This is a genomic window from Halorubrum sp. 48-1-W, assembly GCF_003287355.1.
Taxonomy (GTDB): Archaea; Halobacteriota; Halobacteria; order Halobacteriales; family Haloferacaceae; genus Halorubrum.
Map to the genome: position 1 here is coordinate 1 of NZ_QMIM01000011.1, position 56,217 is coordinate 56,217.

Sequence of the window (56,217 nt, forward strand, 5' to 3'; positions counted from 1 at the left end):
CGGGGAGCGGAGACGCACCAGTAGACGTGCGTGTGAATGGTGGGACGTTGAACGGTGAGAGTCACCAGCCTATTGCTGGCGACTGATTGCCGGGAGTCCACATCAAAGCCCTCCCCTCAAGGACCGAGGCGCGTAGCGCCGAGGGAGTAGGGTAGGGTAGTTTACTCAGTTACCCACGAGTAAAGTCGTGGGCTTCGGCCCTCGAAATCAATGTGAGTTCGGAGGCATCCGGTTTCGGTTTGCGGACGGTGAGAACTGGCGAGACAACTCGTACGAAGGCGCTCGTGATGAACGAGAACACCAGTCAGTTGACCACGATAGCGTCATGAATGGCTGACGGGCGAGAAATCGACTTCCAAGTTGGTGCTACCGAGAACTGCCTTTCCCCGACGACAGCTTCGGCGTAGCGTTCTCGATGTGCGAGAGACAGTTCACAGCCGATCAGGAACGAACAGCACGCTCGCAGGCATTTGAACTGTGAGTCTAATGCCGCCTTCTAGCACGTGAACTTCCATCCACCGGAGGACACACACACACACATTTGAATATTTGAGCTGTACCAAATTATTTGACCTGGCGGACGCAAGAACCAGTACAGATGGTTGAGCCGAACTCGGGGTCGTGGAAAAATAGCATGAGCGGGCGCGAACGCGTCCGGCACGTCGTGGAGTTGCTGGAAGAACCAACGCCGGTACAGGAGATCGCGGACCGAGCAGACGTCTCGCGCGCGACAGCTGACGACGAACTCCAGCGACTGCAGAGCGACGATTGGGTCACCGAGACGACCGTCGACGGGACGAAGGCGTACGATCTGAATCCAGTGCGGATGCTCTTCGACGAAGTGACGAACCTGATCGAGGCCCACTCGCGTGACGAACTGGAGAGCCAACTCACGGAGCTGAAGCAGGAACAGGAAGAACTAGCCGCCGAGTACGACGTGAGTTCGCTCGATGAGTTCCGGGAACAAATCGCGGACGAGGACTTCTCGGCTGAGGAGCTTCGTGAGCGTCGAAACATAATCGCCACGTGGGAGGCGATTAACACGGAACTCGGACTCGTGAAGCACGCCCTCCAACTGTACGATGACGTTGTAGAACTCTCGTCACCGTGGACTGACTCTCCCTCGACACTCGCCTGATGGTCGTTTTCCTCGCTAACCGGGCGAACCTACAGAGCAAGCGGCTCCACGACCGCATCCAGAACCGGCTCAGCAGTGAGTTCGAGAGCGTTCGACAGCGACGCGCTGAGCCGCGTGAAGCTGGCCCATACCGTGTCGTCGCTGCGGGAGACCCACGCCAGTTCCTTGATACCGACGAGTACCCAGTGACGACCGCGCGGATCGAGATCGGCTTTCAACTACAGACTGGAGAGTCCTACGAGTACTACTGGTTCAACTGGATCGAGCCGGAGCGAAGTCTGCTGGTCGGCTGGCATCAGGACGACACGCACGACGACCTCGGGCCAGTCCATCTGCAGGTCAACGACGGCGCAACGCCCGTCGCTCACGAACTAGCGGAGTTCATCGACTCACATCCGCTGGATGTCGTCGAGCGCAGACTCGACTCGCTTCGAGACGCGGTCCTCGCTGTCGAGTGGGAGGAGGGACGGCCCGTCGGAACTGATTCCACTGCCGCGGTGAATGAGTAGGTCCGTACTTTGGTGAGTTCTGAGCGACATCAGAAACCGGGTGGTCACTCGTATACCTGGGCATGTACACAGGTGCGTGCGTGAATCCGCGCGGAACGACGAAAGAGTGTGCGTCCTGTGGCGTTTCGACCGAGAAACCGTTGTGGGTGCGCGAACACTCCTGCCCGGCGTGTGGGTTCGAGGCGGACAGAGACGCGAACGCGGCGTGGAATATTCTTTCTCGCGGTGTGAAGAAGCGGTTAGGAGCGGGACGCTCCGAATCAACGCCTGTGGAGACTGCGCTCCCTGTGTCCTCGGTTGTGGATGCAAAGCGCGTCGTGGAAACAGGAAGCCCCATCACCAGAAGTCAAAGACTTCTGGTTAGCAGTCAGAACTCAAAGAGTTCTGACGACACCCTCAAGCGCGAGGGCGTCAGCCCGAGCGGTAGGGTGGGGTAGTTCACCACAGTCGTGAATCGATTCCAAGGAACGCTAGAAAATCCCCCGCGAAGCACCGCAGGTATTTGAACTGTGAGTATAATGCCGCCTCCCCGATTTGAACTCCGGAAGACGTGCTCACTTCGCTGTGCGCGACTTCCGTGCTCAAATCGACTCGGCGTCGTTTCTTCATCCGCTCGCTGTCGCTCGCGGGGTCAGAATATGCCGCCTCCCCGATTTGAACGGGGGACAGCTCGATCTTCAGTCGAGTGCTCTCCCAGTCTGAGCTAAGGCGGCTCGCGTTTCGACCAAGGCCGAATCGAGACAAAAGGATTTCGAAAGACGGCGGCTGTCCAGTAGGACATGGAGAGACGCCGGCCACGAAGGTCCGGTCGGCGAGAACGAGATAGAAGTCGCGTCGATCGACGATCCGCTTCGATCGAGCGAAAGGTTATGTGTCTCGGTACCGAATCACTCGGGCCGATGGGACCGAACGAGACCGACGACGACTCAGAGGAAGAGTCCGGTCCGTGGTGGCGACGGCCGATCGCGGCGGTCGTCGCCGCGGGGCGGTGGGTCGCCGACACCTTTCGAGGATACGCGGGAGTCCGTGATCTGAAGCGACACCGGCGGTAGAAGGGACCTCGATCGAGAAGGTAGACGTCACGGGGCCGCACTCAGTAGGATGGGATCGCCCGGATTCGAATCGGAACCGTACGTGCTCGCTCTCGACGGTCGTTGCGCGCGGCCGGTAGGGCTCGAATCCGTCCACCGCCGCGGCGCTCGCGGAGTTGCTCGTCCCGAGAAAGTGGGACCGCCCGGATTCGAACCTCACTCGTTCCGCTCGCGTTGCTCGCTCCACTCCCTGCTTCGAATCCGCTGCCATTCCTGCTGCTCGCGGTATCGCTCGCAGCAGAAATGGGACCGCCCGGATTCGAACCGGGGTCACGGGCACCCAAGGCCCGAAGTATACCAGGCTAACCCACGGTCCCTCGCCTCTCACTACCCGGATGAGCCGCTAAAGCGTTTCGTTCGTCGTCCCGACGGTGGCTCACTGCTCGTCGTCGTACAGTTCGAGGTCCGCGACGAGGTCGTAGGGGTCGGTACCCTTCCGGACCGCGTCGAGGATCCGGAACGCCTCGTCGGGCGCGAGGAAGTGCCGACAGATCGCCCGTCCGAGCGGCGTCGGAGAGAAGCCGTCGATGAACTTCCACTCGAGCAGTTTCCCGACCGCGTGTTTCGTCGGCACGTCGCCGATCATCCGGTCGTTGAGCCGTTTGGCCTTCTTGCCCGCGACGACGACGTTCGCCAGCGTCTCCTCGACGGCGGCCGTCTCGTCGTAGTGGGTCGCCACGTCCTCCATCTCGCCTTTGAGCAACGTGAACGCCACCTCGTCTTCGGTCCGGTCCATCGAGTTGTGGTAGACGGCGTCGGGTTCGACGAGGAGGTACACCCGCCCGCGGTCGTGGTAGTCCGGCCGGCCCGCCCGCCCGAGCATCTGGGAGAACTCCTGGACGGAGAGCCACTCGATCCCCATCGCCAGCGTGTCGAAGATCACCTGCGAGGCGGGGAAGTCGACGCCCGCGGCCAGCGCCGCGGTGGTCACGACCGCCGACAGCTCCTGGTCGCCAAACATGCGCTCGACCTTCTTTCGCCGGCCGTAGTCGAGCCCGGCGTGATACGGCGCGGAGTCGTACCGTAGCTTCCGGCTGATCTCGTGACACCGCCGTCGCGAGTTGGTGAAGATGATCGTCTGGCCGCGGTACCCCTTCGACGACTTCGTGTCGAACTCGCGTTTGACGAGCTTGTCGGCGATGTCGGCCTTCTCGCGGCCGTCCGCGAAGGTGACGTGGCGCTCGATGGGGACGGGCCGTTCCTCGAACTCGATGAGGGTGGCGCGCAACTTCCCCGCGAGCCACTCCGGGTTGCCGACCGTCGCGGAGAGGTAGACGAACTGGGTGCCGCCGTAGCCGTCGTGGGTCGTCATCCGCTCCTCGCTGTAGTACTTCAGCCGCGAGATCAGGCCATCGAGCCGGTGGCCGCGCTCGCCCTCCTTCAGCGTGTGGACCTCGTCGATGACGACGGTTCCCACGTCGCCGAGGTCCTTGCCGGTCCGGAGCGCGTGGTCGATCCCCTCGTAGGTGCCGACGATCACGTCCGCGTTCGGGTCGAATCGGTTGCCGTCGTCGGCGATCCGCGAGGAGCCCACGCGGATCGAGACGTCGAGGAGGTCGCCGTAGCGGTCCTCGAAGTCCTCGTGTTTCTGGTTGGCGAGCGCGACGAGCGGGACCAGAAACAGTAGCTTCCCGTCACGCTTGAGCGCCCGGTCGATGCCCGCGAGTTCGCCGACGAGGGTCTTCCCCGTCGCGGTCGCGCTCACGACGAGCTGGTCGTCGCCTTCCAACAGTCCGTTCCGCACCGAGAGGCTCTGGACGGGTAACAGCTCCTCGAAGCGGCCCCGGACGTGGTCGGCCAGGTCCGGGTGGAGGTCGAGTTCGTCGGTGCGCACCGGCGAGACGTCGTCGACGGTGGCGGACACCTCGTCGTACTTGGTGAGGTCGGGGTCGAGGCCGCCCGAGAGCAGGTTGATGATCCGGTCGAGGTCCTTCGAGTCGTAGAGGAGCTCCTCGAGCCGCTCCTCGGCCGCGCCCGTGAACTCGCCTTTGTACGACAGCTCGCGTTCGAGCTCGCGTCGGGCACAGTCCCGGCAGACGTGCTCGCCGTTGTGTTCGATCGCGGTCTCGGCCGTGATCGGTCCGTACCGGCCGTCGTTCGCACAGCGTCGACAGGTCCGGACCGCCATCGCCTCCAGCTGGTAGCCGTCGAGCATCTCCCGGAGACGCTCGCGGCTCGTCGGCGACGTCTGCTCGGAGATCCGGATCCGGGAGGCCGCGCGGGCGAGGTCGACGAACTCGTCCGGCGATCGGGGGTGGTCCTCGCTGTCCCTGATGACCCGGAACTTCCCGGGGCGAGGCCCCGCCGACGTCTCCTTGAGCTCCAAACGACCGCGAAGCACCCGGCTCCCGTCCCGGTTCGCGACCACGGTGTAGTCGCCCCGAGCCTCGTGGAGGAACAGCGTCTCGACCTCCGCCAACTGCGTTGACACTGCCCGAGGGTACGCGCGGCGGGTATTTCAGCGGTTCGTCTCGGGAGCCGTCGCTCCGGGTCGATAAGTAGGCCGAAGAGACGGTGACCGGCGGTCGATCGACGGTGATGAGGAAGGGGAAGGAACGACCGGAAACCTGGCGTGGGGACCGTCGGAGACTCGTCTAGGCGACGAGTAGCTCCTCACCGCGCTCGACCGAGATCCGGCACGGCGGCGAGAGCTTGTTGTACGCGCGGCGGAACGCCTCCTTCACGACGGGGGCCTGGTCGACGTCGCAGTACGCGGTGAAGACCACGTCGCCCTTGTCGAGCCGGGCGGCCGTCCCGACGGGCTTGCCGAACGCCTGGCGCATCCCGTCGGAGACACGGTCCGCGCCCGCGCCCGTCGCCTGTTTGTTCTCGCGGATGACCTGGTGGGGGAACTTGCGGAGGACCATCTTGTAGGTCCCCTCGCCGAGCTCCTTGATCAGGTGGCGGTTCGCCGACAGGCGTGCGCTCTCGAGCGATCCGTGGCGGATCTGGAGCTCCTCCTCGACGCGGAGGCTGATCTGGACGGGGTAGTCCTCGGGCTCCGTGGAGAGGTCGCCCATGTTGTGCTGGGCGATCTTCGAGCCGGGGATGCCCGTGATGTACTCGCGTCGGGTGTAGGACGGTTTGTCGATCGCCCGGTACATAGAGGCGGGTTTGTCGGACATGGTTACTTGTCCGATGTAGCCCGTGCTGCGGCGATAAAGCCTTCGATACCGCGACGGAGCCGGCGGGACGGTCGGGCCTGCGAGCGGAAGCGGTTTCGCTCTCACTCCTCCGCGGTCGGCTCGAGCTCGACGTGGTCGAACCCGCGGTCCGCGAGCCGCTCCGCGGCGCGGTCGGTGATCGAGGGGGCGACGAGCACGCCGCGGACCTCGATCCCACCGGCGTCGGATTCGGTGGTGCCGGCGTCGTACATCCCGTCGACGCCCATCTCCTCGCGGAGCGCCCGCACGTATCGGGCGAGCTGGCCGACCGCGTCGGGGCCGACCCGCCGCCGTTTCAGCTCCACGACGACCGGGTTGCCGTCGGCGTCGACACCGAACACGTCCATCGGGCCGGCGCTGGAGGGGCGTTCGGTCTCCCTCGGTTCGAAGCCCGGCTCGATCAGCTCGGGCCGTTCGAGGATCCGGGTCCGGAGGTCCTCCTCGCTGCCGTGGAGTTCGAGGTCGCGGCCGCCGGTGACCGGCATCGTGGAGAGCTGGTGGACGTCGGAGAAACGGACCGAGAGGGTTTCGTCGGGCGTCGTTCGGGTCGAGACCACGCGGAGCCGCCCCTCGCGGACCGCGGCGCGGTGTTCCGACCCCGGCGGCTGCCAGTTGACGGGCTGGCGGCCCTCGTCCGTGTGGACCAGGGCGGCCCCGTCGGGTTTCAAAAGCAGGAGGCGGTCGCCGGCGCCGAGGTCGGAGGCGGCCCGCCCCTCGTAGGAGACCGTACAGCGGCCGAAGACGCTGATCAGGTCCCCGCGGTCGAACGCCGCCTCCAGCTCCCAGAGGGCCTCGCGGTGGCTCGGGTCGTGGAGGCTCGTGACTGTCACTGCTCCGTGTAGGGGGGTGCGGCTCAAAAAGGGCGCGAGGGCGAGGTCGGTGACGGCAACCAGTCATACGTCGTCGCTGTTGGCGGTGGTGGACTGTACGAAATCGCCGTCTCTGTCGATCATAGATATATCGTTGCTACCGTCGACTTGGTGAAGAAAATCAGGCCTCAGTAGCTCTCGATTTCGACGTCCAGTCGTTCGAAGTCCTCGATGTTTCGGGTGAGAACCGCCTCGTCAACGACTTCGGCCGTGGCGGCGATGATCACGTCGCCGTCGCCCACCGGAGTCCCTTCGTTCTGTAGTTCACCCGCGAGTCGGCCGGCCTTCCGCATGACAGCGGTGTCTGCCGGATGGATCGGCTTCGAGGCGAGGACCTCTTCGACCTTTTGACGCTCGCTCTCCGACTCGGTCGCGCGGGCGATACCGTAGTACAGTTCGAACAGCGTCATCGAGGAGATGCGCTGCTGGACGAGCTCCGTCTCCAACTCTCGAGCCATCTCGACGGCGTCCTCGTCTCCGTTCAGCAGATCGATGAGAAACGAGGTGTCGAGCAGCACGCTACGCCTCTCGAAGCCGGTTTGCGGTGTCCTCTAGCTCGGCGGCGCGTCGATCGCGCCGCTCCTCGACGGCTTCACGGAGCGCGTCGGCTTCGTCGTCGCTCAGAATTCCCGCAAGTTCCAGCAGCGATCGCTCGCCGGCGAGTCGGAGAACGACGTCGGAGAACGTCTCATCGTCTCGCTTGTGAGCGGCGAGCCGCTCGTAGGCCTCCTCGGAGAGGCGGATGCTCTTCGACATGTGTATACGGTTGTATGCAGACTCACAAAGGCTTTTCTCAGGGATCGTCGCTGACGCTTACGTCCCGTGCTCCCAGCTACCCATGTACTCGCGCTGCTCCGCGGAGAGCGAGTCGTGGTCGACGCCCTCGGCTGTGAGTTTGATCTCGGCGACCTCGCGGTCGAGGTCGTCGGGGACGTCGTGGACGCCGGCCTCGTAGGTCTCGGCGTTCTCGGCGAGCTCGCGGACGGCCACCGCCTGGACGCCGAAGCTCTGGTCCATCACCTCGACCGGGTGGCCTAAGGCGATGGGCGCGGCGAGGTTGACGAGCCGACCCTCCGCGAGCACGTTGAGCACGCGGCCGTCGGGCATCTCGTATCCCTCGACCCCCTCGCGGGCCTCGAACCGGTCGACCGCGAGGTCGTCGAGCTCCTCGAGGTTGATCTCCACGTCGAAGTGGCCGGCGTTCGCGAGGAGGACGCCGTCGTTCATGACCTCGAAGTGCTCGCGGGTGATCACGTCGCGGTTGCCGGTGGTCGTGACGAACACGTCGCCCTTCCTCGCGGCCTCCTTCATCGGGAGCACCTCGTAGCCCTCCATGTGGGCCTCGAGCGCCTTTCGCGGGTCGACCTCGCAGACGATCACGTTGGCGTTCTGGCCGGCGGCCTTCTTCGCGACGCCCTTGCCGCAGTAGCCGAAGCCGCCGACGACGACGTTCTTGCCCGCAAAGGAGAGGTTCGTCGTCATCGCGATGGTCGCGAGCGAGGACTCGCCGGTGCCGTGGACGTTGTCGAACAGCCGCTTCATCGGCGTGTCGTTCACGGCGAAGACCGGGTAGTGTAGCTCGCCGTCGGCGTCCATCGCGCGGAGGCGGTGGACCCCGGTCGTGGTCTCCTCGGCCCCGCCGAGGATCGAGTCGATCAGCTCGGGGTACTCCTCGTGGACGAGTTTCACCATGTCCATCCCGTCGTCGACGGTGATCGTCGGCCCGTGGGAGACGACCGCGTGCATCGCGTCGTAGTACCCCTCGTCGTCGACGCCGCGGACCGCGTAGGAGGTGATCGACTCGTGGTCGTTCAGCGCCGCGGAGACGTCGTCGTGCGTCGACAGCGGGTTACACCCGGTGATCGCGACCTCCGCGCCGCCGTCGGCGAGCAGCTCGACGAGGTTCGCCGTCTTCGCCTCGACGTGCATCGCCATCGCGATCGTCTCGCCCTCGAGGGGTCGCTCCGTCTCGAACTCCCCGCGGAGCGCGTTCAGGATCGGCATGTGCTGGAGCGCCCAGTCCATCTTCCGGCGTCCCTCCTCGCGGGCCGTCTCGGGGTCCGACAGGTGCTCCGTGACCGGCGGATACGTGCTCTCGCTCATGTCACCGGGTTCGCTCACCGCACACTAAACGATGCCGACACGGGGTCGCGATCGAAAAGGAATCGTCCGTCGTCAGCTACGACTGCCCGGGCGCGTTTCCGGAGCCGCCTCCGTTGCCGGGAGCGTTCCCGGGGCCGTCCTCGTCGGTTTCGGCGTCGTCAGTCTCGTCAGCGTCGTCCTCATCACTCTCGTCCGCGTCGTCGCCGTCGTCCTCGTCCGCGTCGTCGCCGTCGTCAGTCTCGTCGTCCGCCTCGTCGTCACCGTCGGCGTCCTCGTCGTCACCGTTGCCGGCGTGGTCGGGAGCGTTCCCGGGCGCGTCAGTCTCGTTGGCGCCGTCGTCACCGTTCGCGTCGCTAGCGTTACCGGCGTCGTCGTTCGGGCCGCCCGGGCTCCCCGCGTGGTCGGGGGCGTTCCCGGGGTTGTTCTCGGTCACGAAGTCGGAGACTGAGCCGCCGATGCCGTCGTCACGGTCCCCGAGGTTCCCGATGAACTCACGGACCAGTTGGCCGAACGGTCGGTCCTCGTCTGCCCCGTCAGCGGCAGTCAGGTCGACGACCGTCGAGTCGGTCTCGTTTCCGGCCGTCGCGGTCACCTCGACGGTGACGTTCTCCTCGACAGCGGGGAGCTCGACCGTGCCGTTCTCGTCGGTCGTGTAGTTCCCCTCACCGACGTAGGTCACGTTCGTGTCGTCGCTCACGTTCGTGTCGTCGCTCACGTTCGTGTCGTCACTGGCGTTCGTGTCGTCACTGGCGTTCTCCGCCGTCACGGTCGTGACGTTCACCGAGGCGTTCTCCACTGCGGTGTCGTTCTCGGTCACCGCGACCGTCGGTTCGCCGTCGGCGTCCTCGACCGTCACGCCGAGCGTTCCCTCGGCGGCCACGACGCCGGTCACCGCGCCGATCGTGACGACCGCGATCACCAGCAGACGTATCGTGCGTTCGCTCATGTCCACTCGGGTCGTACGGCCGGTCCCGTATAAGTCGGGAACTCGGTTAAGCCCGATTAATTCGGATTGTACCCGGCTTCACCCGGGTTTGTGGGACGTTCGTGGGATCGAGGGGGTCGCCGACGATCCGACCTGCCCGTCGGGCTCGTCCGGACCCGCTCGCGTCTCGCCCGCGGGTCGACTGACCCGTTCAGTCCGGTCGGTCCGATCCGCACGGGGCGAAGGCGGCGTCCCGGTCCGCCCGCCAGCGATCACGCGCTCGCGGGGGCGCTCGACCCTCGGCGCCGCCCCAACGCCAGCCCCGCGAAGGCGACGACCGCCAACTGGACGCCGACGCCGACGCTCGATCCGACCATCCTGACGGCCGTGATCGCGCCCTGCTGGGGGTCGAGCCAGAGGAGCGTCCCGGCGGTCACGACGAGGTACGCGACCGTCGCGACGACGCCGGTGGCGAGCACGACCGTCCCGTCGCCACGAGGGTCGTCCCGCGTTCGGCCGATCCGGTAGGCGACGCCGAGGAGCAAACCGTAGACGAGCGCGAAGGAGACGAACCGGCCGCCGGCGATGTACAACGAGAGGAGGTTCGTGGGCGGGATGTCGACGGACGATTCGAGGAGGATCGGGGCGAGTCGACGCGTCAGGGCGGTCGTTCCCGCGGCGAAGGCTGTGACGATCGCGGGGAGGAGGGCTCGGGTCACGCTCCGATCCCGATCCGAGACGGTGTTGAACGTTCCGGTCGGACGTAGTCGCGTCGCCGTTCCTCTCCGTCACTCAGCCGAACCGGGCACCGTCCCGTACGTCTGGGGGTCGACCCGGTACGTCCCGTCGTCGCCGCGGAGGTACCGCCGGGCTTCCTCGGCCGCTTTGCGCCGCACCTCGCGTTTCGACTCCTCGGAGTACCACGCGATGTGTGGAGTGACGACGACGTCGTCGCGGCCGACCAGTCTGTCGTCCGCCGGCGGCTCGGCCGGGAGGACGTCGAGCCCGGCGCTCCGGACCGTCCCGTCGTCCAGTGCCGCGATCAGCGCGTCGGCGTCGACCACCTCTCCACGTGCGGTGTTCACGAGGACCGTCCCCGCGCCGTCCCGCTCGCGCATGACGTCGAAGGTATCCCCGTCGAACATCCCCCGCGTCTCGGGCGTCAACGGCGTGTGAACGGAGATCACGCCGCTCTCGCGGAGGAGGTGATCGAAGTCGACCGGCTCCGCGTCGAGCGCGCGGATCTCCGCCTCGGGGACGTACGGGTCGTGAACGACGACGCGGCCGAACTGCGGGGTCGCCTTTCGGACGGTTTCCCGGCCGATGCGGCCACAGCCGACGACGCCGAACGTCAGCTCCGCGGGGCGGTGAAGCGGGGCGCTGACCTGCCAGTCCCAGCCGCCGGCCGCCGTGTCTGCGGCGGCGGTCGGGATCCCGCGGACGAGGGAGGCGCACATCCCGATCGCGTGCGCGGAGACCTCGTCCATGCCGTAGTCCGGGACGTTCGAGACGGCCACGCCGTGGGCCTCCGCCGCTGTGAGGTCGATGTTGTCGACGCCGACGCCGGCACGGACGACCGCCCGGAGGCTCGGACAGCCCTCGATGACCTCGGCGGTCATCGGCGTCGACGCGTCGACGACGATCGCGTCCGGGTCCGACTCGATCACCGCCTCGGCCGAGCGGAGCGGACGCTGTATCAGCGTCACTTCCTCGCCGAAGACCTCGCGTTCGGTCGCGAGGCTCGTGAGTTTGGTGTCGCTGATCACGACTCGGGGGCGGTCGTCGTTCCCGTCTCCGGCGAGTTCGTCGTCCGTGATCTCGTCGTTTGCGGTCGTGTCGTCCGCGGTCTCATCGTCGCCTGCGATCCGATCGCCGCTACCCTCGTCGGGGACGCTGGATCCGGTCATCGATCCCGGGTACCGGCGACGGAAGCATAATACCCCGACTCGGCGGTAACGCGGGATCGTGGCCTCGCGAAGGATCGCCGCGGGCGGGTCCTTCCCGATCGATCCCCGCCAACAGCGTTATTCCCGGCGAACGCCTACCGAACCCACAGACAGTGTCCACCCATCACCCCTCCACCGACGACACGAACTCACGCCCGAAGGCGGTGTTGTTCTGCCCCGAGTGCGGCCACGAGAGCCCCCTCACCGGCGACTGGATCGTCCGGGAGAACGCGGGGCGGACCACCCACACGTGTCCGGCCTGTGACGCGACCGTCGGGGACCGTCGCCGCCCGGAGCCGGCGCTCGCCTACTGACCACGAGCTACCGATCCGGCCAGCGGCCACGCCGACACCCGCTCGAACCGCCGACGCCCGCTCGGACCGCCGATGCCCGCCCGGACCGCCGGCTTCCGGCGGTATCATCTCCTCTCCCGCCGCGGTCCGGCGTGCGGGTCGTTCCCGTTCGACGAACGATCGGTTCGTCTCCACCCACACGGACGATCGTGTTCGTTTTTCCCGGTTCGGAACCCCTCCGAAACGGTTTTGCCGACCCCTGACGGACGGTCGATATGCCAACGGATCCCGATACGGGGTACGATCCCTCGTTGGGTCGGAAGTTCGTGTTCGTCACGGGGGGCGTCATGTCCGGGCTGGGCAAGGGAATCACCGCCGCCAGCACCGGCCGGCTCCTCTCGAACGCGGGCTTCGACGTGACCGCGGTCAAGGTGGACCCCTATCTCAACGTCGACGCCGGGACGATGAACCCGTACGAACACGGCGAGGTGTACGTCTTGAAGGACGGCGGCGAAGTCGACCTCGATCTGGGGAACTACGAACGCTTCCTCGGGACGGACATGACGTTCGACCACAACGTCACCACGGGGAAGACCTACCAGCACGTCATCGAACGCGAGCGCGCCGGCGACTACCTCGGCAAGACCGTCCAGATCATCCCGCACGTCACGGACGACATCAAACGGCGCATCCGCGAGGCCGCCGAGGGGAGCGACGTCTGTCTGATCGAGATCGGCGGCACCGTCGGCGACATCGAATCGATGCCGTTCCTCGAGGCGCTCCGGCAGTTCGCCCACGAGGAGGACGACGAGGACATCCTCTTTACCCACGTCACGCTCGTCCCCTACTCGAAGAACGGCGAACAGAAGACGAAGCCGACCCAACACTCGGTGAAGGAGCTGCGCTCCATCGGCCTCCAGCCCGACGTGCTCGTCGGGCGCTGTACGGACCGGCTGGAGCCGGAGACCAAAGAGAAGATCGCGCTGTTCTGTGACGTTCCCACCGACGCCGTCTTCTCGAACCCCGACGTCGAGGACATCTACCACGTTCCGCTGATGGTCGAAGACGAGGGGTTAGACGAGTACGTGATGGAGCGGCTCGGGCTCGCCGACGAGGCGCTCCCGAAGGCGGAGCGATCGACGGAGTGGCGCGAACTCGTCACCCGCGACCGCGACGAGGAGATCGACGTGGCGCTCGTCGGCAAGTACGCGTTGGAGGACGCGTACATGTCGATCCACGAGGCGCTGAAACACGCCGGCATCCAGACGGGGACGGAGGTCAACGTGTTGTGGGTCGACGCCGACGAGACCCGCGAGGAGCACGAAAAGCGGCTGGCGTCCGCGGACGCGGTCGTCGTCCCCGGCGGGTTCGGCTCCCGCGGAACCGACGGGAAGATCGAGGCGGTCCGGTACGCCCGCGAGAACGACGTGCCCTTCCTCGGGCTCTGTCTCGGCTTCCAGATGGCGGTCGTCGAGCACGCGCGCAACGTCCTCGGGCTGGCGGGCGCCCACTCCGCGGAGATCGACCCCGACACCCCTCACCCGGTCATCGACCTCCTCCCCGAGCAGTACGAGACCGAGGACATGGGCGGGACGATGCGGCTCGGCGCCCACGAGACGGACATCGAGCCCGGCACGCTCGCGGCCGAGGTGTACGGCGCCGACTCCTGTACGGAGCGACACCGCCACCGCTACGAGGTGAACCCCGAGTACATCGACGAGCTGGAGGCCGACGGATTGACGTTCTCCGGGCGGGCCGACAACCGGATGGAGATCGTCGAACGCGGCGACCACCCGTTCTTCTTCGGGACGCAGGCACACCCCGAGTTCCGCTCGCGGCCCGACCGGGCGAGCCCGCCGTTCGTCGCCCTGGTGAAGGCGGCGCTCGGATCGACGGACACAACCGAGCGGAACGCGGACGTGAGGCTATAGATGGTCGAGACGGACGCGTTCATCGACGAGGCGGTGGCGGAGATCCGCGAGGCGGTCGGCGACGCGAACGCCGTGATCGCCTTATCGGGCGGCGTCGACTCCTCGGTCGCGGCGACGCTGGCGTACGAGGCGATCGGCGACCGGCTCACGCCGGTGTACGTCGACACGGGACTGATGCGGAAGGGCGAGACCGAGGGGGTCGAAGAGACCTTCTCGTTCATGGAGTCGCTGCGGGTCGTCGAGGCGGAGGAGCGCTTCTTCGACCGGCTCGAGGGCGTGGTCGACCCCGAGGAGAAACGCCACGTCATCGGCGAGGGGTTCATCGACGAGTTCGAGACGGTCGCCCGCGAGGTCGACGCCGACTACCTCGTCCAGGGGACGATCTACCCCGACCGCATCGAGTCGGAGGGCAACATCAAGTCGCACCACAACGTGGGCGGGCTCCCCGACGTCGTCGACTTCGAGGGGATCGTCGAGCCGGTGCGTGACCTCTACAAGGACGAGGTCCGCGAGGTTGCCCGCGCGCTCGGCCTCGAGGAAGTCATCTCCGAGCGGATGCCGTTTCCCGGTCCCGGACTCGCCGTCCGGGTCGTCGGCGAGGTCACCCCGGAGAAGGCGGCGGTCGCCCGCGAGGCGTGTCACGTCGTCGAGGAGGAGCTCGCGGAGTACGACCCCTGGCAGGCGTTCGGGGCCGTGATCGGGAAGGCGACCGGCGTGAAAGGCGACAACCGGGTCCACGGCTGGGTCGTCGCCGTGCGCTCGGTCGAGAGCCGCGACGGGATGACCGCGCGCGCCCAGGAGATCGACTGGAGCACGCTCCAGCGGATCCAGAGCCGGATAACGGGTGAAAACGAGAACGTCGCCCGCGTCGTCTACGACGTGACCCACAAACCGCCCGCGACCATCGAGTACGAGTGATGGCGGGGAACACACGGACCGCGGTCGTCGCGGGGCCCGACGAACACGGCGTCGGCGAGGAGCTGGAAGCCCTCGACGCGACGGTGTCGCGGATCGCGGGGATCGTCTCGGCGGACGCCCTGACGGACGCGGGGATCGCCGACGCCGACTACTTCGTGTTGACCGACGCCGACGAGGCGACGGGGATCCCGGTCGCGAAGGAGCTGAACCCGTCGGTGACGGTCGTGACGTACGCGGACCGGTCGCTGCCGGAGTTCGTCGCGGGCGTCGCCGACCTCGCGGTCGACCCGGCGCTCGTGGGTCCCGCCCTGCTCGCCGAGGAGCTGGCGGCCGGCGGGCCGACCGCCGCCGCGCCCGGGAGCGACGATCTGACCGACGGCAGGGCCGACGAGTAGGAACCGCCGAGCCCGTTTCGCCGCGTCGGCTGCGATACCTGCCACGGTGCCCGCCGCTTATGTAGCCGGACCCGAAGTAGGGGTATGGACGAGCAGTCACCCGTCGACCGGCGGTCCCCGGTCGGCGAACCGGTCGTTCGCTCGGATCCGGCGGTCACCGGCGAGCGCGCGGCCGAGGCGGTGGGCTTCGACCCCGACGACCCCGAGAGCGTCGCCGAGGCCGCGGAGACGGTCCGGCGCTTCGCGTCCGGCGAGGTCGGCGACGACGACCACGTGTTGATGCTCCGCGGGGCCGCCGCCTGCGCGGCGCTGGTTCGCGGCGTCGGCTCGTACAAGGAGGCCACTGCCCGCGCCGGCGACGGGGTCACCGTGGCGTTCATCCGGAAGTGGGCCCGGGTTCACGACCTTCCGCAGGCGATCCGGCGGCAGGTCGCCCGCGGGTACATCACGCCGAGCGCGGCCAAACACGTCGCCCGGTTGGGCGGGACCGACCGGTACCTCCTGGCGTGGGCCGCCATCGACGGCGACATGACCGTCCGGGAGGTCCGCTCCGTCGCCTCGGCGGTCAACGACGGCGAGGACATGGCGGACGCGACCCGGGAGATCGGCGTCGATCTGGGGCGGATGGCCCTCGGCCTCCCGCTCGAGACGTACGTCGAACTCCGACGACGGGCCGCGATGCGGAACGTCGAGCCGGACGCGATCGTCGCGACCGCGCTCGAGGAACACTTCGCGTCGTCGCCGGCGGAGGAGTAGCCGCCGAGTCCTGCCGTTTCTAAACGTTTATCCGTGGTCTGGTCGTACCCGGTGACGCGGGCCGGTAGCTCAGTTAGGGAGAGCGTCCGGCTTTTAACCGGACGGTCGGGGGTTCGAATCCCTCCCGGCCCGTTCACTGAACCGCCGAGCGACAGCGAGGCGGTGAGGGAACCGGCAGGAGGGATTCGAACCAGGGAACACGTAGCGCCGAGCGAAGCGACCGAGCACGAACCACAGCGCGCGAACGGGAAGGCGGTACCTGAAAAGGAGTGACTCCCGTTCTATGACGCAACCAAACACGAGACGATGACGGAAGCGGAACGAACAGAGATGTACCAAGCGTGGAGCGAGTACCGGGGGGGTCTGCGGACTGGGACAAAACCAGGGGAGTGACGACGTAGAGGATGCGTAGGTCACGATCCGGAAACTGACAGTCTCGAGGTGTACAGTCTACTCGATGCTCAGAGTTCCGTCGCCGTCTCGAAGGCCTCCCAGACGGCTTCGTCGAGCGAACGGGGTGCCCAGCAATCGCCGACTCGGTGGATCGGCACGTCAGCATCCGAGAGGGCGCGGTACTGGTCGTAGCCGGCATCGCCACCGTGGGCGAAGACGACGGTGTCGACGCTGTCGCGACGTGTACGCTCGTCGTTGAAGACGTTCTGGAGAACGATTTCGTCAGCCCCGACAGCGTCGACTCGATGGTGCGGTGTCAGTGTGACGTCCTCGGCGTAGAGATCACCGAGGAGTGTGTTTTGGATGTACTGCTGGACCGACTCACCCGGCGTGTACGCCGCCGTGACGATCTCGACATCGGCGCCGGCGTTGATAGCTTCGGAGGCGACGTCAAGGGCAGCCTCGTTCCCATCCCAGTCAGCGACGAGAACCTCGTCTCCGAACGGATCGTCGGCACGGAGTGCGTCAACCGCGGTGTACGACGACACCGACCCAGCGACAGGAACGTCTGGTCTGCGCCCGGTTGCACCCGTCGCGAGGACGAGTTCGTCGGGGTCGTAGGCAGCGACGTCGTCCGGATCGAATCGCGTATCGAGTTCGACAGTCACGTCGTGCTCGTCGAGACGAGATGTGAGGGTGGCCAGCCAGTCTCGGTAGCGTCCGCGGTGGTCGAGGTCGGCGTAGGCAGTCACCTGTCCGCCGAGGTCGCCGGTGGCTTCGAGAAGAGTAACGTCGTGACCCCGTTCGGCCGCCGTCGTTGCTGCGACGAGTCCAGCTGGACCGCCACCGACGACGAGGATCGACTTCGGTGTCGTCACCGGATCGAGGTCACTGTATCCTACTTCGCGACCGGTGACCGGATTGATAGTACAGCGGATCGGCAAGCCCTCTTGGTACCGACCAATACAGCCTTGATTACAGGCGACGCATGGAATCACGTCGTCCCACTCCCCGGCTTTCGTCTTCGCCGGAAGTTCAGGATCGGCGATGAGCGCCCGAGTCATCCCGACCACGCCGGCACCCGTCTCGTTAAGCATGCGTATCGCCTTCTCGGGCGTGTTGATACGTGAAGTGACGATCGTCTCACCGTCGACAGTCCGATCGATGACCGCGGTGGGTGACTGCGTGACCGTTTCCGATTCGGTGGCCGGTGGGACGATGTAACTACAGCCTTCCTGCGTACTGGAGCTGCCGACCACGACACTCCAATAATCGAGCGTTGCCGCATCGTCGACGTGTTCGATGATCGGGAGCGTCTCCTCGAACGAGAGGCCCTGTTCGGAGCGTTCCTCAGCACTTATCCGGATCCCGACCACGAAGTCATCGCCCGTGTGTCGGCGAATACGATCGGCGATCGCGACGGTAAACCGACATCGGTTCTCCAGCGTGCCGCCGAACTCGTCGTCCCGGTTATTGACGTTTGGGCTCCAGAATTGCGCCGGCAGATAGCTGTGTGAGCCGACGATCTCGACACCGTCGAGGCCAGCTCGCTCCATCCGTACCGCTGCGTCGACGAAGGCGTCGATCATCTCGTACACTTCTGCCGTCTCCATCGGCCGCGGAATGACGTTCAAGCGGTCGGTGGGTTCATCGGAGGCCGAAAGCGCGGGCGGCGCGTACTCGCCGGCGTAGCGCTCGCGTCCGCCGTGAAAGAGTTGCGCCAGAAGACGAGTATCGGCCTCGTGCATCGCCTCGGCAAACGGTGCGTACGTCTCAACGATGTCGTCAGTGCTGGCGTCGATCGTGTGGTCGGTCAGTAGCCCACTTTCGTGAACGGCGTGGGCTTCGAGAACCACGAGGCCCGCCCCGCCGCGTGCTCGCTCAAGGTGGTATTCGAAGAAATCATCGGTTGGGTGATAGTCATGGACGAGCGTCGTCTGGTGGCCCGAGCTCATGATTCGATTAGGTAATTGGATCGGTCCTACCTGTGTTGGGTCAAAGAGTGGCGCATACTCCATATGTCTTCAAAATCCGTTATGGATTTTAAATTTCTGATAGATATTTGCTCGTGATGACGTCCACGCCATACACTCGAGCAACCGTTTCGAGGTGAACGGGCAAGCCTCGAGCCACCCCACCCGTCGCAGTTGACTGCTGACGCAGTGTTCGGGTGAGGATCACCGCTGTCCACGGCCACAGATCCGCCAAAACACCTATCGAGCCACAAACTAAAACGCACGCATGAGAACGTTCACCCTCTGTGACAAGATTTTGGAGGATGCTGTTCGAGGGAGGACGACAAGTCGGAGTGAGGGATACGAATGAGTCGACGTATCTGTGGGATCGCCCTCGTATTACTGATATTAATAGCGGTAACTGCTGGAATCGGAGCTGCACAAGACGAAGGCCAATACGTTCGTGGCGAGCCCGATCTCAGTGTGTATACTCCGGAACCAACGCTTACACCGGGAAGCACGACGGAACTGACTGTACAAGTCGCCAACGACGGTGAAGTTCACTCGGGGGCCGTAACACAGAGAGGAGTAGTTACAACGGCTCGAAGCGTCACCATCGAAATCGAAGACGACGACGTTCCGTTTACCGTTGAGACACGACGGAAGTCGATCGGCACGATCGCTGATGGAGACGTTCAGAACGTCCCGATCACCGTCACCACTCCCGAAGACATCGAGCGGGACGAATACACGCTCGATGTGAAGTTCAGGTATTCGTACACGTCACAGTATGCTCCCCGGAGTAACGTCGTTCAGGAACGGTCACGAACGGTGAGCAGATCGATAGACGTGGTCGTCGACGACGGCCCCGCGTTCGATCTTCGAACCGTCGATAGCGACGTTCAAGTCGGCGAATCCGGGACGTTCACTACGGAGATCACGAATCGAGGGGGCGAAACAGCCCGCAACGTCACCCTCGAGCTCGAAACCACCAGCGACGATCTCAGGCTGGGTGACACCGCTCGAAACACGGCTCACGTCGATCGGCTCGAGCCCGGAGAGAACGCGACGCTCAGATACGAGGTGGACGTTCGATCCGGTTCAGCCCTCCGCGATCTCGCCGTTAGGGGGACGGTCCAGTTTACCGACCCGGATGGAATACGAGATAGCCGCACCGGATCGATCGTCGGCTTACGACCGAAACCGGAACAGGCGTTTTCGCTGTCGATGACCAACACGACCTTTCGAGTTGGCGGCACTGGGACCGTCCGGGGTGAGATACGAAACGATGGTCCAGTCAACGTGAGCGATGTCGTCCTCGCCCTTGACGGAGCACAACTCGAATCAGGGAGTCCCACCTATGCTATCGGAGACCTCGCGGTCGGCGAAGCAGCGACCTTCCGATTCCGCGGAACGCTTCCCGACGAGGCCGACGCGGTGCCACAACAGTTCGGCGTAACGACTCGCTATCGGACACAAGCTGATAGTGAACGTACGAGCGAGAGTGCCATATACGTCCCTGTCGGGACTGAACAGGACTTCGAACTAACTGTGACGAACTCATCGCTTCGGGTTGGAGAGACCGGTACTGTCCAGGGAACGGTTGAGAACACCGGCCCGATCAACGTACGCGACGTCGTACTGTCCCTCGGAGACGCACCGTTCACCCCGCGAAATCCAGCCTACGCGATCGGTGACCTCGCTGTCGGTGAATCCGCGACCTTCCGATTCCGGGGCACAGTACCGTCGGGAGCCGACGCGGTGCCACAACAGATCGAAGTCGCAACTCGCTATCGCGACTCCGTTGATACTGATCAGGTGTCCGAAGATTCGCTGGTCGTTCCGATCGCTGACCGTCGAGACGCGGTCGCAGTGACGGCGATCGACCCGCAATTCTCCGCCGGCGAGGATGGCGTTCTCGAATTGGACGTCACGAACCGGAGAGACGTCGAGATCCGTGACGTGTATCTCAGGTTGGAAGTCAACGAACCGCTAGAGAGCGAATTCCGGACGGCGGTGATACCATCGTTACAGCCGGGAGAGACGACTCGTGTCGCGTTCGACCTCGAGATCGAGAACGGCGCACCGACAAGTCAGTTTCCGGCGACAGTCGCCGTCGAGTACACTGGTGAAGACGGGACCCAGAACACGACTCGGCCAGCGACCGTTGCGATCACGGTGACGGAGACGGACGGAGGCGATATCCCCGGTGAAATCTTCATATTCGCGATTCTGTTGCTGCTCGTTGCTGGTGGTGGGTGGTGGTTCTATGCGAGATGATGCGATGACTGTCCCGCCGATCGAAACACGTGATCTCACCAAAGACTACGGCAGTGTGGTTGCGAACGACTCGGTGTCGTTCACTGTAAAGAAAGGGGAAGTGTTCGGCTTTCTCGGCCCGAACGGAGCCGGTAAATCGACGACGATCCGGATGCTTCTGGGGTTGATCCGGCCGACCGCAGGGACAGCGACCGTTCTCGGGGCAGACATCCACGACGAATCCGCACTGATCGACGTAAAACAACGTATCGGGTATTTGCCGGCCCATCTCGGATTTAACGAGGAAGTGACTGGCGAGGACGTTCTCGAGTACCACGCCTCGATCAAAGGAGATAGCCGACTAACAGAACTCCTGGATATGTTCACACCCCCTATCGAACGCCCGATCCGAGAATACTCGACTGGAAACAAACGAATGCTCGGGTTGATCCAGGCGTTTATGCATGACCCCGATCTCGTGATTATGGACGAACCCACATCCGGACTGGATCCTCTCAAGCAGGAGGAGTTCAACGAGTTCATCAGAGCCGAACGAGAGCAGGGTATGACCGTGTTCTTCTCCTCGCACGTACTCAGTGAGGTCCGACGTGTCTGTGACCGGGTCGGTATTATTCGGGAGGGAGCGCTCGTGGAGCTCGAAAACGTCGAGACGCTGTTGAGTCAGGGTGGGAAACGGATCAGAGTCAGTACGAGCGACGAGTCCTATTCCGGTCTGATGTCGCTCGATGACGTCGTCGACGTACAACGCTTCCCTGACGGTATTCAGTTTATATACACGGGCGAGTACAACACGCTCCTCCAAGCACTCGTCGAACACGACGTGCAAGAGATAGATATCGCTGAACCTCCGCTCGAGGACGTTTTCATCCACTATTACGGTGAGCGTGAGTCAGAGTACGCCGATGGAACGGGCGATGCGGATGTTTGAAACGGCCCGGTACGAGATCAGTCGACGCGTTCGAGGAACGATGGTGCTCTCCGTCGCTATCAGTCTCTATGCTGGGTTTATTGTCTGGTATTTCACGGTCTTAGAGGGAGTTTCGATCGAAGACGTGTTCGAAGAGCTTCCACCGGCGATGATGGAAGCGTTTGGAATCGAGACGCTCTCAACGATCGAAGGCTTTCTCGGGGCGCAGATCTATAATTTCGTGTGGCTGCTTGGATTAGGACTGTACTTTGCGTATGTCGCAGGAGGGATCGTCGCCGCCGACATCGAGAACGATCGGATGGATCTACTGTTGTCGTTTCCGATCTCTCGGTCACAACTCCTCGTTGAGAAAGCAGCCTCGTTACTACTACCCATCGTCGTCGTTAACGTCGTTGTTGGGTGTGTGATCTATCTCTTGGCGGCGTCGATCGGTGAACGAATAGACGTAACACACCTCGCGTTAACCCACGTACTCTCGGTCCCGTACCTCCTCGTTTGTACGGCGATCGGGCTGGTGTTCTCCGTCGCTGTCGACCGAGCAGCGATCGCTGAGCGAGGGGCTATCGGGGTGGTATTCGCTCTCTTTCTCATCGAATCCGCCGTCAGTGGTGCCAGCGAATACGAATGGATCCGATACATCAGCCCAACACACTATTATGAACCGACGCCGCTGTTGATCGATGGGTCGTACGAGTTGATCGATACCGGAATACTCCTCGTGGCCTTCGTGGGGTTGGTACTTCTCAGTCAGATCCTCTTTTATCAGCGAGATATATAACGAGGAGGACAGTCCTGTCGAGAGTCAGATCCGTGTTCTCCGGCGATAGCAGATCCCGTGAACGCCGAGGATTTCCCTTTGATCTCCGTGATAAAAACGCGTTCGCGACCGGCCCGGTCGGGCCGGCCGTGGGTGGTTAGGTCAGACGGTTAGGAGTCGGCGCGACGGTCGGGGGAGCCGGGTGCGCGGGTCGTTCCCGAACTTCAGCCCTCTCGCGGGTCGCGGATGCGACCCGCTCAGTAACGAGGTTCTTTCAGAACCTCGCTTACATCGCGCCGCCCATGCCGCCCATGCCGCCCATGCCGCCGCCCATACCGCCGGGGCCGCCGGCGGGCATGTCGTCGTCGCCGCCGTCGTCGGAGCCGCCGCCCTTGAGGTCGCCGGCCGCGATGACGTCGTCGATGCGGAGGATCATGACGGCCGCCTCGGTGGCGGACTCGATGGCCTGGGTCTTGACGCGGAGCGGCTCCACGACGCCCTCGGCCTCCATGTCGATCACGTCGCCCGTGTAGGCGTCGAGACCGGCGCCGAACTCGCCGCCGTCGTGGCGAGAGCGCAGGTCGACGAGCGAGTCGATGGGGTCGAGACCCGCGTTCTCGGCGAGCGTGCGCGGGATGACCTCCAGCGCGTCGGCGAACGCCTCGACGGCGAGCTGCTCGCGCCCGCCGACGGAGTCGGCGAAGTCACGGAGCTGGAGGGCGAGCTCGGCCTCGGGCGCGCCGCCGCCGGGCAGAACCTGCCCGTCGAGCAGTGTCGTCCGGACGACGCCGAGCGAGTCCTCGATGGCGCGCTCGATCTCGTCGACGACGTGCTCGGTGCCGCCGCGCAGGATGAGCGTGACGGACTTGGCCTCCTCGACGTCCTCGACGAAGATGCGCTCGTCGCCGCCGACGTCCTTCTGGGCGACGGAGCCGGCGAAGCCGAGGTCGTCGCTCTCGATGTCGTCGAGGTTGGAGACGACGCGACCGCCCGTCGCGCGGGCGAGGCGTTTGAGGTCGTCGGACTTGGCGCGGCGGACCGCCAGGATGCCCTCCTGGGCGAGGTAGTGCTGGGCCATGTCGTCGATGCCGTCGCCGACGAAGACGACGTCGGCGCCGATGTCGACGAGGTGGTCGACCATCTCACGTAGCTGTGCTTCCTCCTGGTCGAGGAACTGCTGGAGCTGGTCGGGGTCGGTGACGTTGACCTCGGCGTCGATCTCGGTCTCCTTCACTTCGATGGCGCCGTCGAACAGCGCGACGTCCGCGTCCTCGACCGCGTAGGGCATGTTCTCGTCGACGCGCTCTTTGTCGACGATGACGCCCTCGACGAGCTCGGACTGGTCGATGGAGCTCCCGACGACCTTCTCGACGGAGACGTTCTCCGTGTCGATGCCGTCCTCGTCTTTGACCGCGAGCACGGCGTCGACGACGAGGTCGGCGAGCAGGTCCTTGGAGTTCTCCGCGCCCTTGCCGGTCATCGCCGTCTGGGCGATCTCGACGAGGGTCTCGCGGTCGTCCTCGGTGACCTCGATGGCGTCCTCCTCGAGGATCTCCTTGGCCTTCTCGGCAGCCTGGCGGTACCCCTGTGCGAGGGTGGTCGCGTGGATGTCCTGGTCGAGGAGCTCCTCGGCCTGGTCGAGGAGTTCCCCGGCGACGACGACGGCGGACGTGGTTCCGTCACCGACCTCGTCCTCCTGAGTCTCGGACACCTCGACGATCATGTTCGCTGCCGGGTGGTCGATGTCCATCTCTTTGAGGATGGTGACGCCGTCGTTCGTGACGACGACGGACCCGCCGGAGTCGACGAGCATCTTGTCCATCCCTTTCGGGCCGAGGGTGGTGCGGACGGACTCCGCGACCGCCTTCCCGGCCGTGATGTTCATGTTCTGGGCGTCCTTTCCGGAGGTGCGCTGCGACTCCTCGGAAAGTACGATCATCGGCTGGTTACCCATCCGCTGTCGCTGAGACATAATCAACCTCTGATTGTTTGTGATTCTATATAAACCTTTTGTTCGCTTCGTGCGAAACCGCAACACGTGGGGGGTTAACAGCGTCGTGTGTGGCTCGTTATCATGGTCCTTTATATAGAACGACGGATCGAGCGTTGTCCGAGAGCTGGTCCTCGTCGGCGGAGCCGAACGGCCGGGGAGCGAAAACGAGGTTCCAAAGGAGCGAAAACGAGGTTCCGAAGGGGGATCGATCGCGCGGAAACGGGACCCACGGCCGCGAATCGCGTCACCGCGGCGCGTTGAAGCTCACGTCGTCGTTCAGCTCGTTGGACTTGCGCTCGAGGAAAGAGTAGACCGCGCCGTGGGGGGCGCCGTCGAGCAACATCCCGACCGCCCGACGGACGGCCTGGAGCTCCTCCGGATCGCCCACGGCCCCGACCGTGGTGCCGTAGACGACGACGTTCGCGCCCGTCAGCTCCTCCATCAGCTCGCGGGTCCGGCCGTTCTCGCCGATGATCCGACCCTTCTTGCGCTGGAGGTCGTTGTCGTTGCGGGTGTGTTCGGTGAGGTCGATCAGCTCCAGGGTCCGGAGGTCGTGGTCGAGGATCGACAGCGCGGTCTCCGGTGTGAACCCCCGGCCGATCGCCTTGATCACGTCCGGCGCGACCAGCGCGGCGACGGGGTCGCCGGTCTCCTCGATGGCGACGCTGCCGGACTCCGAGTCGATGTCGAGTCTGACGCCCGCCCGGTCTTCGATCTCCCGCATCGTCTCGCCGCCGGCCCCGATGACGACGCCGATACGGTCCTGCGGAACCGTCACGTGTTGCATACGGGTTGATACCCGGCGAAGCCTTTTAAATATGTTCCGCTGGCACCGGGTATGTTGGCGCGTGACGGGGCGATTCGGCGTTTTTCGGGAGGTTTCGAGCAGACACTCCGACCCGCTGTTTACACCGCTTACAATGCTTTCGTTACGAACGCTTTTATCACGTCACACCGAAGCGTCAGCCGTCCATGTCCATCGACAGAGACACCTTCGAGGACGCGAGCGAGGACGAGCTCGCGGGGCTCTCAGCACCCGATCAGGTGCTTGGATTCCTCGCCGCACACGACGACCGCGCCTTCGAGGCACGCGAAATCGCCTCGCGGATCGATCTGGACACCGGCAGCGTCAGCACGGCCCTCTCGCGGTTGAAACGGCGCGGCCTCGTCGAACACAAGGCGACCTACTGGGCGATTACGAACGACTCGGATCGACTGACGGAGTACGACGGATACGAGCGCGCGACGGCCCTGTTCAACGATCGACTCGGCAGCGAAGACGAAGCGGCGTGGCGCGACCGCAGCCCCGACGAGCCGCACCCGAGTCTCGGTGACGAAGCGTGATTGACGCCGAGCAACCGATATTCGAACGCGGCGACGTCGTGTACGGTGACGATCCGTTCAACGGGGGCGAAGCGGCGCGCCCGTGGCTAATCGTGTCGAACCACGAGGGCCGTTCGTTTCACGGCGAGCAGTACCTCGCGCTCACGCTGACGACTCGATCGTGGATGGACGGGCTCGTCGAGATCCCCGAAGGAGCGTGGATCCGCGGTGGAACGCCGGCGACGAGCCGAATCGTTCCGTGGGGCGTTCAGTCGCTCGCACGAAGCGACATCGATCGGTGGCAAGGACGACTCCGCGACGGCGTCGTCGACGGGGCGGTCGACGCACTCGTCGACGAGATCCGTCGAAGCGATACCTAGCGACACAGCGGCAGGCTTTTTTAAGGCACGAGGATTCGATCGGGGGGACCGGATCGAACGCGAGGTCGCCGGCAAAACGTATTCGCTCGCGGTCTACGCCCGCGAGGTCTGACTCCCGGCGGCTCGACCGAATCGTCGGCCTCGCTACTCGTCCGATCCCCGCTCCGACGCCCCCTCCGGCTCCCCTGTCGGGTCGGGCTCCGGCTCCGTCACGTACGCGCGGAGGTCCTCGGGGTCGACCTCGATCCCCTGCCGGGTGAAGAAGGTCGCGACGTTCTCGCAGTCGCGGTCGAGGAACTCGCCGGCGTTCGGGTGGTGAACGGTGACGGCCTGTCCCATGTCGATGACCACCAGCTCGCCGTCGTGGATGATCATGTTGTACTCCGAGAGGTCGCCGTGGATCAGCCCGGCGCGGTACAGCCGGCGCATGTACTCGCGGACGACCTCGTAGGCGGTCTCGGGGTTCTCGACGTCGACCTCGCTCAGCCGGCGGGCGCGCTCCTCGGCGTGGCCGACCAGCTCCATCACCAGCACGTTCCGCTGGACCGCGATGGGCTCGGGAACGCGGACGCCGGCCTTGCGGGCGCGTTTCAGGTTCGCAAACTCCTTTTTCGTCCACGCCAGCACGACCGCCTTCTTGTCGTTCGCGATCCCCTCGAACCGCGGGTCGCCCTCGAGGTAGTCGCGCATCTGCCTGAAGTTCGAGGAGTTGATCCGGTACACCTTCACCGCGACCTCGCGGGCGTGTTCGTCGGCGGCTGCGGCCGACCCCGGCTCGGGTCGCTCGCCGGCCTCCCCGCCGAGCGCCTCGAAGACGCTCGCCTCCTTGCCGGTCGAGACGGGACCGCCGAAGGCGTCGACGTAGCCGTCCTGGACCAGCTTGTACACCGCGGCGAGCGTCGCGTCGTCGAAGACCGACTCCTGGAGTTTGAACTGCTCGGTGTCTTTCACCCGTTCGCGGAACTCGCTGAACTCCCGGTCCTGCCGGCGGGCGATCCGGTCCGCCTCGGTGTCCGAGACGTCCAGTTCCTCCCACTCGTCGCCGGGTTGGTCCTCGGGTTCGAGCAGCACGAACTCCTCGCTCATTCGTCCGGCCTTCGCCGCGGCGACGTATAAGCGGGCGGGTCGACCCGCCGGCACGGTCCCGGCGTCCGCACCCGGCGTGGGGTATATACGGCGGAACGGCCTACGTGATCCCGTGACATCCCGGACGATCCGCGCCCGCGACCGGCCGGTGTTCGGCGTCGACGTGCAGAGCGGCGACGTCCGCGGCGACGCCCCCTCCTACGCGCTCGTGGTCCTCGACCCGGTCGACGACGACGACCCCGACGTCCCGGACGCGGACGGGCCGCTCGCGCGGGTCACCCGCGACGTGGTCTCGCTCCGCAAGCTCCGCCGGCTGATCGACGACCGCGAGCCGCTGTACGTCGCCACCGACAACGCCTACGAGCTGGCCCCCGACAAGAACGCGCTCGTGGGCTTGCTGCGGTCGCTACCGGACGGGACCCGACTCGTCCAGGTGACGGGAGCCGAACGTCCGGAGCCGCTCTCGCGGGTCGCCTCCCGCCACGGGATCCCGTACGGAAAGGAGCCGATGAAGGAGGCCGAGGCGGCCGCCCGGCTCGCAGCGGCCAACGTCGGCCACGAGGTGACCGCATTCACCGACGAGACCACGGTCAAGGTCTCGCGTGGGCGCTCGACCGGAAAGGGCGGGTGGAGCCAGGACCGCTACACCCGCCGGATCCACGGCAACGTCAGGAAGCGGACGCGGCAGGTCCAGTCGAAGCTCCGGGAGGCGAACCTCGAGTTCGACCGCGAGGTGACGGAGAAGTACGGCGGCTACGCGAACGCCGTCTTCACCGTCGAGGCCCGACCCGAGGAGATCCCCGTGTCGGGCTCTCGGGCGGGCGACGTCCGCGTGGAGGTCGAACGCGAGCGTCGCGACGGGATCGAGTACGAGCCGCTCGTCCAGCGGCGCGACCGCGTCATCGTCGGGATCGACCCCGGGACGACCACCGCGGCCGCCGTCGTCGGCCTCGACGGGACCGTCCACGCGCTCTACTCCTCGCGGACCGCCGACACCGCCGAGGTGACGGAGTGGATAATCGAGCAGGGCCGGCCGATCCTCGTCGCTGCCGACGTGGAGCCGATGCCCGAGACGGTCGAGAAGTTCCGGCGCTCCTTCGACGCCGCCGGCTGGCAGCCGACGACGGACCTCCCGGTCGACGAGAAGCTCCACCGGACGCGGGAGGCGAGCTACGGGAACGACCACGAGCGCGACGCGCTGGCGGCCGCGCTGTACGCCTACGACGCCCACGCCGACCAGTTCGAGCGGATCACGGCGAAGACGCCGCCGCGGCTCGACCGCGGGGCGGTGATCGCCGGCGTCGTCGCCGGCGGCGAGTCCGTCGAGACCGTCATCGAGGAGCTCCGGACGGACGCCGCCGGCGACGGCGACGAGGACGGGTCGACGCCCGAGGAGGACCCCACCGAGCCGGAACGCACCGAGGAGGAGGAGACGATCCGTCGGCTCCGCGACCGGGTCGACCGGCTGGAGTCGCACGCGGAGTCGCTCGAGGCCGACCTCGACGACCGCGACGAGCGGATCGCGGAGCTGGAGGCCGAACTCGAGGAGGCGAAACGCGAGGAGCGGATCGAAGCGCGGAGCCGGCGGCTCGTCTCGCGGCTCGAACGCGAGACGGATCGCCTGGAGCGCGAGCGCGACGAGGCCCGCGAAACGGTCGAGACGCTCGAGGGGAAAGTGGCGACCCTCAAGGAGCTGTGGCGGCTCGACCACTCGAACTTCGGCGACGTCGCGGCCGACAGGGGACTGACCAGCGTGAAGGTCGTAGAACAGTTCACGCTCGACGCGATCGACGCGGCCGACGAGGCGTACGGTCTCGTCGCCGGCGACGTGGTCTACCTGCGGGACGCCTCCGGGGCGGGACGCCGGACGGCGGAGCGGCTCGCCGACGTCGACCCCCGCGCGGTGATCCGCGACGGCAACCTCTCGGAGGTCGCCGACCGGGTGCTCTTCGACCACGGGATCCCGGTCGTTCCCGTGGACGACGTCACCGTTCGCGAGGTCGACGAGCTCGCGGTCGCCGAGGAGGCGGAGCTGGAGGTGGCCATCGACGACTGGGAGTCGCGCGCCGAGCGTCGCCGTCGCGACGAGAAGGCCGAACGGATCGACCGGATCATCTCCGAACACCGGGCGGGGACGAGACTCGAGACGGAGGAGTGACCGGTCGGATCGCCGAGGCGTTTTCAGAAGTCATATGCCGAGCCCCCGCACTACCGTAGCCATGGACGCCTACGAGCGGATCACCCGGAACACGGCCGAGGTGGTCACCGAGGAGGAGATCGAGACGCTGGCCGACGACCCCGACGGGAAACGGGCGTACGTCGGCTACGAGCCCTCCGGCGTTCTTCACATCGGCCACATGCTCACGGCGAACAAGCTGATCGACCTCCAGGAGGCCGGCTTCGAGGTCACCGTCCTCCTCGCGGACGTCCACGCGTACCTCAACGACAAGGGGTCGTTCGCGGAGATCCGGAGCACCGCGGAACGGATGCGCGACCAGTTCATCGCCTACGGGCTCGACGAGTCGAACACCCAGTTCGTGCTCGGCTCCGACTTCCAGCTCGACGAGGACTACACGCTCGACCTCCACGCGCTCGAGCTCGAGACGACGCTGGCCCGCGCCGAGCGCGCCATGGCCGAGATCAAGTCGGGCGACTCGGTGAAGGTCTCACAGGCCGTCTACCCGCTGATGCAGGCGCTCGACATCCCGTACCTCGGGGTCGACCTCGCGGTCGGCGGGATGGAACAGCGGAAGGTCCACATGCTCGCGCGCGACGTGCTCCCGAGCATCGACCGCGAGCCGCCGACGAGCCTCCACACGCCGCTCATCGCCGACCTCGGGACCGGCGAGGGCAAGATGTCCTCCAGTACGGGCGTCACCCTCTCGATGGAGGACTCCCGCGAGGAGATCGAAGAGAAGGTGAACAAGGCGTACTGCCCGCCCACCGTCGATCCCGACCCGACCGAGGAGGGCGTCGAGCGCGAGAACCCCGTCCTCCAGGTGTTCGAGTACCACGTCTTCCCGCGGTTCGAGACGGTCGTCGTCGAACGTCCGAACGAGTACGGCGGCGACCTCGAGTACGGGGCGTACGAGGCGCTCGAGGCCGACCTCGAGTCCGGCGAACTCCACCCGGCGGACGCCAAGGGCGCGCTCACCGAATATCTCGACCGGCTCATCGCACCCGGCCGCGAGCAGTTGGCGGAGTAGCGGCGTCTTCCCTCGGGGTCCTCACCGCGCGACCCCGTTCGCTCCCGGTCGTCCCTCGTCCGTCCCCGTTCGCTCCTCGTGCGGACACGTCCCGTCGAGACACCGGCGGCCGCTCGCCGTCTCGAACACCGGGAGCCCGCAGTCGCACTCGTCGACGGCGACGCCCGACGGGATCGAGAGCGTGGTCTCACAGTCCGGAGCGTTCTCGCAGGCGAGGTAGACGCGGCCGGGCGCGTACCGGACCGCGAGCGCCCCGCCGCAGTCCGGGCAGTCCCAGACGCGGTCGAACCGGTCGGCGACGGCCGCCGCGAGCGGGTCGCAGGCCGGATCGAGACACAGGTGGAACGGCTCGCCGCGCTCGACGCGGACCTTCGGTAACCCGCAGTCCTCGCAGGTCGCGTCCGTGACGCTCGCGCCCGCCGGGAGCCCCCACCGACGCTCGCAGCCGAGACAGACGACGTCGCCGCGCGAGCGCACGAGCGGGCCGTCGTCGTCGGGACAGGTCCCGACCGGGATCCCCGCCTCGGTGACGGGGAGCGCCCGGCTGGCGGTCGCCTCCTCGGCGACGACGCGGAGCTGTCGGGACCCCTCGCGTGCCGTGACGGTAAACCCCGCGCCGTCGCCCTCGACGACGACGGAGTCCGGACGGGTGAGCCACGCCACGGGCTGGTAGCCGTCGGCGTCGTGGACGAGGGTGGTGTTGTCGGGCTTTATGAGGACGACGACCCGGCCGCGGTGGGTACGGGTCCGGTCGCCGCGCTCGGTCACCTGACAGTCGCCGGCGAGGACGCGAAGGCGTGCTGGCATGCGCCGTCTGGCCGCGGCATGCGTGTTAAGCAGTCGGGAGGGAAGGCGAATCGTGTGAAACGGTCGGGACGGGGGACGTCAGGACCCGTCCTCGACCCGCGAGACGAGGTCGCTCGCCGCCGTCGTGGCGCGGGCGCGGACCGAGTCGGCGTCCATCGTCAGCACCTCGCGGTCGCGCATGAGGACGCGGCCGTCACAGACGGTGTGGCGCACGTCGCTCCCGCGGACCGCGTACGCGAGGTGTGAGACGGGGTCGTGGACCGGCGTCAGGTGCGGCGCGTCGAGGTCGACGACGGCGAGGTCGGCCGCCGCTCCCTCGGCGATCCGACCACCGGGCAGGTCGAGCGCGTCCGCGCCGCCGGCGGTCGCCATCTCCACGACGGCCTCGGCGGGCACCGCGCTGGCGTCCCCCGTAGCGAGCTTGCCGACCATCGCGGCGTCGCGCATCTCGTCGAAGAGGTCGAGGTCGTTGTTCGAGGCCGCCCCGTCGGTGCCGAGCGCGACCGTGACGCCCGCCTCGCGCATGCGCTGGACGGGGGCGGTCCCGCTCGCCAGCTTCATGTTCGAGGCCGGACAGTGGACGGCCGCGGTCCCCGTCCCGGCGAGCAGGGCTATCTCCGCGTCGTCGACGTGGACGCAGTGGGCGAGGAAGGTCCCCTCGCCGAGCGCGCCGAGGTCGTCGGCGTACTCGAGGGGGCGCTCCCCGCGCTCGGCGACGATCGGGTCGACCTCCTCGCGCGTCTCGTTGGCGTGGAGGTGGACGGGGATCCCGGCCTCGTTCGCTCGCTCCATCCCCTCGCGGAGGTAGGTCTCGTCCACCGTCGTCAGCGAGTGCGGCATGAACGCGGTCCGGATCCGGCCGTCAGCGGCGCCGTCGAGCTCGGCGGCGACCGACAGGCTCTCCTCGACGTCGTCGACCGCCGCCTCCTCGTCCTTCCCGACCGTGACGACGCCGTGGCCGAGCCGCGCGCGCAGGCCCGCACGGTCGACCACGTCGGCGACGCGGTCGGTCGCGAAGTACATGTCCGCGAACGCGGTCGTCCCCGACCGGATCATCTCGAGGACGCCCAGCTCCGCGCCGACCTCGATGTCGTCGTCGGTGAGCTCCGCCTCCGCCGGCCAGATGTCCTCGCGGAGCCACGCGTCGAGCGGTTTGTCGTCGGCGTAGCCGCGCAGCAACGTCATCGAGACGTGGGTGTGTGCGTTGACCAGCCCGGGGATCACGAGCCCGCCGGTCGCGTCGAGCGTCTCCGAGGCGTCGGCGACGTGCTCGGCGACCGACCCGCCGTCGCCGACGGCGTGGACCGTTCCCGTCTCGCGGTCGACGACGACGTCGCCCTCCCGCACGCGGCCGTCGGGGTGGAGGACCCGACCGCCGGTGATACGAAGCGTGTCCATGCGGGTCGGTTCCGCGCCGCGGGCCTAACGCCTTCCGTTCGTCGCCGGCGGGGGCGACGCGACCTACTCCGCGTCGACGACCGAGTACAGCACGAGCGCGACGACCGCGCCCACCGCCGGCACGAGCGCCAGCACCAGGAACGTCCCGCGCACGGTCGTGACCCCGAGGAGGTAGCCGGCGAGCGCCGCGCCGGCAGCGCCGACCCCGAAGTTGGCGAGGTAGGTGTAGCCGTACGAGAGCCCGCGGCCGTCAGGCGGGCTGTAGACGGCGATCGCGGCCTGGTACAGCGGCTGGATCGAGAAGAGGACGAAGCCGAACACGGCGCTCATCGCGACGAGCGGCCAGAGGCCGGCCTCGGCGACCGGGATGAAGAGCACGGCGAGGACGACGAGCGCCGTGAACACCACAGCCAACCCGGCGGACACCTGGATCCGGTCGGTGAGCTTGCCGCCGACGTACTGCCCGGCTATCCCGACGGTCAAGAGCCCCGCGTACAGGTAGGAGGCGAGGTCGAACTCCTCGGCCATCGGGCTGTCCGGCGCGAAGAGGCCGATGGTGCCCGAGACGTCCGGGAGGTACCCGCCCAACACGTCCGGCAGGAAGGTGAGCACGCCGCGGTAGAAGATCCCGTTCATGAGGACGACCGCCATCGCGAGCGCGAACCCGAGGGTGAAAAGCGCCCGGCTGTCCGCGAGGAACGCGCCGATCGACTCGGGACCGGCGGACCGGCCGTCGTCCCCGGTCCCGTCGGCGTCTCCCGTTTCGTCGGCGTCTCCCGTCCCGTCGTTCCCCCCGATCTCCTCGACGTCGACGGCCGCCATCTCGTCGAACTCGGCGGTCAGCGCGTACGCGACCGCGAGCACGGCGGGTGCGACGAGCAGCGCGGAGACGAGCCGCCATTCGAAGAGGATGAGCAGCGAGGCGGTGACGAGCGGGCCGAACGCGATCCCCAGGTTGCCGGCCATCCCGTGGTAGGCGAAGCCGGTCCCGCTCTCCTCGACCCCCGTCGAGATCAGGGAGAGCGACGCCGGGTGGTGGACGCTCGCGAAGACGCCCCACAGGCCGAGCGCGAGCGCGATCGTCGCCGTCCCCTGGGCAGTGCTCAAGAGCAGGAAGGACGCGCCCATCCCCGCCAACCCGACGAGGACCATCGACTTCGTGCTGTAGCGGTCCGCGAGGATCCCGCTCGGGAGCGCGCCGATCCCGAAGAGCGCGTAGCCCACCGCCACGATGGTGCCGATCGTCGCGGTCGTCACGGAGAACTCGGAGAGCCAGATCACGACGAGGATCGGGATCGAGAGCTCGTAGGTGTGGACGATCGCGTGAGACACCATCGTGAACGCCACGATCGACCGGCCGTTCTCGTTCATTCACCCGACGATGCTCGTCGGGAGGAATAAAGCGCTTCGAAGGCGGCGGGGGACGCGAAGGCTCGTCCCGGGCCCGACGACGCGGCTCCGAAGCTTCTTACGCCGACGGCCCCCGCCTGCGAACATGGCCACCGACGCCCAACAGGCGTGTTTCGAGGCGGGGATCAAGTTCGGCTCGTTGTACCACCAGTTCGCCGGGACGCCAGTGAGCCCGGCGAGCACGCGGAGCCTAGAGACCGCGATGGCGGAGGCGATCGAGAACCAGCCGTTCTGTGCGTCAGTGAGCGTCGCGATCCACGACGACCGCGTCGCGGACGCGATCGACCACGCGAACGGCTACACCGAGCTGACCGGCTCGCTCATGGACGTCGAGATGCGGATCGACTACGAGGGCGTCGTCGTCGACACGCGGATGACGATGGTCGACGGCTACCCGTTGATGGAGCTGGTCTCGGTGGCGGACGACGAGCGCGACGAGTGAGACGATGGGCCGACGACGTCACGACGGCTCGGCCGACAGGACGGGCTTCGACGACACGAGGAACTACCTGAGCGACGCGATCGGTCGGGTCGTCCCCGGGCGGCTCGGCCGCCGTGCGGTCGCGGTCGAGGTCGAGACCGACGGGACGGAGTACGCGCGCGGCGACCCCGTCGAGATCACGGTCCGGCTGCGGAACCGGCTCCCCGTGCCGGTCGAACTCGAGACGACCACGCGTCGGCAGTGGGGGTGGCGCGTCGACGGCGTCCTCGAGGCGAGCGACGAGCGGCGGTACGTCAGGTCCGAACCCGGTACGGTCGCGTTCCGGGCCGGCGAGACCAAGGTCGCCACGGCCACCTGGAACGGCCGGTTCAGACGGGAGAACGGGACCGGCCTCGACCGGTCGGTCCCCGCCGAACGGGGCGAACACACCGTCTCCGCGTTCCTCGCCGTCGCGGACCCCGCGTCGCACCACGAGGACTCGACCGGGATCCGGATCCGCTGAACGCGACGCGCTCAGTCGTCCGCCTCGTTGCCGACGACGCTCCCGTCCGCCGTCCCGCCGGCCGACGTCGGGAGTCTCGTCTCCTCGCCCGCCGCGACCGCGTCGTCGCGGACGAGATGGCAGGCGGCGTAGTGCCGGCTCTCGCCGTACGTCGGCGACACCTCGTAGGCGGGCTCGTCCGTCGCACAGACGCTTCGGTCGGCGAACGACTCCGTGAGTAGCCGCTCCGCCTCCGCCCACTCCCCGGCGGCGACGTGGCCGATCGCCTCGTCGACGACGGACCCAGCCTCCCCGCGGGGCTTCGCGTCGGCGAAGTGACGGTCCCGGATCGCCGTGCGGTTCGTCGCCTCGAACGAGCGGCGTTTCACCGCCCGCTGGAACGCGACGACGTTCGCCCACTCGGGGTCGGTCATGTCGTATGCTGCGGGCTGGATCAGCGACGGACACCGCGTCCGGAAGCGACAGCCCGAGGGCGGGTCGATCGGCGAGGGAACGTCGCCCGTGAGAAGCGCCGTCCGCCCCTCGCTTCGCGGGTCGGGAACGGGGATCGCGTCGAGAAGAGCCCGCGTGTACGGGTGTCGAGGGTTCTCGAACAGCTCCTCCTTGTCCGCGATCTCGACCACCCGCCCGAGGTACATCACGGCGACGCGGTCGGAGATGTGCCGGATCACGCTCAGGTCGTGGGCGATGAACAGGTACGTAAGGTCGAACTCCTCCTGGAGGTCCCGCATCGTGTTGAGCACCTGCGCCTGGATCGAGACGTCGAGCGCCGAGACCGGCTCGTCACAGACGATGAAGTCGGGGTTCACCGACAGCGCGCGAGCGAGGTTCACCCGCTGGCGCTGGCCGCCCGAGAACGCGTGCGGGTAGCGGTTGTAGTGTTGCGGGTCGAGCCCCACCTTCTCCAACAGCTCCTTGGCCCGCGCCTCGCGTCCCTCCTCGTCGAGCATCCCGTGTGCCTTCATCGGCTCCTCGACGATGGGACCGACCTTCATTCGCGGGTCGAGCGACGACTGCGGGTCCTGGAAGATCATCTGCATGTCCTTGCGCTTCCGGCGGAGCGGCTCGCCCGAGAGCGACGCCAGGTCCTCGCCCTTGAAGTAGACGCTCCCCGAGGTGGGCTCGAGAAGTCGTAGCACCGTCCGGGCGAGCGTGGACTTCCCACAGCCCGACTCGCCGACGAGCCCGAGCGTCTCCCCCTCGTTGATGTCGAAGCTGACCGATTCGACGGCGCGGACGTCACCGTGTCGACGCTTGAGGAAGGGGAACTCCGGATCGAGGGTCATTCCGCCGAGCAGGCCGCCCCCGTCGGAGAAGTACTTACACAGCTCTCTGACCTCCAGGAGGGGCTCGTCGCCGCCGCCCGTTCGGCTCATTCGTCTCCCCCCGTCTCGGTCAGTCCGGCGTCGAACCCGCCGGTGACGTCCGCCTCGAGCGGCCGGCTCTCGTCGTATCCCACGTCGAACGCATCGTATTTCACGCAGGCCGCGCGGTGTGTCGGCTCGCCCGCCTCGGCGAGGTCGCGTGGCTCGGGGTGGACCTCCCGGCACACCTCCCGGCCGTCGGGACACCGCGGATGGAACCGACAGCCGGAGGGCGGGTCGATCGCCTCCGGCATCACCCCCCGGATCGGGTTCAGCTCGTGGACCGTCTCGTCGGGGCGGGGCATCGAGTCGAGCAGCGCCCGGGTGTACGGGTGTTTGGTGTCGTAGAACAGGTCGTCGACGGTCGCGTGCTCGATGATCTCGCCGAGGTACATGACGTTCACGCGGTCGCAGATCTCCGCGACGACGCTCATGTCGTGGGTCACCCAGACGAAGGAGGTGTCGTACTTCCGTTGGAGCTCCTCGACCATCGCGAGGATCTGCCCCTCGACGGTAACGTCGAGGGCGGTCGTCGGCTCGTCCGCGATGATCAGGTCGGGCTGACACGCGAGCGCCATCGCGATGAGCACGCGCTGGCGCATCCCGCCGGAGAACTGGTGTGGGTACTCGTCGTACCGGGTCTCCGGAGCGGGGATCCCCACCTCCCGGAGCATGTCTATCGCCTCGCGTTTCGCCTCCTCCTCGGAGAGGTCCCGGTTGAGCTCGATGAACTCGCGGAGCTGACCCCCGACGGTGAAGACGGGATTGAGCGACTCCATGGGGTCCTGGAAGATGATCGCGATCTCCCTGCCGCGGATCTCCCGGCGCATCTCCTCCTCGGAGAGCATGTCGTCGCGGGGCCGAAGATCGCCGTTTGCGTCCTCCTCGAGCCCGAAGAGGGTCCGCCCCTTGAACGTGACCTCGCCGCCGACGATCTCGCCGGGGCTGTCCACGAGCCGGAGGAGGCTCGACGTGGCGACCGACTTCCCGGCGCCGGACTCGCCGACGAGCCCGACGATCTCTCCCTCGTGAACGTCGAAGGAGATCCCGTCGACCGCCCGGACGGTTCCGTCTTCGGTGAAGAACTGCGTTTTGAGGTTCTCGACGCTGAGTAGTGGGTCGCTCATGTCAGTTGTTGATCCGCGGGTCGAGTGCGTCCTGGAGCCCGTCGCCGAGGATGTTGAATCCGACGACAGTGACGAGGATGGCGATGCCGGGGAAGAGGCTGAACGTCGGGGCGGGGAGCATGTAGTTGCGCGACGCCGAGAGCATCTGTCCCCACGAGGGGGTCGGCGGCTGCGCGCCGAACCCGAGGAACGAGAGCCCGGCGACGATGAGGATGCTCACCCCGATCTGGAGCGTCGCCTGGACGAGCACCGGCGCGAAGCTGTTGGGGATGACGTGTCTGAGGATGATGTTCCGGTCCTTCACGCCGGCCGCGCGGGCGGCCTCGATGTAGTCCTCCTCGCGGACGGAGACCACCCGCGAACGGATCAACCGGTTGAACACGGGTATCGACGTGATCCCCACGCCGATCATCGCGAAGGTGAGGTCGCGGCCGAACGCGGTCATGAACGCGATCACCAACACGAGGAACGGGATGGCGTAGACGGTCTCGGTAACGCGCTGGAGGACGTCGTCGATCCAGCCGCCGTAGTAGCCGGAGACCGCGCCGATCAGCGTGCCGCCGCCGAGGCCGATCCCCGTGGCCATGAAGCCGACGGTGATGGCGATCCGCGTGCCGTAGAACAAGCGGACGAAGATATCACGCCCACGGTGGTCGGTCCCCATCGGGTGTTCGAGCACGCCAGTGCCGAACTGGTTCTCCATGAACACCGGCGGGAGGAGCCGCTGGACCTCTTCGGGGTCCGAGACCGGGCTGTACCAGACCGCCTCCGCGACCGCGTAATCGAAGACGTAGTAGTCGATCGAGGCGAGGACGGCCACGAAGGTGACGAACCCGACCGTGTAGATCCCGATCCGGGCGGTCGTGTCGCGTTTGACCTGCCGCAACGTGTATCGGAGGCCGACGCGCGTTTCGATCTCGTCGCTCCCGGCCGCCGCGTCGTGGGTCGGCGAGTCGTCCGTCGTCGCGTCGGTCGTCGTGCCGTCGGCCCTCGCGTCGTCCGACGGCGAGTCGGGATCGCGAGCCGTCATGCCTCGTCACCGTAGGTGACCCGCGGGTCGATGTACGCGTACGCGATGTCGGTGATGATGACCCCGACGACGAACGCGACGCCGAACATGAACGTCGTTCCCATGATCAGTTCGTAGTCCTGGTTGTTGATCGCGGTGATTATCAGCCGGCCCATCCCCTGGATCTCGAAGACCGTCTCGGTCAGGACCGCGCCTCCGAGCGCGGTCGAGAGACCGAGCCCGACGATCGTGATGACGGGGAGCTGTGCGACCTGGAAGGCGTGTTTGCGGACGATCGTCGACTCCGGGACGCCGTACGCGCGGGCGAGCTTGACGTACTCGCCCTGTAACGAGTCGACCATCGACGACCGCTCGATACGCGTGATCTGCGCCATCTGGAGCGTCCCGAGCGCGACCATCGGCATCGCTAGGTGGTACAGCGACGTGCGGACCACCTCGACCTGCGTCGACGCCCCGCGGACGTCCGCCGGCGACGCCCACGGGAGCGGGAGCCCCCTGGCCGGGAACCAGCCGAGGTGGAACGCGAAGACGATGATGAGCATCAGCCCGATCCAGAACGACGGCGTCGAGACGCCGACGAGCGAGACCACGCGGGAGACGTGGTCGGCCGGCTCGTTCCGCCGCTTCGCCGAGAGCACGCCGAGCGGGATCGCCGTGACGATCGCGAAGGCGAACGCCGAGACGGTGAGGTACATCGTCACCGGGAGCCGCAACAGGATCATCTCCAGGACCGGTCTGTCGTAGTAGATGCTCCAGCCCAGGTCGCCCGTCGCCACGCCGGCGAGGTACGTCAGGTACCGCTCGTGGGCGGGGCGGTCGAGCCCGTACCTCGCCTGTATCGCCTCCACCTGCTCCTGTGCGGGGCTCGGACCCAACATGATCTCGACCGGGTCGCCGGGGATCTGGTTGGCGAGGAAGAACGTTATCGTGATGATACCGATCAGTACGGGGATCGACTGTGCGAACCGCCAGAGTGTGTACCGTAGGAGACCCATCTCGTGTCGTGACGTGTGTATCGGTCGGCGAGCGATCCATTAAATCGACCGTTCACACGGTCGGGCCGGTATCCCGGATCGAGGCCGCCGTCCCGGAGCGGACCTCGATTTCGGGAGACCCCGACTGCGGGATGCGGTCGGCGAGAGCGTTACTCCACCGCGACGTTGTTGTGTCCGGTGAAGATCTGTATCTCCGAGGAGATCGCGTGCGCGCTGAAGTCCGAGACGCGCTCGTGGATCCCGTAAGAGTTGTTGAGGTTGTACGCCGGGAGGTGGACGCGGCCCTCCAGTAGCTCCGTCGTCGCGTCGATGTAGAGCTGTCTGCGCTCCTCGCGGTCGGCGCTCTCGCGGGCCTCGAGGATCATATCGGACGCCTCGTCGTAGTCGTGGAACGTTCCGTTGGTGACGCCCTCGACCTCCTGGCTCAACAGGTGGTACGCGAACGCGTCCGGGTCCGGCGACCCCGACCAGCCCAGCGTGTACATGTTGAACTCGTCCTCGCTGCTCGGCCCGTCGTCGCTCTGGTACGCCTCGGTGAACGTCCCCCAGTCGAGCCGCTGGACCTCGACGTTCTCGAACCCGACGTTCTGGAGGCCGTCGCCGATCGAGACGCCGATCTGTTCGCGCATGTCGTCCGGCGGGACGATGATCCGCCACTCGTAGTCCATCGCGACGCCGGCCTCCTCGAACAGCTGTTCGGCCGTCTCGAGGTCGCGGTCGTGCTGGACGTCCCCCCACTCGTCGAGCGGGAAGTCCCACTCCTCGGCCATCGTTCGCGGGTACGGGCTGATCTGGCGGACGCCGGCGGGCTCGACGAAGTTCTCGACGGCCTGGTCCATCGAGAACGAGTAGTCGACCGCCTCCCGCACCACGGGGTCGGTGGTGGGCCCGTCGCCACAGTTGAACGCGAGGTAGAAGTATCCGACGCCGGGCTCCTCGTCGATCGTGGCGTTCTCGTTGTTCTCGACGGTCTCGTACAGCTGGGGCGGGATCGTCTCGATGATGTCGAGGTTCCCGGTCTCGAGCTCCGTCACCCGAGTCGTCTGCTCCTCGATCGGGTCGAACTCGATCGTCGCGACGTTCGGGAGCCCGTTCGAGTCGTCCCAGTAGCCGTCCCAGCGTTCCAGCGTCGCGAAGTTCTCGGGCTCCCACTCGACGAGTTCGTACGGGCCGGAGCCGACGGGGTCCGTGTTGTACGCCTCCCGGTCGTCGGTGCGAACCGACTTGTTCACCACGCTCCGGACGAGCGTCGTCTCGAACGCCCCGTACGGGAACGCCAGATCGACCTGGACGGTCGTCTCGTCGACCGCCTCCGCGGTGTCGATCATGTCGACTTCGGCCGCGTTCTCGGTCTCCTCCTCGGCGGGCGCGAGGAGCGTGTGGACGACGTCGTCGGCGGTGACGGGGTCGCCGTTCTGGAACTCCGCGTCCTCGCGGAGGGGGATGACGTACCTGGTCCCGTCGCGCTCGATCGTGGGCTCCTCGGCGGCGATCTTCGGGACGATCCCCACCCCCGAGTCGTACTCGTAGAGGCCGTCGTAGACCTGCCCGGCGATCTGCGCGGAGGGGACGTCGTTGATGACGATCGGGTCCATGTCGAGGGGGCCTTTCACCTGCCCGAAGTACAGCTCCTGGTCCGGGAGGTCGCTACCGCCGCCGCCGCCGCCGCCACCACCGGCACAGCCGGCGAGGAGGGTCGACGTCGAGAGCGCGGCTCCGCTCGCGAGGAGCCGTCGACGGCTCAAGGTTCGGTCTGATGCGTTATCACGGGGCATGCGAGCGGAATTATTGGAGGAAAAACATAAGTGTTGTTGCTCGTTTCGGGACCCTTTCCCCCGATCGTGTACACGAACGCGTGGTCTCACCCCGATCTCCGCCGGTCCGCTCCGGATCGGGACCCCGGACCGTGGGCCGACCGACGAGATCGACGGATCGGGATCGATGGGTAGAAGACGATCATATTTCTCGAAAGATACGAACGATACCGACACTATATTGTGAATACATGGTTATACATTCGCGAATTCCGGTGAGAAGACTTAAGAACGTGTTCTAACTGGGATCGGACGAACCGAGATGAACGACACACATCGCCCGGACGGGCTCTGCCACCTCTACAGCGAGACCGTCCGGGAGACGATGGACGGGTCCGTCTACGGGGCGTGGCGGTCGATCCGGGACGCGGACGCCGTCCCGCTGAGCTTCGGCTTCCCCTACCCCGACTCGTTCCCGAACGACGAACTGCTCTCGGCCGCGGAGTCCCTCTTCGAGGCCGAAGGGGACCGCGCGCTCCAGTACGGCGGCGGCGAACGCGCCGACGACCTCGAGACGGTGATCGCAGAGCGCGCACGCGACCGCGGCATCGACTGTACGACCGACGAGATACACGTCACGAACGGCGCGACCAACGCGATCGACACGGTGTGCCAGACGTTCCTCGACCCCGGCGACACGGTGTTCGTCGAGTCGCCCACGTTCATGGGCGCGCTGCGGCTGTTCCGCAACTACGACGTCGACATCGAGGGGTTCGACGTGGACGGGGACGGCCTCGACGTCGACGCGGTGGCCGACGCGCTCGCGGCCCGCGACGCCGCCGGCGAGCCGCTACCGACGCTCCTGTACACGATCCCCAACTTCCACAACCCCACGGGCGTGACGCTGTCCGGCGAGCGTCGCGAGCGACTGCTCGAGCTGGCCGAGACGTACGACTTCGTGGTCCTCGAGGACGACCCGTACGGCCAGCTCCGCTACGACGGGACGGAGCCGCCGCCGATCAAGGCCTTCGACGGGAGCGGCCGGGCGATCCGGGTCAACACGTTCTCGAAGACGATCGCGCCCGGCGTCCGGACGGGCTGGATCATCGCCGAGGAGCCGACCGTCGAACAGTTCGACCGGGTCAACGCCGGCGGCGAACCCAGTTTCACCCGCGGGCTCATCACCAGCTACGCCGCGGACGGCCGGCTCGAGCGCGCCGTCGACGAGCTGTGTGCTGGCTACGAGGAACGCCGCGACCGGATGCTCGAGAGCCTCGAGGAACGGATGCCGCCGGGAACGACCTGGAGCGAGCCGGAGGGCGGATTCTTCGTCTGGGTCGAGTTCCCGGAAGGGATCGACGCCGAGGAGCTGCTTCCGGACGCGATCGACGCGGGCGTGACGTACCTCCCGGGCTCGTTCTTTTACGCCGACGACGGGGGAACGCGCCACGCCCGGATCTCGTTCAGCCACGTCTCGCCCGCTGAGATAGCCGAGGGGATCGGGGCGCTCGCGAGCGCGGTGCGCGCGGCGACCCCGCGGGTCGAGGCCGACGACTGAGCGGAGCGCGGTCCGGACGACCGCCCGGGAGGCGGGGCCGCTGTGGACTCAGACGACCCGGTTCCGGAGCTCCTCGAGGTCCCCGTCGGCGTACCGCTCGTAGTTCTCGACGAACAGCGACCCGATCCGGTCCGCGTACTTCGGCGTCGACCCCGCCATGTGGGGCGTGACGACGACGTTCGGGAGGTCCCAGAGCGGCGAGTCCGCCGGGAGCGGCTCCTCCTCGAAGACGTCGAGGGCAGCACCCCGGATCCGACCCTGCTGGAGGGCGGTCTCGAGCGCGGGCTCGTCGACGACCCCGCCGCGCGCCACGTTCACGAGGACGGCGTCCGACCCCATCGCCATCAGCTCCTCGCTGCCGATCAGCCCGCGCGTCTCCGCGACGAGCGGGCACGCGAGGACGACGTAGTCGGAGCGGACGAGAAGCTCGGGTAGCCACGAGGGCAGGTGTGCCTCGTCGACGACGTCGGGGGCCGTCTCCGGCGTCCGTTTCGTGCCGATCACGTCCATGTCGAACCCCGCGGCGAGCTCGGCGACGCGCGTCCCGATGGCGCCGACGCCGACGATCCCGAGCGTCTTCCCGCGCAGCTCGCCGGCGGAGTACTTGCGCCAGGTGCCCGCACGCTCCTGCTGGCGGATCCCCCTGTGGATCCGACGCTCGAAAGTGAGCATGTAGCCCAGCACCTGCTCGGCGATCGGGTTCGCCGCGACGCCGGCGGCGTTCGTCACGGCCGTCCCCCGCTCGGCGAGCCCGTCGAGGTCGTAGGAGTCGACGCCGGAGTTCAGCGTCTGGATCCAGTCGGGGGCCGCCCCGTCGGGGAGCCCCTCGCCGACCGGCCGAACCGTGAGGACGACGTCCGCGTCGCCGAGCGCCGCCCCGGACTCGGCGGCGGTCGTCGCCGTCTCGATCCCGTCGTCCGCCGAGAGCACCGGGTCGATACGGGAGCACAGCCGTCGGCCGAAGTCGGCGCCGAAGACGCCCGGAACGCTGTGGTGGACCAGGACGTCGATCCCGTCGGCGGCCGTTCCGTTGCCCGCGACGTCCGCACCGTCGTCACCGGCTGTGTTCGCGTGCCGACTCATGGCTGCTCGAGGTGGTCGGTCGCCGCGACGGTTCGGCACGCCCGGGAGGCCGGTCCGGGCGGGAAGGGCCCCGCCGGACGCTCACTTCCCATAGACCCGTACCGCGTCGGGGTTGAGGTCGACGGAGACCTCGTCGGTTTCGGGCATGTCGGACCGCCCCTGGATCGAAACGTCGAGCTTCGGGAGTGAGTCGTCCACCGGCTCGACCACGAGGTTCGTCCGTTCCCCGTGGAAGTGGCTGTCGACGACGGTGCCGTCGATCACTCCCGCCCCGGGGTCGGCGAGGTCGATCTCCTCCGGCCGGATCGAGGCGATCGCCTCGCCCTTCACCGGAGACTCGCCCAGTTCGACGGTCACCTCCGTTTCGGTATCGAGTTCGAGCCGCGGCGGGTGAGTGGTGTTCTCGACGACGCCGTCGAGCAGGTTCGTGTCGCCGATGAAGTCGGCGACGAAGGCGGTCGCCGGCTCGCGATAGATCTCCTTCGGCGTGCCGATCTGTTCGATGTATCCGTCGTTCATCACGGCGAGCCGGTCCGACATGCTCATCGCGACGTCCTGGTCGTGTGTCACGTAGAAGAACGTGCTCTCGACGCGGTCGTGGATCTCCTGTAGTTCGACCTGCATCTCCTGGCGGAGCTTCCGGTCGAGACTCGACAGTGGCTCGTCCAGAAGGAGGATGTCGGGTTCGTTGACCAGCGCACGGGCGATGGCGACGCGCTGTTGTTGCCCGCCGGAGAGGTCCTGCGGCTTGCGGTCCTTGTATCCGGAGAGGTCGACGATGCCGAGATACTTCTCGACGAGCTGCTCGCGTTCGCCCGCCCCGACGCCCTCCTTTTTCAGGCCGTACCCCACGTTCTCGGCGACCGTCATGTGCGGGAAAAGCGAGAGGCTCTGGAAGACCAGGTTCGTGTTCCGCTTGTTCGGCGGCCGGTGAACGACGTCCTCCCCCTCGATGCGGATCGAGCCTCCCGTCGGCGTCTCGAACCCGCTTATCATCCGGAGGGTGGTCGTCTTTCCGCAGCCGGACGGGCCGAGGAGCGAGAAGAACTCCCCGCGCCGGAGGTCGATGTCGATCCCGTCCACGGCGACGGTGTCCCCGAACTCCTTGCGAACGCCGTCGAGCTGGACTGCCGTTTGTGAGTCCGTCATATGTCCGTGGAACTCCATGGCGCATATTCAACGTTTCTTCTAGGAAGTGGCAATGTATTCGATAATATATACTGTTTAATGGGTTATCGAGAGATAGACTCGGGATATTCGTCGAAATACGGTGATCGATCGTCCGATTCTGATGAACGCGATATCTCGGGGCGCTACCGCCCGATATTGAAATGACGTTCGTCCCGTTTTCTCACCGATACCTAGATAGTTTCCATAATATAAGGCTGTTATTTCGATGAACAGGCATTATGTAGAGAGGTTTTATTATATTCAAGAGGAAGCGGTGTGACGATGGTAGACAGACGGCAGTTCATCAAGGCGGCAGGCGCAGTGGGCGTAACGGGCATGGCGGGCCTCTCCGGCTGTATGGGCGGCGGAGGGGGGACGACGGTGTCGATCCTGACCTGGACGGGGTACGACGCGGTCAACGACCAGGTCGAGGAGGCACTCGACGACGTCGAGTTGGAGATATCGATCGCCGACGGCTCCGCGAACATGTTCTCCACCGTGAACGCGGGCGGGGGTGAAGAGTACGACATCGTCATCCCGAACAACGAGTACGTCCCGCAGTTCATCGAGGCGGACCTGGCTGCGCCGGTGGACATGGACGTCATAACCAACTTCGACTCGCTCTACGGGACGTTCCAGTCCGCGGCCGAGGGACAGTTCTCCGACGGGAGCGAGATCTACGGAATGCCGCTCCAGTTCGGCTGGTACGCGTACGGCTACGACACTTCGGTGCTCCCGGAAGACCACGAGCACTCCTATGAAGTCCTGTTCAGCGAGGAGTACGAGGGCGTGGACCTCTCCGGCGGCATCACGCTGTACGACGGCTACTACAAGGCGATCATGGCGACGGGGCTCGCGCTCGGCTACACCGAGGCGTTCGAGGGCGACACCGTCTCGTTCACGGACGAACAGCTCACGACGATCGAGGAGACGTTGATCGATTTCAAGCCGAACCTCCTCGGGTTCGTTCACGACGAGGAGACGCTCACACAGGACTACGAGAACGGGAACATCATCGCGTCGTACGCGAACCGGAGCACGCACGTGGGCATCATGAACGAGGTCGATAACGTGGCGTTCTCCCAGCCGAAAGAGGAGGAGCTCACCTGGTTCGAGGGGGCCGTCGTCACCGAAGGCTCCTCGAACAAGGAGGCCGCCTTCCAGGTGTTGAACGAGTACATCGACTCCGACATCGGCGCGGCCCTCTCGGAGGAACGGAACATCATGAACACCTCACAGGCCGCGATGGACAACATCGAAACGGAGTCGCTCCAGATCGAGCCGGACGTGCTCGAGGGGATGATCCCGTTCAAGCCCGCGGAGCGGGACGACACGTGGATCGAGATGTTCGAGCGGATCAAGAACGCGTGACGACGAGATGAGCACCATCCAGCAACTCGGCGAGGCGTTCGAACGGCGGGGCGAGCGGGCGAAGCTCGCGCTCATGACGGGACCGGGGGTGAGCTGGCTACTCGCGCTGATACTCGCTCCCACGGCGTTCCTGGTGATGGTGAGCTTCGCGGAGGTCAACAGCTCCTACGACGTCGTGTGGTCCTTCTCGGTGTCGAACTACCGGGAGCTGTTCGTCGGGGAGAGCGGGCTCTTCAAGACGCCGTTCATCGACTCGTTCCTGCTCTCGCTCGGCATCGCGGCGTCGACCACGGTCGCGACGGTCGTCCTCGCGTATCCCGTCGCGTACCTGCTCACGCGCCTCTCGGGACGGACGTTCAAGCTCGTGCTGTTCGCGGTCCTGGTCCCGTTCTTCACCATCTTCATCGTGCGGATTTACTCCTGGCTCTCGCTTTTCGGCAGCGAGGGGCTGATCAACTCGATGCTGGTCGCGACACCCCTGGTCTCCGGACCGGTCGGGATCTTCGAGTACGGGCTCGCGGCGGTGGTCATCTCACTCACCCACGCCTTCTTCCCGTACATGCTGTTGACGCTGTACTCGAGCCTCGAGGGGATCGACTACGGCGTCATCGAGGCGTCTCGCGATCTCGGGGCGACGCGGCTGGAGATCGCGAAGGACGTCGTGATCCCGCTGTCGGCACAGGGGCTCATCACCGGCTGCGTCTTCGTGTTCGTCCCCGCGCTTGGGACGTTCATCACGCCGCAGTTCCTCGCCCGCGGGAAGTTCACAATGATCGCCGAGGTGCTCACCGCCAGAATAAACGAGCTGTACGCGATCAACTACGGGGCAGCGGGGTCGCTCTTCCTCATCATCCCGACGATCATCGCGTTTGCGATCGTGATGCGTACCACCACTCTGGAGGCGATGGGGTGACCGATGGCGGACAGTGAACGACACGGACGGCTGTCGCGTCTCGTGGGCGAACCGGGGCAGACGGGGATCGTCTCCGTCGACCGGGTCGTGAGCGCGGTCGCCTCCTACGGCATGTGGGCGCTGACGATCGGGATCGTCGTGTTCCTCTGGCTCCCGCTCTCACAGATAATCGTGCTCTCGTTCACGGAGAGCTCGGTGCTGTTCCCGTTCGAGGGGTTCACCCTCCAGAACTACGTCATCCTGTTCACCAACGAGTCGCTCCTCCTGGCGGCCAGACAGAGCGCGTTCGTGGCGACGACGTCCGCCTCGGTCGCGACGATCCTCGGCGTCCCGTTGGGGTTCGCCATCGCCCGTCACGAGTTCCGCGGACGGTCGATGGTCAGGGGACTCGTTATCGTGCCGTTGCTGATGCCGGGGATCATCATGGGCATCTCGCTTCTGATCCTGTTCCGGATCACCGGCTTCCCGGCCGGCTTCTTCGGAACCGTGCTCGCCCACTCCGTGTACGGGCTGCCGTTCATCGTCCTGCCGGTGATCGCCCGGCTCGCCGTGTTCGACCGGAAACTCGAGGAGGGCGCGCGCGACCTCGGCGCGGACGGCAAAGCCGTGGTAACTGACATCACGCTTCCGATCATCTCGCCCGCGATCGCCGCGGGCTTCATCTTCGCTTGGCTCCGCTCGTTCGAGGACTTCATCCGCGTCTTCTTCGTCGGCGGAACGATGGACGCGCTCACCAAGGAGATGTACGGCATGGTCGTGTACTCGCAGGGGACGGAGGCGATGGACCCGATGGCGACGCTGATCGTCGTGGTCGTCGCCTCCGCGCTGGCCGTCGCGATCAACTTCCGCGACATCCTCGAGTACGTCTAGCCGCGAGAAGACGGGACGAACCGTTTCCCGTGTCGTTTCGAGACGCGTCCCGCTACGTCCCGTCGTCGAGCGCGTCGGTTCCGCCCGATCCGTCGGTTCCGCCCGATCCGTCGGTTCCACGCGATCCACCGGATCCCTCCGGGTTCACGTCGCGGACGGTCCCCACGCCCTTGCTCGACCCCTCGCGGAAGACGAACCGCTGTCCCTCGTCGATCAGGTACGGACGGAACTTGAATCGCACGCGCGTGCGACCGGTGTCGCCCGGGAGCAGGCGTCCCTCCGCGGGCGCGAACGCGGCAGCCTCCGAGACGGTCTCGATGTGGACGACCGGCTCGTATCCCTCCCGGATCCGCGTCGGGTGGTTGAGCACCATCACCTCCGCCTCGAACTCCCGGACCGGCTCGGGGTCGACCTCGCGGGGGACGAGCGCCATCCCGCGTTCGATCTCCGCCTCGTCGACGCCCTTCAGGGCGATCCCGACGATCCGCCCGGCTTTCGCCTTGTCGACGCGGTGGTAGTGCATCTCGATCGAGCGGACCTCTACCTCGCGGAAGGAGCCGTCCGCCATCGGCCCCAGGAGGAGTTCGTCGCCCGCCTCGACGGTCCCGGAGTTGACCGTGCCGGAGGCGACCGCGCCGACGCCGGTCACCTTGTAGCTCCGGTCGACGTACATCCGGAACGTCCCGCGCTCGGGCGTCGCCCGCTTGGGTAACGCCTCGAACAGGCGGTCAAGGGCGTCAATTCCCTCGCCACTCACCGCGCTGGTCCGGAGCAGGGGAACGACCCCGTCGCCGACCTCCGCGACCGCGACGTCGACGCCGTGGCGGTCGACCAGGAGCGGCGTCTGGCCCGCGTCGCGGAGCGTCGATTCCACCTCGCGTTCGACCACAGCGAGCCGCTCGTCGCTCACGGCGTCCGCCTTCGTGATCGCGACGACGGTGGGGAGTTCGGTGGCGAGTAAGATCCCGAGGTGCTCGCGGGTCGTCGCCGTCGGGCCGTCGTCGGCGGCGACGACGAGCAGGCCGTAGTCCAGCTTCTGGCCGACGAGCCCGCGGATCGTGGTTCGGAGCCACGGCTCGTGGCCCACGGTGTCGACGAACGAGACCAGCCGGTCGGACTCCTCGACGATCCGCGCGCGGTCGGACTTCCGGTGGGGGTTGTCCATGCGGACCGGCTCCGCGGCGTCGTCGGCGAAGCCGTACACCGCGTACGAGAGGTCCGCCGACAGCCCGCGTTCGACCTCGTGAGGTTGGACGTCGAGGAAGCCGCGGGTGCCGCCCTGTCCGTCGTCGGCCCGACCCGTGACGAGCGTCCCGACGAGCGTCGACTTCCCGTGGTCGACGTGGCCGGCCGTCCCGACCACGAGATGGTCGTCGTCGGCCTCGAACATCCCTCCCTCGCGGACGGTCGCGAGGCCGACGAGCCCCGCAGTGTCGCCGTCGCCGTCGGCCCCCGCGCTCCACGTCTCCACGTCGTCGATGTGAGCGTCCGCCTCCTCGGCGAGTAGCGAGAGGACGTCCATCGTCTCCGAGAAGGCGTCGGGGGAGATCCCCGCGAGCCCGCCGTCGTCCGTGACGCCGAGGACGTACGTCGCCTCGCCGTCCCCCGAGAGCACCCGGTGGCGGAGCTGTGCCACGAGCGACTCCATTCGGCCGTCCGCCAGGTGTACCTCGCGGGTGAGCCGTTCTTTGAACTCGATCGCCCCGCCGTCCCGTTCGCCGCGCTCGATGGCCCGCCGTAACGCGGACCGGTCAGCGCTCATGTCGTTCCGTAGGCGACAGCCGGGCTTAACGGTTTTCGTGGTATCCGTCCTCACGCCTCCTCGCGCAGTTCGACGTACGTCCGGCGGATCGTCACGGGGGTGACGCCCGCGACGTCGGCGGCCTCCCGTTGGGTACAGTCGACGTCACACTGCCGCGCTGCGGTGTACAGGCAGGCGGCGGCGACGCCGACCGGGTTCCGGCCGTTCGCGATCCCCTCCTCGACGGCGCGGTCGGCGAGGTCGCGGGCGCGCGCCTCGACGGTCGGGGAGACGTCGAGGTCGCTCGCGAACCGCGGGAGGTACTCGGCGGGGGCGGCCGGCCCGATCGGGAGGCCGAGCTCGCGGTTCATCGCGTCGAACGCCGCGCGGTGTTCCGCCTCGGTCGCCTTCGCCTCCGCACACACCTCGCCGACGGTCCGGGCGACGTCGGCGGTGCGGCAGGCGACGTAGACGCACGCGGCCGCGAACCCCTCCAACGAGCGTCCCCGGAGCAGGCTCTCGGACTGTGCGGAGTCGAACAGCGCGCAGGCGGTGTCGCGGAGGCTCGTGGGAAGCTCTAACGCGCCGGTGAGCCGACGGATCTCGGTGTAGGCGTACACCTTGTTGCGGTCGCGCTTCGTGGAGATCCGCGCACGGTTGTGCTGGGTGCGCATCCGGGCCATCCGGCGGCGCTTGCGTCCCTTGAGCCGGGTTGAGCGGCCGATCTCCGTCGAGAGCCCGCGGTCGTGACGCGACCGCGTCAGGGGGGCTCCCGTCCGCTTCGGGTCCGTGTCGTCGTCGTCGAACGAGCGCCACTCGGGGCCGTGGTCGATCCGGTCCGCCTCGATGACGAGGCCGCACTCGACGCAGGCGCGCTCGGCGCTGTCCACCTCGGTGCGGCCGCCGCACTCGGGACACTCCTCGGCGGCGTGGGCGGTGTCGGCGGCCACCGACGAGGTCGTCTCGTCGGTGCGGCCGGTGCGGGCGACCGATCCGCCGACGCGGTCGGCGCGGGGGTTCCGGGAGCGACGCGAACGGGCGCGGGTCGAAGGTGCCTTGCTCATCACACCTGAACCTCGGTCCCGATCCCTTACTTAAACCCCGGTGGATCCGGGGGTGAACGGCCGGATCCGAACGACAGGACCGACCGGTAACCGGTCGGTGATCGTCGGTCACCCCGACGGGGTACGGTGGTTTTATGTGTACTAGCGCGGGATCGGTCGACATGACGCTGTCGGAGATCGCGGAGGGGCTCGAGGTGACCGCCAGCCAGCGCGATCGGGGGGTCGCCGTCGCCGACGACACGGAGACGCCGCTCGCGGAGCGCCTGCGCGAGCACGCCGGGGACCTCCCGTGTACGCCGGAGGCGACCGCGACGCTGGTCGACGCGTACACGGCGGGCCGGAGCGTCGGCGACGCCGCTGCGGACGCCGGCGTCGCTCCCATGACCGCGGCGAAGACCCTCCACCGCTGTGGCGTCTCGGGCGTCTGCCCGCTCGCGCCGACCCGCCGGGGTGTCGTCCGCGACTGGCTCGACGGCCGGATGGCCCGGACCGAGGCGGTGGCGCTCGCCGGCGGCGACGACGCGGACTTCGCGCTCGCGACGTACGTCGAGACGCACGATCCGGTCCCGGCGATCGCCGACGTGGTGGAGGCGAAGCTCGCCGGGTCGTCGTCGCTCGGCACCGGTCTCGGCGCGGACGACCCACTCGGCGACGCGCTGGACTCGCCCGACGACCTCCGCTGACCGGCCCGATACCGACGCCGGTCCGCGACCGATGTCGCCGAACGACGGGTCCCGGCCGAGGGGGGAGTCTCGGCCGAACCGACCGCCCCGCTACGATCGCATCCGATCGATCAGCCCCTCCTCGGAGAAGTCGACCTCGAGCGTCGTATCGAAGAGCCGAGCGTACGCGTCGGCGACCGCCCGCGAGTAGTCCCCGTCCCCGGTCGCCGTCACGGGCGCGGCGGTCACGCTCGGGTCCGTGTCCGGGAGGAGCACGTCGGCGTCGTCGGACGGGCGGGCGTCGTCGGTTCCGACGTCGGTCCCGCGGGACACCGCGACCGTGGCGTCGACGCTCGCGCCCACGTCGGCGATCCGTCCGTGGAGTCGCTGGAGCGCGTCGCGACCGTGTGGGGTCGCGGGGCGGACCGCGGCGACGGCGTCGGCAGTCGTGACCGCCGCGACCGCCTCGTTCGACGCCACCGGCGACGCGTCGACGACCACCGCGTCGTAGGCGGTCGCTGTCTCGTCGATCCGCCGTTCGAGTTTGCGCGCTGCCTCGGACGTTTTCGCGCGGGCGACCCGCTCGAACGGGGCGCGGGCGGGGACGACGTCGGCACGACCCGGGAGGGGCCCGGCGTCCGCCTCCCGACCGTCGGAGCGACCGTCGACCGCGATCGGGAACGTCGCTGTCGACAGGGACGCGCCGGCCTCGTCGGTCAGGAGCGTCGTGAGGTCGGTTCCGATCCGGCCGTTGACGTACTCGGAGAGCCCCTGCGTCGCGAACGCGGCGTCCACGACCGCCACGTCTCGACCGCCGCGTGCCCCGACCGTCGCCAGTTCGACGGCCGTCCGTGTCGTTCCCGCGCCGCCGGTCGCGCCGACCAGCGCGAGCGTCGTCGCTTGCATACGCGCACCTGACCGGTCCGGCGAATAATTCCTTCGAACGACGGCCGCTCAGTCGGCGATCGCCGCCGCGATCCCGTCGAGTTCGTCGTCCGAGAGGTCGGGTCGGGCCCCGCCGACCGCGTGGATGGGCGCGCCGCCGTCGCCCTCGAACCGCGGGATGACGTGCGCGTGGACGTGCGGCACCTCCTGGCCGGCCGCCTCGCCGTCGTTGATCCCCACGTTCGCCGCGTCGGCGTCGACCGCCGCCTGGATCCGGGGGGTGAGCTCGGCGACCGCGTCGAAGAGGACGCTCGCGCGGTCGGCGTCGAGGTCGCCGACGCGGGCCACGTGCGTCTTCGGGATCACGAGGGTGTGACCGCGCGCGAGCGGGTTGGCGTCGAGGAACGCCACCACCTCGTCGGTCTCGTACACCGTCCGCGCCGGGACGTCGCCGGCGACGATCGAACAGAAGATACAGTCGTCGGACATACCGGAGGGGTCGACGCCGCGACGTATCAAGGTTTCCCGGCGCCGCGGTCGGCTCCGCTCACCGGACCGTTTCACGGCTCGTCGACGTCCGCACGAAGGGTTCCGCCGACGACGAGCGCCGCTCCGATGATCACGAGGTTCTTGATGATGTACTGCCCCTCGACGGTCAGTTCGTGGGGGAACGTCGCGAACACGACCTCGGGCAGGAGGACGACCGGGAGGAAGGTGCCGGGCATCTGGAGGAACAACAGGAGGATCCCGACCCGAATGAGGGGCCGGTACAGGAGACACAGCCCGATGAGGACCTCCCAGACGCCGAGGACCGGGACGAACAGCTCGGCGGGCACCACGTACACGGTGGCGGCGACCAGCTCCGCGGCCGGACTCCCGCCGATCACTTTCAGCCCGCCGAACCAGACGAACACGATCCCGAGCGCCACGCGGAGCGTCGGGATCCCGAACCGACGCATCTGGCGGGTTATTTCACGGTCGACGCGATCGAAACGGTCCCGGACCGCGTCGAGCCGGTCGGTCCCCGCCGCGTCGGCGGCCTCGCCCTCGCCGCGTACGGTCCCTGAAGCAGGCATGGTGGGTGTAGACAGGTAGGGTTCCGATACGGATAAACACTCGGCAGAAGGGCTGAAACGCCCGTAAAAGACATTTTCGATCGTGAATGAACCGGGTCAGTCGTCCGCGTCCGGAAACGGGACCTCGAGCAGTTCGCCGTCGTCGGGGAGGAGACACTCGCCGTCGAACGCCTCCCGGGCGTCCCGCAAGATCGGCGAGGCGTCGCCGGCGTATCGCGAGGAGACGTGAACGAGCGCGAGCCGTTTCGCGGCGGCGCGTTGGGCGATCCTGCCCGCCTCCCGGCCAGTCGAGTGGGCCGTGTCGCGGGCGCGGTCGGCCATGTCGTCGGCGAAGGTGGCGTCGTGAACGAGCAGGTCGGCGTCCTCCGCGACCTCGACGGTTCGCTCCCGCGGACGGGTATCGGCGGTGTACACGAGTTTCCGGCCCGGCCGCTGTGGGCCGACGACCTGCTCGGGTTCGACGACGGTACCGTCCTCGAGTTCGACGGACTCCCCGGAGTGGAGCCGCCCGAACGCCGGCCCGACCGGGACGCCGAGCTCCTCGGCTCTCGGCCGGTCGAACCGCCCCGGGCGGTCGTCCTCTGTGAGGACGTACCCCTGTGATCTGGTCCGGTGTGTGGTCTCGAAGGCGCGGACTTCGTAGCCGTCGGCCGAGAGCGCGAGTTCCCCGGGGGTGACCTCCTCGATCCGGACCGGGAACCCCGGCTGGTGGCCCGCCGCGTGGACGAGGTCACGGAGGTCGTCGCCGGTGTCCGGCGGGCAGTGGACGAACAGCGGCTCGGTCCGGTCGTTGAACCCGAGCGTCTGGACCAGCCCGGGGATCCCGAGGACGTGGTCGCCGTGGAGGTGGGAGACGAACAGGCGGTCGATCCCGAAGCCGGTGCCGGCCCGCATCATCTCGCGTTGGGTTCCCTCGCCGCAGTCGAACAGCAGCCGGTCGCCCTCGCGGTTGACGAACAGGGCGCTCGGCGCGCGCTCGGTGGTGGGGACGGCACCGCCCGTCCCGAGGAACGTGACGCGAAGGGACATATCCGCCCTGCGGCCGGCGGGGGTAAACTCCTTTCGAGCCGTGGTCGCGGGAGGGAGGGCGATCGCCTCACGGGTGAGGCGGTCCCGTCACCACCGGCGGTCGACACCGACATGTGGCCGCAGTCCCGACTGGGGGTATGTACGACTCGATCGCCGCACTCGTCCGACAGGAGGGCTGGCGGGCGGAGGGGGCCGCCGCCCGCGTCCACTACGACGGCGGCGGCGACCGGTTCGCCGTGGAGTTCTACGCCGACGCCGACCGCGTCCTCTACTGGACCGTTCCGGACGCGGCGACCGAAGGGGACGACACCGCCGCACCGGTCCCGCGCGGGAGCGTCCCGGACCCGCTCCGTCGGCGGATCCGAGCGGACCTCGACACAGCGGGGGTCGATCCGGGCGTGGAACGGCGAAGCGTGTGATCGATCCACCAGGCGCTGGCGATAGCGGCCGTTCTTTCCGATTCGTATCGGCCCGTATCGATCCGAAGGAAACCCACTTGACTCGTGGACCGGTAGGGTAGGTGATGAGTGGGGCCGAGTGGGACGAGGACGACCCGTTCGAAGAGCAGCGCGCGGAGGTCGAGAACCCGATGAAGCGGCTGTTCCTCGAGTACGGCCGGCCGTACCTCCCGCAGGTGACGGTGGGGGTCGTCGCCAGCGTCTTCGCGCGGTTGCTCGATCTCCTCCCGCCGCTCATGTTGGGGATCGCCATCGACGCCGTGTTCTACGGTGACGCACCCTTCAGCGAGCAGATCCCGCTCGTCCTCCTGCCGGACGCGTGGCTCCCGACGGGCCGGACCGAGCAGTTCTGGTTCACGGTCGCCGTCATCGCCGGCGCGTTCGCGCTCGGCGCGGCGTTCCACTGGGTCCGCAACTGGGGGTTCAACGCGTTCGCCCAGCACATCCAACACGACGTCCGGACCGACACCTACGACCGGATGCAGCGGCTGAACATGGAGTTCTTCTCGGACAAACAGACCGGCGAGATGATGTCGATCCTCTCGAACGACGTGAACCGCCTCGAGCGGTTCCTGAACGACGGGATGAACTCGCTGTTCCGGCTGTCCGTGATGGTCGTCGGCATCGGCGGGCTCCTGCTATGGATCAACCCACAGCTGGCGCTCGTGGCGCTTTTACCCGTCCCGGTCATCGCGGGGTTCACGTACGTCTTCATCCGGACGATCCAGCCGAAGTACGCCGCGGTTCGCTCCTCCGTCGGGAAGATGAACTCCCGGCTGGAGAACAACCTCGGCGGCATCCAGGTGATCAAGTCCGCGAACACGGAACCGTACGAGTCCGACCGCGTCGACGACGTCTCGATGGAGTACTTCGACGCCAACTGGGGGGCGATCCGGACCCGGATCAAGTTCTTTCCGGCGCTACGGGTGCTCGCGGGCATCGGCTTCGTGTTCACCTTCGTCGTCGGCGGGTTGTGGGTGTTCCAGGGGACCGCGCCGGGCCCGTTCTCCGGCGACCTCTCCGTCGGGATGTTCGTCGTGTTCATCCTCTACACCCAGCGGTTCATCTGGCCCATGGCGCAGTTCGGCCAGATCATCAACATGTATCAGCGCGCCAGGGCCTCCTCGGAGCGGATCTTCGGGCTGATGGACGAGCCCTCGAAGCTCGAG

At 67.0% G+C, this 56,217-nt stretch carries 53 protein-coding genes, 3 tRNA genes and 1 pseudogene (1 of these 57 only partly in view); 26 read left to right on the plus strand and 31 right to left on the minus strand.

Annotated features, from left to right (window positions below; translation table 11 throughout):
• Nucleotides 1-634: 634 nt before the first annotated feature.
• The 3 genes and pseudogenes from DQW50_RS05660 to DQW50_RS05670 all read left to right on the plus strand — a co-directional run.
• A complete protein-coding gene (locus tag DQW50_RS05660) occupies nt 635-1,138 on the plus strand; it encodes a winged helix-turn-helix domain-containing protein (RefSeq protein WP_112078328.1) in 504 nt (167 codons plus the stop codon).
• Nucleotides 1,138-1,647 carry a hypothetical protein gene (locus tag DQW50_RS05665; RefSeq protein ID WP_112078329.1) on the plus strand — a complete coding sequence of 170 codons (510 nt, stop codon included), beginning with the start codon at nt 1,138-1,140 and terminating at the stop codon, nt 1,645-1,647. The genes DQW50_RS05660 and DQW50_RS05665 overlap by 1 nt, the downstream gene beginning before the upstream one ends.
• 80 nt (nt 1,648-1,727) lie before the next feature.
• A pseudogene (locus DQW50_RS05670) lies at nt 1,728-2,084 on the plus strand (zinc ribbon domain-containing protein); the annotation flags it as partial.
• Nucleotides 2,085-2,286: 202 nt separating this feature from the next.
• Here DQW50_RS05670 and DQW50_RS05675 read toward each other — a convergent pair.
• Nucleotides 2,287-2,360, minus strand: a tRNA-Phe gene (locus tag DQW50_RS05675).
• A gap of 186 nt (nt 2,361-2,546) precedes the next feature.
• Here DQW50_RS05675 and DQW50_RS17815 point away from each other — a divergent pair.
• A complete protein-coding gene (locus DQW50_RS17815; RefSeq protein WP_157964847.1) occupies nt 2,547-2,699 on the plus strand; it encodes a hypothetical protein in 153 nt (50 codons plus the stop codon).
• A 283-nt stretch (nt 2,700-2,982) separates the two neighbouring features.
• Here the strand turns inward: DQW50_RS17815 and DQW50_RS05680 are convergent.
• From DQW50_RS05680 to DQW50_RS05725, 10 genes are all read right to left on the minus strand, one after another.
• Nucleotides 2,983-3,055 (minus strand) — tRNA-Pro (locus DQW50_RS05680).
• Nucleotides 3,056-3,114: 59 nt separating this feature from the next.
• Nucleotides 3,115-5,169, minus strand: coding sequence for a DEAD/DEAH box helicase (locus DQW50_RS05685; protein WP_112078330.1), 2,055 nt, complete (start codon nt 5,167-5,169; stop codon nt 3,115-3,117).
• A 163-nt stretch (nt 5,170-5,332) separates the two neighbouring features.
• Nucleotides 5,333-5,863 (minus strand): 50S ribosomal protein L16, encoded by a 531-nt coding sequence (locus DQW50_RS05690; RefSeq protein WP_112078331.1) that lies wholly within the window; start codon nt 5,861-5,863, stop codon nt 5,333-5,335.
• 101 nt (nt 5,864-5,964) lie between these two features.
• On the minus strand, nt 5,965-6,732 hold the full coding sequence (gene nucS, locus DQW50_RS05695) for an endonuclease NucS (RefSeq protein WP_112078332.1): 768 nt from the start codon (nt 6,730-6,732) through the stop codon (nt 5,965-5,967).
• Between the two features lie 167 nt (nt 6,733-6,899).
• Nucleotides 6,900-7,289 carry a type II toxin-antitoxin system VapC family toxin gene (locus tag DQW50_RS05700; protein WP_112078333.1) on the minus strand — a complete coding sequence of 130 codons (390 nt, stop codon included), beginning with the start codon at nt 7,287-7,289 and terminating at the stop codon, nt 6,900-6,902.
• Nucleotide 7,290: 1 nt separating this feature from the next.
• A complete protein-coding gene (locus tag DQW50_RS05705; protein ID WP_112078334.1) occupies nt 7,291-7,527 on the minus strand; it encodes an antitoxin VapB family protein in 237 nt (78 codons plus the stop codon).
• Between the two features lie 57 nt (nt 7,528-7,584).
• Nucleotides 7,585-8,874: an adenosylhomocysteinase gene (locus DQW50_RS05710; RefSeq protein ID WP_112078335.1), complete on the minus strand. Its 1,290-nt coding sequence runs from the start codon at nt 8,872-8,874 to the stop codon at nt 7,585-7,587.
• A gap of 76 nt (nt 8,875-8,950) precedes the next feature.
• Complete coding sequence (locus tag DQW50_RS05715) at nt 8,951-9,820, minus strand: hypothetical protein (RefSeq protein WP_112078444.1); 870 nt, start codon at nt 9,818-9,820, stop codon at nt 8,951-8,953.
• A 251-nt stretch (nt 9,821-10,071) separates the two neighbouring features.
• Nucleotides 10,072-10,518, minus strand: a complete 447-nt coding sequence (locus DQW50_RS05720) for a hypothetical protein (protein WP_112078336.1) — start codon at nt 10,516-10,518, stop codon at nt 10,072-10,074.
• A gap of 69 nt (nt 10,519-10,587) precedes the next feature.
• Nucleotides 10,588-11,706, minus strand: a complete 1,119-nt coding sequence (locus DQW50_RS05725) for a C-terminal binding protein (RefSeq protein ID WP_112078337.1) — start codon at nt 11,704-11,706, stop codon at nt 10,588-10,590.
• Nucleotides 11,707-11,858: 152 nt separating this feature from the next.
• On the opposite strand from DQW50_RS05725, the gene DQW50_RS05730 reads away from it, so the two are divergent.
• From DQW50_RS05730 to DQW50_RS05755, 6 genes are all read left to right on the plus strand, one after another.
• On the plus strand, nt 11,859-12,059 hold the full coding sequence (locus DQW50_RS05730) for a hypothetical protein (protein ID WP_112078338.1): 201 nt from the start codon (nt 11,859-11,861) through the stop codon (nt 12,057-12,059).
• 254 nt (nt 12,060-12,313) lie between these two features.
• Complete coding sequence (locus tag DQW50_RS05735) at nt 12,314-13,969, plus strand: CTP synthase (protein WP_112078339.1); 1,656 nt, start codon at nt 12,314-12,316, stop codon at nt 13,967-13,969.
• A complete protein-coding gene (gene guaA, locus DQW50_RS05740; RefSeq protein WP_112078340.1) occupies nt 13,970-14,887 on the plus strand; it encodes a glutamine-hydrolyzing GMP synthase in 918 nt (305 codons plus the stop codon).
• Complete coding sequence (locus DQW50_RS05745) at nt 14,887-15,282, plus strand: CTP synthetase (RefSeq protein ID WP_241964354.1); 396 nt, start codon at nt 14,887-14,889, stop codon at nt 15,280-15,282. Before guaA ends, DQW50_RS05745 begins: the two co-directional genes overlap by 1 nt.
• Nucleotides 15,283-15,366: 84 nt before the next feature.
• Nucleotides 15,367-16,038, plus strand: a complete 672-nt coding sequence (locus DQW50_RS05750; RefSeq protein WP_112078341.1) for a hypothetical protein — start codon at nt 15,367-15,369, stop codon at nt 16,036-16,038.
• A 58-nt stretch (nt 16,039-16,096) separates the two neighbouring features.
• Nucleotides 16,097-16,170: transfer RNA gene (locus DQW50_RS05755), tRNA-Lys, on the plus strand.
• Nucleotides 16,171-16,499: 329 nt separating this feature from the next.
• Here the strand turns inward: DQW50_RS05755 and DQW50_RS05760 are convergent.
• A complete protein-coding gene (locus DQW50_RS05760) occupies nt 16,500-18,449 on the minus strand; it encodes an FAD-dependent oxidoreductase (protein WP_112078342.1) in 1,950 nt (649 codons plus the stop codon).
• Nucleotides 18,450-18,752: 303 nt separating this feature from the next.
• On the opposite strand from DQW50_RS05760, the gene DQW50_RS05765 reads away from it, so the two are divergent.
• The 3 genes from DQW50_RS05765 to DQW50_RS05775 are packed head-to-tail and all read left to right on the plus strand — an operon-like array spanning nt 18,753 to nt 22,372.
• The gene (locus DQW50_RS05765; RefSeq protein WP_112078343.1) at nt 18,753-20,666 is read left to right on the plus strand and encodes an NEW3 domain-containing protein; all 1,914 of its coding nucleotides are present in this window, start codon (nt 18,753-18,755) and stop codon (nt 20,664-20,666) included.
• Entirely contained in the window at nt 20,656-21,594 is a 939-nt protein-coding gene (locus DQW50_RS05770) for an ABC transporter ATP-binding protein (protein ID WP_241964359.1), read from the plus strand. Before DQW50_RS05765 ends, DQW50_RS05770 begins: the two co-directional genes overlap by 11 nt.
• Nucleotides 21,587-22,372 carry an ABC transporter permease subunit gene (locus DQW50_RS05775; RefSeq protein WP_112078445.1) on the plus strand — a complete coding sequence of 262 codons (786 nt, stop codon included), beginning with the start codon at nt 21,587-21,589 and terminating at the stop codon, nt 22,370-22,372. The genes DQW50_RS05770 and DQW50_RS05775 overlap by 8 nt, the downstream gene beginning before the upstream one ends.
• Nucleotides 22,373-22,637: 265 nt before the next feature.
• Here the strand turns inward: DQW50_RS05775 and thsA are convergent, their stop codons facing one another.
• Both thsA and DQW50_RS05785 read right to left on the minus strand, forming a co-directional pair.
• On the minus strand, nt 22,638-24,290 hold the full coding sequence (gene thsA, locus DQW50_RS05780) for a thermosome subunit alpha (RefSeq protein ID WP_112078446.1): 1,653 nt from the start codon (nt 24,288-24,290) through the stop codon (nt 22,638-22,640).
• Between the two features lie 298 nt (nt 24,291-24,588).
• Nucleotides 24,589-25,131 carry a KH domain-containing protein gene (locus DQW50_RS05785; RefSeq protein WP_112078345.1) on the minus strand — a complete coding sequence of 181 codons (543 nt, stop codon included), beginning with the start codon at nt 25,129-25,131 and terminating at the stop codon, nt 24,589-24,591.
• A 185-nt stretch (nt 25,132-25,316) separates the two neighbouring features.
• Here DQW50_RS05785 and DQW50_RS05790 point away from each other — a divergent pair, with 185 nt between their 5' ends.
• Nucleotides 25,317-25,688 (plus strand): helix-turn-helix domain-containing protein, encoded by a 372-nt coding sequence (locus DQW50_RS05790; protein ID WP_112078346.1) that lies wholly within the window; start codon nt 25,317-25,319, stop codon nt 25,686-25,688.
• Nucleotides 25,685-26,047: a type II toxin-antitoxin system PemK/MazF family toxin gene (locus tag DQW50_RS05795; protein ID WP_112078347.1), complete on the plus strand. Its 363-nt coding sequence runs from the start codon at nt 25,685-25,687 to the stop codon at nt 26,045-26,047. Before DQW50_RS05790 ends, DQW50_RS05795 begins: the two co-directional genes overlap by 4 nt.
• 144 nt (nt 26,048-26,191) lie before the next feature.
• On the opposite strand, the gene rio1 is transcribed toward DQW50_RS05795, so the two are convergent.
• On the minus strand, nt 26,192-27,133 hold the full coding sequence (gene rio1, locus DQW50_RS05805) for a serine/threonine-protein kinase Rio1 (RefSeq protein ID WP_112078348.1): 942 nt from the start codon (nt 27,131-27,133) through the stop codon (nt 26,192-26,194).
• A gap of 112 nt (nt 27,134-27,245) precedes the next feature.
• Between rio1 and DQW50_RS05810 the strand changes: the two genes are divergently transcribed.
• Together DQW50_RS05810 and DQW50_RS05815 are read left to right on the plus strand one after the other, a co-directional pair.
• Nucleotides 27,246-29,291: a DUF460 domain-containing protein gene (locus DQW50_RS05810; RefSeq protein WP_112078349.1), complete on the plus strand. Its 2,046-nt coding sequence runs from the start codon at nt 27,246-27,248 to the stop codon at nt 29,289-29,291.
• Nucleotides 29,292-29,352: 61 nt separating this feature from the next.
• On the plus strand, nt 29,353-30,339 hold the full coding sequence (locus tag DQW50_RS05815) for a tyrosine--tRNA ligase (RefSeq protein ID WP_112078350.1): 987 nt from the start codon (nt 29,353-29,355) through the stop codon (nt 30,337-30,339).
• Between the two features lie 21 nt (nt 30,340-30,360).
• Here the strand turns inward: DQW50_RS05815 and DQW50_RS05820 are convergent, their stop codons facing one another.
• The 3 genes from DQW50_RS05820 to DQW50_RS05830 form a co-directional block, all read right to left on the minus strand.
• Nucleotides 30,361-31,146: a topoisomerase DNA-binding C4 zinc finger domain-containing protein gene (locus DQW50_RS05820; RefSeq protein WP_112078351.1), complete on the minus strand. Its 786-nt coding sequence runs from the start codon at nt 31,144-31,146 to the stop codon at nt 30,361-30,363.
• 78 nt (nt 31,147-31,224) lie between these two features.
• A complete protein-coding gene (locus DQW50_RS05825) occupies nt 31,225-32,544 on the minus strand; it encodes an amidohydrolase (protein ID WP_112078352.1) in 1,320 nt (439 codons plus the stop codon).
• Between the two features lie 63 nt (nt 32,545-32,607).
• A complete protein-coding gene (locus tag DQW50_RS05830; RefSeq protein WP_112078353.1) occupies nt 32,608-33,915 on the minus strand; it encodes an MFS transporter in 1,308 nt (435 codons plus the stop codon).
• A gap of 124 nt (nt 33,916-34,039) precedes the next feature.
• On the opposite strand from DQW50_RS05830, the gene DQW50_RS05835 reads away from it, so the two are divergent.
• Nucleotides 34,040-34,396: a dihydroneopterin aldolase family protein gene (locus DQW50_RS05835; RefSeq protein ID WP_112078354.1), complete on the plus strand. Its 357-nt coding sequence runs from the start codon at nt 34,040-34,042 to the stop codon at nt 34,394-34,396.
• Nucleotides 34,397-34,400: 4 nt separating this feature from the next.
• Nucleotides 34,401-34,898 (plus strand): hypothetical protein, encoded by a 498-nt coding sequence (locus DQW50_RS05840; protein WP_112078355.1) that lies wholly within the window; start codon nt 34,401-34,403, stop codon nt 34,896-34,898.
• A gap of 11 nt (nt 34,899-34,909) precedes the next feature.
• Here DQW50_RS05840 and DQW50_RS05845 read toward each other — a convergent pair whose 3' ends face one another.
• The 5 genes from DQW50_RS05845 to DQW50_RS05865 form a co-directional block, all read right to left on the minus strand.
• Nucleotides 34,910-36,274 (minus strand): ABC transporter ATP-binding protein, encoded by a 1,365-nt coding sequence (locus DQW50_RS05845; protein ID WP_112078356.1) that lies wholly within the window; start codon nt 36,272-36,274, stop codon nt 34,910-34,912.
• Nucleotides 36,271-37,389 (minus strand): ABC transporter ATP-binding protein, encoded by a 1,119-nt coding sequence (locus DQW50_RS05850; protein ID WP_112078357.1) that lies wholly within the window; start codon nt 37,387-37,389, stop codon nt 36,271-36,273. The genes DQW50_RS05845 and DQW50_RS05850 overlap by 4 nt, the downstream gene beginning before the upstream one ends.
• Before the next feature lies 1 nt (nt 37,390).
• Nucleotides 37,391-38,419, minus strand: coding sequence for an ABC transporter permease (locus DQW50_RS05855; RefSeq protein ID WP_112078358.1), 1,029 nt, complete (start codon nt 38,417-38,419; stop codon nt 37,391-37,393).
• Nucleotides 38,416-39,414 (minus strand): ABC transporter permease, encoded by a 999-nt coding sequence (locus DQW50_RS05860; RefSeq protein ID WP_255417620.1) that lies wholly within the window; start codon nt 39,412-39,414, stop codon nt 38,416-38,418. The genes DQW50_RS05855 and DQW50_RS05860 overlap by 4 nt, the downstream gene beginning before the upstream one ends.
• Before the next feature lie 149 nt (nt 39,415-39,563).
• Nucleotides 39,564-41,189 (minus strand): ABC transporter substrate-binding protein, encoded by a 1,626-nt coding sequence (locus tag DQW50_RS05865; RefSeq protein ID WP_112078359.1) that lies wholly within the window; start codon nt 41,187-41,189, stop codon nt 39,564-39,566.
• Between the two features lie 301 nt (nt 41,190-41,490).
• Between DQW50_RS05865 and DQW50_RS05870 the strand changes: the two genes are divergently transcribed.
• Nucleotides 41,491-42,726 (plus strand): PLP-dependent aminotransferase family protein, encoded by a 1,236-nt coding sequence (locus DQW50_RS05870; protein WP_112078360.1) that lies wholly within the window; start codon nt 41,491-41,493, stop codon nt 42,724-42,726.
• A 48-nt stretch (nt 42,727-42,774) separates the two neighbouring features.
• Here DQW50_RS05870 and DQW50_RS05875 read toward each other — a convergent pair whose 3' ends face one another.
• On the minus strand, nt 42,775-43,809 hold the full coding sequence (locus DQW50_RS05875; protein WP_112078361.1) for a D-2-hydroxyacid dehydrogenase: 1,035 nt from the start codon (nt 43,807-43,809) through the stop codon (nt 42,775-42,777).
• An 81-nt stretch (nt 43,810-43,890) separates the two neighbouring features.
• Nucleotides 43,891-44,958 (minus strand): ABC transporter ATP-binding protein, encoded by a 1,068-nt coding sequence (locus tag DQW50_RS05880; protein WP_112078448.1) that lies wholly within the window; start codon nt 44,956-44,958, stop codon nt 43,891-43,893.
• Nucleotides 44,959-45,261: 303 nt separating this feature from the next.
• On the opposite strand from DQW50_RS05880, the gene DQW50_RS05885 reads away from it, so the two are divergent.
• Genes DQW50_RS05885 through DQW50_RS05895 form a run of 3 tightly spaced genes read left to right on the plus strand, consistent with a single transcriptional unit; the run spans nt 45,262 to nt 48,133 of the window.
• A complete protein-coding gene (locus DQW50_RS05885; RefSeq protein ID WP_241964362.1) occupies nt 45,262-46,350 on the plus strand; it encodes a PotD/PotF family extracellular solute-binding protein in 1,089 nt (362 codons plus the stop codon).
• 7 nt (nt 46,351-46,357) lie between these two features.
• Nucleotides 46,358-47,263 (plus strand): ABC transporter permease, encoded by a 906-nt coding sequence (locus DQW50_RS05890; RefSeq protein WP_112078362.1) that lies wholly within the window; start codon nt 46,358-46,360, stop codon nt 47,261-47,263.
• A 3-nt stretch (nt 47,264-47,266) separates the two neighbouring features.
• The gene (locus tag DQW50_RS05895) at nt 47,267-48,133 is read left to right on the plus strand and encodes an ABC transporter permease (protein ID WP_112078363.1); all 867 of its coding nucleotides are present in this window, start codon (nt 47,267-47,269) and stop codon (nt 48,131-48,133) included.
• 52 nt (nt 48,134-48,185) lie between these two features.
• Here the strand turns inward: DQW50_RS05895 and DQW50_RS05900 are convergent, their stop codons facing one another.
• Both DQW50_RS05900 and DQW50_RS05905 read right to left on the minus strand, forming a co-directional pair.
• Complete coding sequence (locus DQW50_RS05900; protein WP_241964363.1) at nt 48,186-49,895, minus strand: GTPBP1 family GTP-binding protein; 1,710 nt, start codon at nt 49,893-49,895, stop codon at nt 48,186-48,188.
• Between the two features lie 50 nt (nt 49,896-49,945).
• Entirely contained in the window at nt 49,946-50,938 is a 993-nt protein-coding gene (locus DQW50_RS05905) for a transcription initiation factor IIB family protein (protein WP_112078364.1), read from the minus strand.
• Nucleotides 50,939-51,099: 161 nt separating this feature from the next.
• Between DQW50_RS05905 and DQW50_RS05910 the strand changes: the two genes are divergently transcribed.
• Complete coding sequence (locus DQW50_RS05910; RefSeq protein ID WP_112078365.1) at nt 51,100-51,621, plus strand: hypothetical protein; 522 nt, start codon at nt 51,100-51,102, stop codon at nt 51,619-51,621.
• A gap of 90 nt (nt 51,622-51,711) precedes the next feature.
• Here DQW50_RS05910 and DQW50_RS05915 read toward each other — a convergent pair whose 3' ends face one another.
• The 4 genes from DQW50_RS05915 to rnz all read right to left on the minus strand — a co-directional run bounded on the left by DQW50_RS05915 (nt 51,712) and on the right by rnz (nt 54,590).
• Complete coding sequence (locus DQW50_RS05915; RefSeq protein ID WP_112078366.1) at nt 51,712-52,506, minus strand: AAA family ATPase; 795 nt, start codon at nt 52,504-52,506, stop codon at nt 51,712-51,714.
• A 48-nt stretch (nt 52,507-52,554) separates the two neighbouring features.
• Nucleotides 52,555-52,974 carry an HIT family protein gene (locus DQW50_RS05920; protein ID WP_112078367.1) on the minus strand — a complete coding sequence of 140 codons (420 nt, stop codon included), beginning with the start codon at nt 52,972-52,974 and terminating at the stop codon, nt 52,555-52,557.
• A 71-nt stretch (nt 52,975-53,045) separates the two neighbouring features.
• A complete protein-coding gene (locus DQW50_RS05925) occupies nt 53,046-53,561 on the minus strand; it encodes a DoxX family protein (RefSeq protein WP_112078368.1) in 516 nt (171 codons plus the stop codon).
• A gap of 96 nt (nt 53,562-53,657) precedes the next feature.
• On the minus strand, nt 53,658-54,590 hold the full coding sequence (gene rnz, locus DQW50_RS05930; RefSeq protein WP_112078369.1) for a ribonuclease Z: 933 nt from the start codon (nt 54,588-54,590) through the stop codon (nt 53,658-53,660).
• 137 nt (nt 54,591-54,727) lie between these two features.
• On the opposite strand from rnz, the gene DQW50_RS05935 reads away from it, so the two are divergent.
• Entirely contained in the window at nt 54,728-55,009 is a 282-nt protein-coding gene (locus DQW50_RS05935) for a hypothetical protein (protein WP_112078370.1), read from the plus strand.
• A gap of 104 nt (nt 55,010-55,113) precedes the next feature.
• Nucleotides 55,114-56,217, plus strand: partial view of an ABC transporter ATP-binding protein gene (locus DQW50_RS05940; RefSeq protein WP_112078371.1) — the 5' portion only. It continues 840 nt past the right edge of the window; the window shows 1,104 of its 1,944 coding nt (coding positions 1-1,104); the start codon lies at nt 55,114-55,116; its stop codon lies beyond the right edge, outside the window.

Excerpts from the sequence above, each read along its gene's own strand:
- DQW50_RS05660 (WP_112078328.1), top strand. The coding sequence starts at position 635 with ATGAGCGGGCGCGAACGCGTCCGGCACGTCGTGGAGTTGCTGGAAGAA.
- DQW50_RS05665 (WP_112078329.1), top strand. The coding sequence starts at position 1,138 with ATGGTCGTTTTCCTCGCTAACCGGGCGAACCTACAGAGCAAGCGGCTC.
- DQW50_RS17815 (WP_157964847.1), top strand. The coding sequence starts at position 2,547 with ATGGGACCGAACGAGACCGACGACGACTCAGAGGAAGAGTCCGGTCCG.
- DQW50_RS05690 (WP_112078331.1), bottom strand. The coding sequence starts at position 5,863 with ATGTCCGACAAACCCGCCTCTATGTACCGGGCGATCGACAAACCGTCC.
- DQW50_RS05705 (WP_112078334.1), bottom strand. The coding sequence starts at position 7,527 with ATGTCGAAGAGCATCCGCCTCTCCGAGGAGGCCTACGAGCGGCTCGCC.
- DQW50_RS05710 (WP_112078335.1), bottom strand. The coding sequence starts at position 8,874 with ATGAGCGAGAGCACGTATCCGCCGGTCACGGAGCACCTGTCGGACCCC.
- DQW50_RS05715 (WP_112078444.1), bottom strand. The coding sequence starts at position 9,820 with ATGAGCGAACGCACGATACGTCTGCTGGTGATCGCGGTCGTCACGATC.
- DQW50_RS05725 (WP_112078337.1), bottom strand. The coding sequence starts at position 11,706 with ATGACCGGATCCAGCGTCCCCGACGAGGGTAGCGGCGATCGGATCGCA.
- DQW50_RS05735 (WP_112078339.1), top strand. The coding sequence starts at position 12,314 with ATGCCAACGGATCCCGATACGGGGTACGATCCCTCGTTGGGTCGGAAG.
- guaA (WP_112078340.1), top strand. The coding sequence starts at position 13,970 with ATGGTCGAGACGGACGCGTTCATCGACGAGGCGGTGGCGGAGATCCGC.
- DQW50_RS05745 (WP_241964354.1), top strand. The coding sequence starts at position 14,887 with ATGGCGGGGAACACACGGACCGCGGTCGTCGCGGGGCCCGACGAACAC.
- DQW50_RS05750 (WP_112078341.1), top strand. The coding sequence starts at position 15,367 with ATGGACGAGCAGTCACCCGTCGACCGGCGGTCCCCGGTCGGCGAACCG.
- DQW50_RS05760 (WP_112078342.1), bottom strand. The coding sequence starts at position 18,449 with ATGGAGTATGCGCCACTCTTTGACCCAACACAGGTAGGACCGATCCAA.
- DQW50_RS05765 (WP_112078343.1), top strand. The coding sequence starts at position 18,753 with ATGAGTCGACGTATCTGTGGGATCGCCCTCGTATTACTGATATTAATA.
- DQW50_RS05770 (WP_241964359.1), top strand. The coding sequence starts at position 20,656 with ATGCGAGATGATGCGATGACTGTCCCGCCGATCGAAACACGTGATCTC.
- DQW50_RS05775 (WP_112078445.1), top strand. The coding sequence starts at position 21,587 with ATGTTTGAAACGGCCCGGTACGAGATCAGTCGACGCGTTCGAGGAACG.
- thsA (WP_112078446.1), bottom strand. The coding sequence starts at position 24,290 with ATGATCGTACTTTCCGAGGAGTCGCAGCGCACCTCCGGAAAGGACGCC.
- DQW50_RS05785 (WP_112078345.1), bottom strand. The coding sequence starts at position 25,131 with ATGCAACACGTGACGGTTCCGCAGGACCGTATCGGCGTCGTCATCGGG.
- DQW50_RS05790 (WP_112078346.1), top strand. The coding sequence starts at position 25,317 with ATGTCCATCGACAGAGACACCTTCGAGGACGCGAGCGAGGACGAGCTC.
- rio1 (WP_112078348.1), bottom strand. The coding sequence starts at position 27,133 with ATGAGCGAGGAGTTCGTGCTGCTCGAACCCGAGGACCAACCCGGCGAC.
- DQW50_RS05815 (WP_112078350.1), top strand. The coding sequence starts at position 29,353 with ATGGACGCCTACGAGCGGATCACCCGGAACACGGCCGAGGTGGTCACC.
- DQW50_RS05820 (WP_112078351.1), bottom strand. The coding sequence starts at position 31,146 with ATGCCAGCACGCCTTCGCGTCCTCGCCGGCGACTGTCAGGTGACCGAG.
- DQW50_RS05825 (WP_112078352.1), bottom strand. The coding sequence starts at position 32,544 with ATGGACACGCTTCGTATCACCGGCGGTCGGGTCCTCCACCCCGACGGC.
- DQW50_RS05830 (WP_112078353.1), bottom strand. The coding sequence starts at position 33,915 with ATGAACGAGAACGGCCGGTCGATCGTGGCGTTCACGATGGTGTCTCAC.
- DQW50_RS05835 (WP_112078354.1), top strand. The coding sequence starts at position 34,040 with ATGGCCACCGACGCCCAACAGGCGTGTTTCGAGGCGGGGATCAAGTTC.
- DQW50_RS05840 (WP_112078355.1), top strand. The coding sequence starts at position 34,401 with ATGGGCCGACGACGTCACGACGGCTCGGCCGACAGGACGGGCTTCGAC.
- DQW50_RS05845 (WP_112078356.1), bottom strand. The coding sequence starts at position 36,274 with ATGAGCCGAACGGGCGGCGGCGACGAGCCCCTCCTGGAGGTCAGAGAG.
- DQW50_RS05850 (WP_112078357.1), bottom strand. The coding sequence starts at position 37,389 with ATGAGCGACCCACTACTCAGCGTCGAGAACCTCAAAACGCAGTTCTTC.
- DQW50_RS05855 (WP_112078358.1), bottom strand. The coding sequence starts at position 38,419 with ATGACGGCTCGCGATCCCGACTCGCCGTCGGACGACGCGAGGGCCGAC.
- DQW50_RS05860 (WP_255417620.1), bottom strand. The coding sequence starts at position 39,414 with ATGGGTCTCCTACGGTACACACTCTGGCGGTTCGCACAGTCGATCCCC.
- DQW50_RS05865 (WP_112078359.1), bottom strand. The coding sequence starts at position 41,189 with ATGCCCCGTGATAACGCATCAGACCGAACCTTGAGCCGTCGACGGCTC.
- DQW50_RS05870 (WP_112078360.1), top strand. The coding sequence starts at position 41,491 with ATGAACGACACACATCGCCCGGACGGGCTCTGCCACCTCTACAGCGAG.
- DQW50_RS05875 (WP_112078361.1), bottom strand. The coding sequence starts at position 43,809 with ATGAGTCGGCACGCGAACACAGCCGGTGACGACGGTGCGGACGTCGCG.
- DQW50_RS05880 (WP_112078448.1), bottom strand. The coding sequence starts at position 44,958 with ATGACGGACTCACAAACGGCAGTCCAGCTCGACGGCGTTCGCAAGGAG.
- DQW50_RS05885 (WP_241964362.1), top strand. The coding sequence starts at position 45,262 with ATGGTAGACAGACGGCAGTTCATCAAGGCGGCAGGCGCAGTGGGCGTA.
- DQW50_RS05890 (WP_112078362.1), top strand. The coding sequence starts at position 46,358 with ATGAGCACCATCCAGCAACTCGGCGAGGCGTTCGAACGGCGGGGCGAG.
- DQW50_RS05895 (WP_112078363.1), top strand. The coding sequence starts at position 47,267 with ATGGCGGACAGTGAACGACACGGACGGCTGTCGCGTCTCGTGGGCGAA.
- DQW50_RS05900 (WP_241964363.1), bottom strand. The coding sequence starts at position 49,895 with ATGAGCGCTGACCGGTCCGCGTTACGGCGGGCCATCGAGCGCGGCGAA.
- DQW50_RS05905 (WP_112078364.1), bottom strand. The coding sequence starts at position 50,938 with ATGAGCAAGGCACCTTCGACCCGCGCCCGTTCGCGTCGCTCCCGGAAC.
- DQW50_RS05910 (WP_112078365.1), top strand. The coding sequence starts at position 51,100 with ATGACGCTGTCGGAGATCGCGGAGGGGCTCGAGGTGACCGCCAGCCAG.
- DQW50_RS05915 (WP_112078366.1), bottom strand. The coding sequence starts at position 52,506 with ATGCAAGCGACGACGCTCGCGCTGGTCGGCGCGACCGGCGGCGCGGGA.
- DQW50_RS05920 (WP_112078367.1), bottom strand. The coding sequence starts at position 52,974 with ATGTCCGACGACTGTATCTTCTGTTCGATCGTCGCCGGCGACGTCCCG.
- DQW50_RS05925 (WP_112078368.1), bottom strand. The coding sequence starts at position 53,561 with ATGCCTGCTTCAGGGACCGTACGCGGCGAGGGCGAGGCCGCCGACGCG.
- rnz (WP_112078369.1), bottom strand. The coding sequence starts at position 54,590 with ATGTCCCTTCGCGTCACGTTCCTCGGGACGGGCGGTGCCGTCCCCACC.
- DQW50_RS05935 (WP_112078370.1), top strand. The coding sequence starts at position 54,728 with ATGTACGACTCGATCGCCGCACTCGTCCGACAGGAGGGCTGGCGGGCG.